The following is a 57,671-nucleotide window of genomic DNA, read 5'->3' as shown; positions in this document are numbered from 1 at the left end:
CCTTTTTCCTTAAATAAAAATTTTTTTATTATGTTTTTCACCGTCTCACCTCCAAACCGGAAAATATATCTCATTGACATGATTTCGCTTATATTAAATCCCTGAGAACCAAGGCAGATACCTTAATCCAAATCACTTTCTTCTAGTTCCCATCTTGCAGCTTGGATAATTTGATCTTGTTTCGTACCGATCTCGAAATAATATTTGCCGTCTTTACTTTCATTTTTATCCATTCCAAATACTACGTCTCCTGTCACTGATTCTCCCGGATCTATCTCACCCTCTAACAGGTCCACATTGATTTCATCTATATCGAATAGTACGTCGTTAATGGTTGTCGAATAAACCTCCGTTGAGCCACTAAAAGAGGGGGAGAAAATACTTTTTGCATTAAAGCTATGGTCATCAATATTTTCCACAGTTAAATTAGCAACTGCATATGCATCAGAATTGGATATCGATGGATCAATACCAATATCACCGTCTTTGTCAATTGAGTTTATCGTAACTTTATATTGATCATCCGCATCCTCGACATAGCCACTTTCCTCCATCGTTAGTCCATCTTGATGGCCTGTAGGTATATCATTTTCTTGTTCATTGTCTCCCTCTTCAGCGTCTTCTTTTTGCTCCCCGCCTAAGTTTTCACTTTCATCTTCCTGCACATTATTAGTCTCTTGGTTATTGCTCTTTGACTCATCACCCTTCTTATCAGAACAACCAGTAATAAAAATTATACTTACCAAAAGTAGACATACAAGTTTCATCAATCGATTCATTAATTTACATTCCTTTTTAGTAGTTTTGTTTTACTCCATAAATTCTTTTACAGAATCTACAAGGTCAGAAGCCGCATCCCCAAGCCCACTGGCTTCCCAGACATATTTAGAAAAGTTAAATGTTCTAATAAGCTCTGGTGAATCCGTAACAACCCGACTAGATGTTGCTGTTAATTCATCACTATTAAGCCCCATTATTTTTTTTAGATATGGCGGTAGAAATAAATTAGAAGTTGCTTTTACTTGTACCTCGCTGTATATTAGGTTATTTTTATAATCAATTTCTACCTTCAATGGGCTATTATATTTAACTCCAGCTTTTGTTATTTTTTTATTTAATGGACCATCATCTGATGAAAAGAGTCCACCCAATCCAAATATTTGCAGGATATCATTATCAAAAAGACGCCAATATAAGCCGTCGGCCCCGTCATCTTCCAGTCCTGGATAAAATTGCTTATCAAATTCTCCTGTTTCCAAATCTTTATTAGAGTTGTTCCACGAATAAGCAACTTGAGACGCCGCTTTTTCAGCGACATAATGTGCTGTCCCCATTTGGAATATGATAATACAGAGAAACACGCCCATTAACGTGAATAAAAAAACTGCAGGTAACACGAGTGTAGCTTCAAATGTGAAACTACCTCGGTTATCCTTTATGAAGGATTTCATCATATCCTCCTTCCCGTTTTCCTTTTACATAAGTAATTCAACCTATCGTTAGCTTCTTTCTACAATTCTAACTCATCTTCTACCTTGTCGAAGAGTTGTTCAACCCATGATTTAAGTCTGTCTTTAAACAAAAATGCGACGACAATAAGTACAGATAAAATAAGTAACATCTCCACTGTTTCTAGTCCTTCTTCATCATTCCAAAAAATTTTAATTGCGTTCATTTAAAATCTCTCCCTTTTTTTAAAATACTGCTATCGCAGGATATATAACAATAAGAAGAACTGCTCCAAAGATAAATATTATCGGAAACACTAATTTGGAAGACGCTTCCTCCCCTTTTATTCTGGTTACAGTTTTTCGTTTGTCCCATAATGATACGGATAATTCCTTCAATGATTCTACTAATAATGCCCCACCTTTGCGATAATTCATCATAATAGTTGTTGTGAAAATCGACACTTCCTGAATACCGCAACGATAGTTTAAATCCTTCATAACATTTGGAAATGATGAATTTGCAGACAATTTATTTACGGACTCATTCAATTCATAGTACAAAGGAGAATCATATATATCTTTTTGTTTCTGTTCTACACACTTTTTAATGGCGCCTTGCGCTGTTTCCCCAGCATTGACTAGTAAGATGACTTTATTTACAAATTCAGGTAACTCTATAATGATGGAATCTTTTCTTTTTTTCACTTTTGTATCTAGATCTTTTACTAAAAAGAAACTTACAATAACAATCAAGAATAAACCCACTAATAAATTTTTATATGGTTGGTTATCGATGATTACAATAGCACAGGTAAAAAAAGCAAATAAGGTGTTAAATGTAATAATTTTCGCTAAATAAACCTTTGTGTGATCTCCTGACAATTTACTCCCCTTTAGTATAATCATTTTTTGATGAATGGAACTAATTACTTTAGGCATACGTTTATATAAATTCAATTTATCAATGAGTGAAAATGCAAAAGGTGCCATGATGGGTAAAGTAATATCCTCTTTATACTTTTTTATAAACTGTTCATATACTTTTTTATTTTTTAGTATAGAAAATAAAATAACTAGAATTGAAACAACAAGTATTACTTTTAAAATCATTTTTATCACCCCCTTCATTAAAGTTGTCTAATTATACCTCTATATTCATTATTTTTTGGCTAATCAACATACTCACAAGTATGCAAACAAGTGCTACGGTCATTACTAATGGACCAGGAGTACCAAATTGGTAAAGCGGCTCAACAAATTCTGGTGATGACGTTTTTAAAAAGAATATAATACCTAATGGCGCAACAGCCATTATTTTCGATTCGAACTTTTTCTGGGAAACCAATACTTTGATATCCTGTTGAATTTCTATTTTATCTGTAATGATATCTGCAGTTCGTTTAATAACCTCTACTAGATCACCACCGGTGCGTTTACATGTAATAAAAACATTGGAAAAGTTCTTTATATCTTCTACATCTGATCTCTTCGCTAAATCATCAATTGCCCGTTCTATAATCTCTCCATTTTCCACTCGCCTGTTAATTAAATTAAATTCTTTGACAATATATGTATCTTCATCTGGATATAGCAATTTTAAGTCTTTAAGTGCATCTCGAAATGCATTTTCTATCGATTGGCCGGCAGCTAAGGATGACGCTAAGGAAGAAATAGCTTCTTTAAATTGCAACGAGAGCTCATCCTGACGCTTTATCTTTAAATCTTTGCGTTTAAACTTCGGATAGAACATGCCGAAGCATGCTCCAATCAGTGATAGAATTAAATTATTATAAAAAAGGTATCCAACTCCAAAAATGACTGCCCCTGCTAAGATGGAATATTTCACACGTTCTTTTAATGATAGATGGTAAGTGCCGTAATCTATTAGCGTTTCACCGCCAATGGTTCTTCTTTTAATTGCTTTAATATATTGAGAGCGACGTTCCTCTTCTTTCATTTGATGATCCTTTATCTCTTTGCTTGCAGCTCTGGCTTTCTTCACCCTTCTAAAAATCATAAACCCTATAATTAATATAATTAAAATGATACCTATTATTTGGTCTATTTCCATCTTTTGTCGCCTCCTTTCTGATACCGTTTGTACCGACCATTCATGAAAATTGTTCAATCACATCATATTTACCAGCCAATTTAAGCTTACTTTTGGCTTGCAAGACATTATGTGTCTTTTTTAAACTCCCTATTATTTTTCCTTGATCATCTTCTCCTTCTTCCTCAAAAATGTATAAAGGATTAAGTTGAATTTCTCCATCTTCTACGTCCAATACTTCTGTTATTTCCACAACTCTACGGGAGTGGTCCCTTAGTCTGGATAAATGTATCATTATGTCTATTGCTGAACTTATTTGTTTTCTTATGACATCAATTGGCAGTTCTGCCCCACTAAGCACCATTGTTTCAAGACGGCTTAACATATCATAAACAGTGTTGGCGTGCCCAGTTGAAAGCGAACCATCATGTCCCGTATTCATTGCCTGTAACATATCCAAAGCTTCCGCACCCCTGACCTCTCCAACGATGATTCTATTTGGTCTCATACGGAGTGAAGCTTTAATTAAATCCTTAATTGATATTTCTCCTTTACCTTCCGTGTTCGCATTTCTCGTTTCTAAGCTGACAAGGTTAGGTGTTTTAAAGATTTGTAATTCAGCAGAGTCCTCTATCGAAATTAACCGTTCCTCTTTTGGTATAAAATTTGATAAGACATTTAGAAAGGTTGTCTTACCAGAACCTGTTCCACCACCGATAAATATATTATATTGGGCCTCTACCAGGTGTCTTAAGGTTTCAGCAACATGCTCATCCAGTGCACCAAATCCAATCAAATCTTCGATCATTAATGGCTTTTCCGGGAATTTACGAATTGTCATCGCTGGTCCTTTCAAAGCAATGGGTGGCAATACAACATTGACCCGCGAACCATCTTCTAACCGTGCATCCACAATCGGACTAGATTCGTTTACAACCCGATTCACCTTCGATACAATCGCCTGAATGGTATCTTCTAGTTTTTGTTCGCTTTCAAACTTCACATCCGTATTAAAAACTTCCCCGTCCTGTTCTATAAAAATTTGATCATAGCTATTAATCATAATCTCTGTTACAGATGGATCGTCCAGGATTGGCTGTAGGACACCCAATCCCCGAAAGGCATGGTACATTCTATCAACAATCTTTTTGATCATCGCAGAAGTCAGTTTGTGTTCCCTTGCAAATTCAATTACCGTTTCTTCCACATAATCCATTAATTCCTCATTGGTTGTGGAGTGCATAAAATCTAACGTATCTCGCAATTTCTCAATTAGAAATTTCGTAATCTCATCTTCTGTTTGCGGGACTTCTTTTACTTTTTCTTGTTTTCTTTTATTATCTGCTTTCGTAGCCAAAAGAAGCCACCTCCGCTTCTGCCTCGATGCCCGATTTTAAATGCTTGGCAAGCATTTTCCCAAGTTCATTGTCTTCAAGTAACTTTGTCCCTTCACTCATTTCCAACCAGTTTTGTTTAAATGCTATCCGATCTTCGATGCTGAAATTATAATTATCGGCTCCTTCGAACATGTTTTGACCCACTTTGTTTAGCATAAAATGTATTTTGGATCGGTCAATATTACTTCCTAGCAGGTTATTATCTAGAATGTTTTGCGAACGGGAAAAACTAGCTTCATCTGAATTCAATATCCAAAATACTTCATCACTTGTTTCCATTGCTGCGCTATTTCGCTTATGTAGACTACTCTCCAGATCAATCAGTATAAAGTCATAATTTTGTGTATCTCTTAAAGAAGTGATCAATCCATTTACTTGTTCTGATGTTAATGTCTGCATTTCCTCCGGTTCAGCAGGCAAAGAAAAGTAATCTATATTCGTAAATGCGTCTTTCGATTTCAAAGATTCAATTTTCGACAGGAGTCGCTCGTTATTATTTTTTAAATAATAAAACACTTCGGTTGAAGACTCCTTCTCCTCTTTAAAATAAAGATTGGTCGTATGTAACTGTTCAAAATTAAGATAAAATACCTTCTTTCCTTGTTGCGCTAAATATTTAGCCAAGCAAAGGGACAGTATCGTTTTTCCAGCAGCACCACTACCGCTGTAAAAACTAATTACATTTTCTTTCTTGTTTTTATCAAAAACAGTGGATAACTTTTCATTTGTCTCGTAATAAATGGATAAAATTTGTGATAAAAATTGAGTTAAAGGTTGAAATTTAAATATAGCCTTTTCTTTATCATCTTCAGCAAGCGGTATTTCTGATAATTGAACAACCTTTTCAAATGTTATTACATCATCCGGTTTCAATTTAAAATCAGTGATTAATACATGCTGTTTTTGATTCCGAGTGTTTTTCCGAAATACTTCGATATCCGTATAAATTTTAGCTGAGAATTTTTCACTATTATCCGGATTAATCATATAATTGGAAAAATATGCGGCGTAATCATTGTCCCTCGTTAATAAAGTAAGTTTAACTTTGTTCATAGCAATCACCTTTTCCAAGTTAGTTTATCTTTTTGGCTAAACAACTTTCAAATCGTAACTATTAATGAATGTCAGATCGATATGTTTATATAAAATAAGAATACTTTTTCTTATCTAATGACAAAACAAAAATAAATAAGTTTAAGATACTATTATAAATATTTTTTCTTGTAATAAACCTGTGATTTATCTTACTATATTTCCATCATAAAGATAAGGGAAAATCGCGAAAACAGTTAAATGTACCTATGACTACAGATTCACGCAATAACGTGTTATTATCTGGCAATTTACTTTCCCTCTTAATTTGTATATGGAAGTGTAAGTCTTTGCTTTTCGCCCAAGATAACACCTGAAAATAGCGAATTAATCATACTTACTTTTTGATAACAGCTTACTTTCACGATAAAATGAAAATAAGTGTGAAATATTTATTTGGAAAATAAAGGTATTAAGTAGGTCTTTTAGCACATATGTTATTAGGCATAAAGTCTGTGTTTTATCCCGTTTATTTTTCGAAAATTAAATTTTACTGTAATATTTTTTGAAGCTATTGTAACCAGAAAGCATTATCATCGTTATACTATTCTTCACTTTGTTTTGCTTTAATTTTGTAATGAAAGTGAGATAAAATAATGTGCTTAACTATAAATACCCATAAAGAATATTTATAAACAGTCTTTAGTTGCATTACTAATTCAAATCTTTATGGTACGATGGAAAGTGCGTTTTAAATTTCAAAAAATTTGATGAAGGAGGAGAAGAAAAACGATGACAGACGAGGAGAGAAGGGAAAGAAAACCACAAACTAAATTAATTCTCTTAATAACTACGATTGTCATAATCATTATTGTAGCTGGCACTGTTTTTTATGTTGTCGGCAAGGCAAAGTTTACGCCTGCCAAAAAAATAACTGCTTTTGAAGACGCTGTAACTAACAAGGATACGAAGGAACTAAAGGATTTATTACATCCATATAAAGATTCTTTTGAAATCACGGAAGATAATACAGCTACATTGATCGGTTACCTAAATGATCATCCCGACGCATTGAAGCAAATTAAAAATAGACTCAATGAACAGGTCGAGTCACTGCAATCCTCTAAAGATAGCGGATCTTCCGATGACCTCTTTGGAACAATTAATCTCTCTCAGGCGGGGAAGAGATGGCTCCTATTTGATGATTTTCATTTTGAAGTAGTACCTGCGATGATCCAAGTAAATACAAAAAATCCAGATGTTGACTTGCTAATCAATGATGATAAAGTAGCAACTACTTCCAAAGCGTACGAGGAATCATCATTCGGTCCTTTTATGCCAGGTGCATACAAGGTCAAAGCAGCTTTTGATAATACATATGCTAGCGTGGCTGATGAAGAAGAGATTGAACTCTTTAACAACGAACAGCAAACAGTCTCACATTCATTTGAATTGCCATTAGAAGAAATTGAAATTAAATCTAGATATGATGAGTTTAATCTTTACGTTAATGATAAAAAGACAGATATTAAAGTTGATGGCGGTAAACAATCCATTGGCACATTTCCATTTGACGGGTCTGTAGAATTAGATATTAGAAAGGAATACCCCTGGGGAGAGGTAAAAAGTGATAAGGAGACAGTTGATGAAAACTATATCAATTTTAATTCTATAAACGTATTATCCGAGGAAGATGAGGTAGCATTGATGGAGCAAATAAATGATACCGTAAATCAATATAACGAAGCATTAACCAAAAACGACACTTCCCTTATCAAGGATGGTGTTACAGATAATATGAAGAAAAATTTCAAAAAAGAAATCAAGGAAATAAAAAAGAAACGCCCTAATTATAAAAGTAACCTTGTACGTGCTACCTATAGAATGGATGAAAAACACCCAGATTATAACGAAAATCTAGATGGATACACAATAACATTTAAAGCACTTTACACCACGCATGTGCCATCTGGTAAAGGCTTTTTTGGATGGCAATCCAGAGACGAGGATAAAAAAGAATATACGAGTGCCAGTAATGTAATTGTTCTCTACGATGAGGACGAGAAGGAATGGAAGATAGATGAAATGGAAGATGACTATTTTATAATCACGAGTAATGAGGAAAAAGTATTTGAATATGCTAAAGACAAAAAGAAGGAAGAGAAAAAATAAAAGCAGCGGGCATAGCCCCTGCTTGGGCTTGTCAAATAAACTGTGTAAGTTAAATACTTATTCAATGTATTCTAAAGCCCTCTCTTTTAAATTTTCATGGAGAAGTAGCAGGTTCATAACCATTGCCCAGTTTTGAATATGGCCACCTTCCCATTTTGTTTCGAGTTCTTTTACTCGTAAATATAATACTTTTAATAAAGCATTCTCGTTGGGGAATGCTCCTTTTTTGGTTACTTTTCTAAAACTGGAATGGATGCTTTCTACCGCATTGGTTGTGTACATAATCTTGCGAATGGCGCTGCCATAATCGTATAATTGCTCGACATGACTAAAGTTCCTTACCCATACATCAATGGCTCCTGGATAGGCAGCCCATTGTTGTTGAAAGGATTCAAAGGCACTTACTTAGGCAAGCCTTCAGACTTGGTGCTCCATATACCTTCTTTAAGGCCTTGGTGAATGTTTTATAATCCTTGCTTGGAATATATTTGACGGAGTTACGAATCAAATGAACCATACATCTTTGAACGATCACGTCAGGGAAAATAGCACGTGCTCCTTCTTCCAAACCACTCACACCATCCATGGATATAAAGAAGATATCTTCGACGCCTCTTGCCTTGATCTCATCGAAAATCTGCATCCATTTATGCTTGCTTTCTGTTTCATTTAACCATAATCCAAGTATTTCTTTATTACCTTCTATTGTGTATCCAAGAATCGTATAGACCGCATATTTTTTCGCCTCATACTGATTGCGAATGGTTGTATACATGCAGTCTACGAAAACAAATGCATAACAGTTACTTAACGGTCTGGTCTGCCATTCTTCCAGTTCAGGAAGCACTTGATCTGTAATATCGGATACCATTTTATGGGATACCGAAAAACCGTAAATGTCTTCAATAGTCGATGAAATATCACGTTGCGACATCCCACGGGCATACATGGAGATCACTTTACTCTCAATCGCAGAAACGTCTTTTTTACGCTTCGGAATCAATTCCGAATTAAAGGATCCATCACGATCTCGTGGCATCTTAATGTCCACTTTACCTGAAGTCGTTTTTATAGCTTTCTTTCCATATCCATTGCGTCTGTTTTCTGTTTCTTTTTCCCCTTTATCATTAGATTCATAGCCCAGATGGTGACTCATTTCACCTTTTAACATCGCTTCAAACATAGGACCAAATATATCCTTCAAGGCGTCCTGCATGTCTTCAACAGATTCAGGTTGATAATCTTCAATAATCTTATTCGCTAATTCAACTGATTTTGGATCCCGCTTTAACTTAGCCATAGAATAACCTCCCGTTTGAATTATTTTTATTCTAACAATAAAAAACTGAACTGCGAAGTAAGAGCCGTACGCTCTCTCACTTACACAGTTCAGTTTACACTCCCCCCTGCTTTTATTTTTTACTATTCAACTTTAACAATTTTTACTTGAATGTCTCCGCCTGGTGTTGCTACGGAAACTTCTGCACCTTTTTCCAGGCCGATTAAGCTTTTAGCCATTGGGGAGTCATTCGAAATCTTTCCTTCAAATGGATCCGCTTCTGCACTTCCTACAATCATGTATGTCTCTTCTTCGCCATTAGGCAACTCCTGAAACGTGACTGACTTACCTAAGCTAACGATATCAGGATTCTCATTATCATTTTCAATGATGACAGCATTACGAATCATTTTCTCTACTTGAGCAATTCTTGATTCTACAAATGCTTGTTCATCTTTTGCTGCATCATACTCAGAGTTCTCAGATAGGTCTCCGAAATCTCTTGCTACTTTTATTCGTTCAACTACTTCTTTTCTTCGATCCGTTTTTAAGAAATTTAATTCTTCCTCTAATTTTTCTTTCCCCTCTTGTGTCATGTAATAACTTTTCTCTATTGCCATTTAAAACACTCCTTTTTCACTTATACATATAAAATGAGCGATGGAAAATAATTCGCTCTAATTACTATGATGTTTATATACTATTCATTACTATGGCAGACTTTATTTAAATTTTCAATCCTTTTCTTGTAATTGTTTTGCTTTATTTTCAGACAAAATATGCGCTATCTTGGTTGCCATAATATCAATTGCTACATGATTTTTGCCGCCTTCTGGAATAATGATATCTGCATAGCGCTTGGTTGGTTCAACGAATTGCAGGTGCATTGGACGAACATTGTTGATATATTGGTCAATAACGGAATCCAAAGTCCTTCCCCGTTCCTTAATATCTCTTAATAAACGGCGGATAATGCGTACATCTGCATCCGTATCCACAAACACTTTAATATCCATCAAATCGACCAGTCTTGGATCCTCTAATATAAGAATCCCTTCCAGAATGATAACCTCTTTTGGTTCTACAGGAATGATTTCTTCTGAACGTGTATGAATTTTGTAATCGTAGACTGGTTTTTCAATTGAATGATTATTCATTAGCTCTTGTATATGATTGATTAATAAATCATTGTCAAATGCTAATGGATGATCATAATTTGTATTTAGCCGCTCTTCTAAAGGAAGATGACTTTGATCTTTATAGTAATAATCCTGTTCAATGACAAGGATCGTTTTATCGGAAAAGCGTTGGCATATGGAACGGGTGACGGAAGTTTTACCGCTGCCACTACCACCTGCTACACCAATCACGACTGGTTTATCCTGCATGCTAGTCATACTCCTCTCAATTACCTTTTAAGACTTATCGCAACACCATCACCGATCGGTACAATGGTTGTGATGAAATCAGGGTGTGTGGTGAGAAATTCGTTATAAGCAATTAATTTCTCAACCATTTTCTTATATTTCTTTGGTGTCGTATCTGGGTTAGCTACATACCCTCTGAACAATACATTATCAGAAATAATGAGTCCATTCTTTGTTAACAATTGGTGTGCAAGTTCAAAGAAATATTTATACTGACCTTTGGCTGCATCAATGAAAATAAGGTCAAATTTTTCCTTATCGGTTATCAGTTCATTCATTATATCCTTTGCATCACCATACATGAGATTAATTTGCTCCTGTTTCTCTGCATGCTTAATGTTCGTTACAGCCTGCTGATAGCGCTGTTCATCTCTTTCTATTGTAACGATCGTTGTATCCGGATGTGCTTCCAGCATTCTTAATGCAGAATAACCAATTGCTGTGCCAATTTCCAGAATGCGTTGTGGTTGTTTTAATTTCACCTGCAACATCATAAAATGCATGCTGACAGGCTCCATTATTGGCACGTGATCGATTGCTGCCTGCTGCTCAAGCTCACTAACCCAATTGTTTTGCACTGGCAAGCTGTGTCTTAAATAATCTGTGAGCGATTCTTCCATATCATTCCCTCTTTTATCAAAAACTTGACGGATAGAACTTTCCTACCCGTATAAAAACAGGAAATGTGAATACTATATTCACACTTCCACTTCTACTTTATATACTTTTTCTTATATTTTAGATGTTCTTCATGGGTTTCAGAAAAATAGATGTTCCCTTTGTCATCGTGTAGGAAATAAATATAATCCGAATCTTCCGGATGAAGCACTGCATCCAACGAGGATACTGCAAAATTGGATATCGGTCCAACAGGCAATGTATCGACTTGGTACGTATTATACGGGGAGTCCGTTTTCAGATCTTTCGATAGGACCTTTCCCTTATGCTCTCCTAATGCGTATAGCACCGTGGGATCTGTCTGTAATTTCATTCCTTCATCTAAACGATTATAAAAGACGCCAGCAATTTGCTCTCGTTGATCTTTTGTACCGGACTCTTTCTCTACCAAAGAAGCTAAGGTGACTATTTCATGAATTGAATAATCATTTTCCTCGATATCCTCTGTATAATCGGATAGAACTTCTTCCGTTTTGTCCATCATTTCCATGACAACGGATTTCACAGATGGTTCTTCTTCATAAAAGTTATAGGTTGCTGCAAATAAATAACCTTCTAATGGGGTTCGGATGTCTTTATCCAGTATATCCTTCGTTAATATCTTAGGATACTCTTCCATTAATTCCTTAATATAATCAGGATCATTTACTTGTTTCAAAAATTCTTTCTTACTGAAAGGAAGCTCTTTTGCGTATATCTCTGCTATTTCATCGATTGATTTTCCTTCAGGTATTGTAACTTTATATACAGGCTTTGCGACCACTTTCCCACTCTTTAATGATTGAATGAATTCATTCAGTGTCATGGATGGTTTAAACGTGTATTCTCCTGCCTGGAAGTTTGATTCATTTTTAAACTTTGTATAGAAACGAAATACACGGGCATCTTTGATCAACCCATTTTCTTCTAAAAGCTTAGCAATGGTCGAGGAAGAGGAACCGATTGGTATATCAACTGTTATTTCTTCCGTACTATTTGGATCTACAGGATTCAAGGCGGATTTAATGTACGTGTAACCAAATATACAACCTATCAATAAGATAACAACTAAGGATAAAATAATAATAGCAACTATTTTACGAACCTTCTTGGCTTCTTCGCTTCGAGCGTTGAGGTTGTCCCTGTAAGTTTCTTTCTTTTTCTTCTTGGACATAAAGTCTCCCCCTCTCGTCCGGTATATTATACTAAAAAAGTAAAATATTATCCATGTTTTTCAATAATAATCGATAATTCGTCATGATTCATAAGGAAAAGCGCAAGCGTCTTCACCATTTCCGACAAGTTTAAACAAGATACCCATCATGGTCTTAAGACCTCCAGGATGTATGTATAAAACTGGACATGCTTATTTTGTAGTCCTAATAATTACAATCAAACTATTGTAGTTTGATTACCCCAAAGGAAAAGCTGATGTCTGTAGAGACATCAGCTAACCTAACTATACATGCTTGCAGTTCTATGATTCTTCTTCCTCATCTGCAAGTGTATGAAGCATTTCTTCAACCATTTCCCATTCTTCATCTGTATCGATTGGGAAAAGGGCCAAGTCATCTTCTTTCCCTTTTTCCTCATAACGGAAAGCGTAAACTTCCACTTCTTCGTCATCTGTCTGTTCAGCTGGTACCACTGCGAGATACGATTGATTGGTCTCATCTACATCAAATGTAAACAAGACTTCGAATAAATTTTCCTCCCCGTGTTCATCCGGGATAATGATACGTTCTTTTTCTTCTAATGCCATGCTTTCACCTCTTCTATTTTTGATCTAAGTAACCTTGCAATATCATGACAGCTGCCATTTTATCAATTACTTTTTTCCGTTTCTTCCTACTCATATCCGCTTCGAGCAACACGCGTTCCGCTGCAACGGTTGTAAGCCGTTCATCCCATAATGCTGTTGGGATATCGTGGATCGCTTCGATATGTGCTGCATATCTTTGTGAAGCTTCTCCACGTTCACCAATCGTTCCATTCATATTTTTAGGTAGGCCAATAACAGCTTTCCCAATTTCATGCTCCGCTATAATTTCTTTTAATGCTGCATCTGCAGAGTCAATCGTCAATTCATTCCAATTAATTGTTGTTAATCCTTGTGCAGTCCAACCAAATGCATCACTTACTGCAACACCGATCGTTTTGGATCCAACATCTAAACCTATAATTTTCATTTAATTTTCCTTTTGCTGTTCTAAATAAAATTTGACCAATTCTTCAATCACTTCGTCCCGCTCTATTTTACGAATGAGATTACGGGCATCTTTATATCTCGGGATATATGCAGGATCACCGGATAACAAATAGCCGACAATTTGGTTGATCGGGTTATATCCTTTTTCCTTTAATGCACCGTGTACCGTAAAGAGAATCTCTTTAATATCCTGATCAAATGGCTCGTCTGAAAAGTTAAATTTCATCGTTTTATCTATTGAACTCATAGGGACACCTCGTTCTTAGAATAACTGTCCATCCAACCCGATTTACCGGACGAATGGCCAATTTTTCTTATACTTTAAAACTAGAAATGTTTTTCTTACACGCAATTTTCACCTTTATACAACATTCTAACATGATTACAACTTTTATTATATCTTTTTCCCTTAATAAGATACAAGTAACTTAGTTTTCTACATTTGTTTCTATATACTGTTTCGCCAAAAGCAGTGCATCGGCGATTTTCGCGGGATCTTTTCCACCGGCCTGTGCCATGTCAGGGCGTCCGCCACCGCCACCGCCACATGCTTGAGCAGCTTGTTTAATTAAATGACCCGCATGTAATCCGCGCGCATTTAAATCTTTCGAAACACCAGCAGCCAGTTGTACCTTTTGATTATTTTCCGCAGCGAGTAAAATAACACCTGTACCTAACTTCTGCTTTAACTCATCCACCATGTTCCTAAGTTGGTTCATATCTTTTACGTTTACTTTTTGTGCGAGTAATGGAATACCATCTACTGTCTCAACTTGCTCTAATATAGATGAAGCTTCCAAGTGGGATAATTTTGCATTTAATGATTCATTTTCTTTTTGTAGTGCTTTGATATCCGCAAACAATCCATCGATTCGCTCCGGAACCTTCTCTTCGCCGGTTTTCATTAGCTTTGCAGCTTCATGCAGAATATGCAATTTTCCATTTAAAAATTCATAGGCGTGCTTACTCGTAACTGCTTCTATTCTACGCGTTCCGGCACCAATGCCGCTTTCAGAAACAAGTTTAAACAGTCCGATTTCAGAAGTGTTCCGTACATGACAGCCACCACACAATTCGATACTGTAATCACCCACCTGTACTACACGGACAATATCGCCATACTTTTCCCCAAATAGCGCCATTGCCCCCATTTCTTTCGCTTCGGCAATTTTCTTATTGTTGATTACGAGTGGTAGGGCCTCCCACACCTTTTCATTGACGATTTGTTCAATGGCTTTTAACTCGTCATCCTTCACCGCGCTAAAATGGGAGAAATCGAATCGCAATCGATCCGGTGTAACCAGGGATCCGGCCTGATTAACATGCGTGCCGAGGACATCTTTAAGTGCCTGGTGCAATAAATGGGTTGCTGTATGGTTTTTAATAACAGCTGTTCGGAATGCTTTATCGACACTTGCTTTTACTTGGTCACCAGTGCTAAATTTTCCTTCCTTTACTGTTACACGATGCATGTGTTGTCCTTTTGGCGACTTTTGCACATCTTCCACGTATGCTGATGCATGGTCTGTATAAATCCAGCCATGATCTGCGACCTGTCCACCACTTTCTGCGTAGAACGGTGTCTCTGTTAAAAAGAGATAGACCTCACTTCCTGCTTCTACGGTTTCAACCATTTCCTCTCCGTCAAGCATGGCAGCAATGTTCGTAGCAACGGTTAATTGATCGTAGCCTACAAAAGCACTTTCTACGTTTATTTCACCAAGAATATGGTTCTGTACCTTCATCGAATCTACTTTTTGCCTTGCATTTCTTGCACGCTCCCGTTGTTTCTCCATTTCTGCTGTGAATCCTGCTTCATCAATAGTAAATCCTTGCTGTTGCACATATTCCTCTGTTAATTCTTTCGGGAATCCATATGTGTCATATAAACGAAATACTTCTACACCAGGAAATAGTGTACTACCTTTTTTCTTTTCTTTTTCCATGATCGTCGTTAAAATTTCTAGCCCATCATTTAAAGTTTCATGGAATCGAATTTCTTCTGTTTTCACGATGTTTTTAATGAAATCTTGCTGCTTCAATACTTCCGGATAATGATCCTTCATGATATCACCCACCGTATCAACAAGCTCATACATAAACGGTTTTTCAATCCCGATTTCCTTAGCAAATCGGATCGCTCTTCTTAATAATCTGCGCAGAACATAGCCTCGCCCTTCATTGGATGGTACAGCACCATCACCAATCGCAAAACTGACGGTACGAATATGGTCGGCAATTACCTTGAATGCTGTATCGCCTTCCTTACTTTTACCATAGGCTGTATTTGCCAATGCTTCCGTCTTTTGAATAATAGGCATAAATAAATCCGTTTCGAAGTTGGTTGGTACGTCCTGAATGACAGAAATCATCCGTTCCAGTCCCATTCCTGTATCAATATTCTTTTTCGGAAGGGGTGTGTACGTGTCGTCCGGATTATGGTTGAACTGGGAAAATACCAGGTTCCAGATTTCCAGATAACGATCATTTTCTCCACCCGGATATAGTTCGGGATCATTCGGATCATTTCCATAAGATTCTCCACGATCATAGAAGATTTCTGTATTTGGACCGCTTGGACCTTCCCCAATATCCCAAAAGTTTTCTTCTAAACGAATAATTCTTTCCTTTGGAAGTTGAATATCATTTAACCAAAGGTCGTATGCTTCATCGTCTTCCGGGTGTACAGTTACAGCCAATCGATCCGGATCAAAGCCAATCCATTTTTCGCTTGTCAAGAATTCCCATGCCCAGGCGATAGCTTCTTTTTTAAAATAATCGCCAATCGAAAAGTTGCCCAGCATTTCAAAAAAAGTATGATGGCGTGCTGTATAACCTACATTTTCAATATCATTCGTACGAATCGCCTTTTGTGCGTTGACCAGTCGGGGATTGTCGGGTACGATACTCCCATCAAAATATTTCTTCATTGTAGCTACCCCACTGTTGATCCATAATAATGTCGGGTCTTCCTTGGGAACCAGCGATGCACTTGGTTCCTCGCGATGTCCTTTTTCTTTAAAAAAGTCTACAAACAACTGTCGCACTTGTGCGGATGTTAACTTTTTCATATTACTTTCCTCCTTCAAATAAGAAAAGCGTAAGTGCCCGTTTAGCAACGTACAAACTGGAACTCTCCGCAATGAGATAAAGGAAACATGGTGAGGTAAGAGCCGATGTTGACTTATCGTAGTGGAGGAGTGTGAAGTTTGCTAGTTGCTGGGCGCTGGGGCTGGACATGGCCTGCCTAGTCACAACATTACTTACGCCTCAAATTTTATACTTTCTTTACTAATAAAAAAATCCCATCAGCTGCTGAAACGCAGGGACAAGATTATATCGCGGTACCACCCTATTTATGAACAAATTACCATGAATGTTCATCACTTGGTCATGTTAACGGTGTGAAACCGATGGGGATTAACCATACTCGGGTTTAGCTTTCCATGAATTAGATTTAGGATTTCTTCCAGCCAATTGAAAATCCCTCTCTTGAAAATCAGGTCATCATGTACTTATAACCTTCAACGATTTAAGTTTAATATTATGTATTTACTTAGCGATAGTATAAAAAACTTTTGCTGTAATGTCAATTATATCGCTTAAAAGATAGAAGATGATTGGTGATTACTTTTAATATCGTCAACAGTGGAACAGCAATAATCATTCCGATCACCCCAAATAATTCCCCACCAAGCAACAAAGCAAAAATAATCGCGACAGGGTGAATGTTAATGCTTTTTCCAACGATATACGGTGATAGTAAATTGCTTTCAATTAACTGGATCACAAAAATACTGATCAGCACAAAGATCACCATCTTGCCTGACGTCATAAAAGTGATCGCAACTGCTGGTACAGCGCCAATAATCGGTCCGAAATAAGGAATAATGTTCGTTAAACCCATAATAATCGCTAACAACAGTGCGTATTTGACTTTTAGGAAATAAAATACGAGAAACGTTGTTAAACTGACAAATAGACAGACAATCAATTGACCACGGATATAGTTACCTAGGCTTTCATCAATCGCGTGAATCATAATGCTTGACTGTCCCCGATATTTCTGTGGGATAAACTTTTTAAAAAAAGATTTGATTTTATGATAATCCTTTAAATAGTAAAATACTAAAACAGGAATAACGGTAATGATCACAATCATGTCAAATATTTTTGTGAATCCGCCGACCAATTTCGTCAGTACATTATCCATCGAATTTTCTACCTGGTTTATGATCTGATCCATTTTATCATGAACGGCTTCTGGTAAAAATGACGTATATTCATATAGACGATAGATTAAATCTTGGTATGTCGCAATAAATTGTGGTAAATGCTCATTGAGATCATATAACTGATGAACCATCGCAGGATATACACGGTAAAACAAATAGGCAGCCCCACCAAAGAACAGCAAATAAACGAACAGAATTGCCAGACCTTTCGGTATATGAAATTCGTGGATTTTTTTGATCACAGGATAAAGCAAATAGGCAATCAGACAGGAAATCAAAAACGGCAGGAAAAGATGCCACAAAAACGAAAAAACAATTTTATATAATGGAAACAATTTAACGAGTAAATAAAAGAATAAAAAAACAAAAATACCAATAATTAGCCAATATAAAAAAGCCAAGGCTTTTTTATTTTTAAACATGGCGCACCCTCCCCCCATCTATACAAAATTGAATCGTGATTTGTATTGTGGAGGGCGGTTACCATTCGATCCTTCGCTCATCTTCGGTAAAGATATCATCTAATGAACTTAATGAACCATCAGCCTCAACCTGATGAATCGTTAATTCATTATTGACAATGGCCATTTCGATATAACATGTCCAACAATAAAATTGCTGGGGACCAATCTTACCAATATTCCTTCCATTGCAATTCGGGCATCGCATCATCATAAAGTCTCCTCACAAATAGCTTCTTTATGATGTTATGCTAACCCGTTTTTTTATAAAATATACATTTTTAGTTTTTTGCAAGGATAGGAAATGGTAACTACATAAAGTCATATGGAGAAATTTCCTTTTCCGTTTCCCCTTCACTAACTGGGAGAGATTCATTTTCTATTCTGGTTATCAATTGTTCCTTTAGTGATGTGTAGCGATTATTTGTATCAACGGTTCGCACACCGCGGAGAAAGGCGTTCGCTTCTCCACATATGATGAGTGATTGCTTACTTCTAGTAATAGCTGTATATAGCAGATTTTTTCTTAGCATGCGTCTATAGGAAGATAATACAGGTAGAATAACGATGGGAAATTCACTACCTTGCGACTTATGAATCGAAATACAATAAGCATGCATGATGTTAATGTAATCCTTACGTTCATAAGCGACTTCTTTGTCTTCATACAAAATGACGAGTTGTTCGACGTTCTCCACATTTTCATCTTCTGTAAATATAGCGACAACCTCACCAATATCGCCGTTATAAACACCATCCTCGGGCTGATTAACAAGTTGAATCACTTTATCCCCTACCCGAAAAACCACATCTTTTCCTTTCACTTCCCGTTTTTGGTTGGTTTTTGGGTTGATTAATTGTTGTAGTTGTTGATTAATCATGGTTATTCCGGCCTGTGATCGATACATGGGGGCAAGCACCTGCATATCCCTTGGGTCAATCCCTTTTTCAATTGCTTTTTTAAATATGGTTGTGATTGCATCCAACATATGGTGTTCGTGACACGGAATAAAGCTGAAGTCCTTGGCATTTTGTAGTGTCGAAAATGTATCATTTTTTATCTCATGGGCAATTTGAATAATCTTTGAACCTTCTTTTTGCCGATATACCTCATTTAGGCTTACAAATGGAATTAATCCACTTCCAAGCAGATCGGATAAGACTTGGCCGGGACCGACAGACGGCAATTGATCCTCATCACCGACAATTAATACTTGCATGTCATCAGGAATCGCCTTAAACAGCTGATTAGCAAGCCAAATATCAACCATTGAAAACTCATCCACTATCAAAAATTTACCTGCCAGCTGTTCGTGTTCATTTTTCTCAAAGCCATTATGCCCGTCCCATCCCAGTAACCTATGGATCGTCACAGCCGGCAAATCAGTGGATTCATTTAATCTTTTTGCGGCACGCCCAGTTGGAGCTGTGAGGATAAACGGAAAATCTGCTTGGTTATCGTAATCTTTTGGCTGTAAGGACACCCCATGAATGGTTGCATAGGCATTGAGAATACCCTTAATTACCGTCGTTTTCCCTGTTCCAGGTCCACCTGTTACGATCATTACTTTTCCATGCAATGCCTGATCAATCGCATTAAACTGTTCTTTACCATAGCTCAACACTTCTTCTTCCTCAATATCCCCAATGATTTTCATCAATTCAGCTAATGGTGTTTCATGCTCGATCGGCTTTTTGATCAAACGTTGTAATTGGGAAACAAATCCGTCCTCAGCATAGTAAAGCGATGGTAAATACACTTTATCATTTTGCAGGATAATTGTTTTTGCCGTATTTAGTTCCTCTAATCGTTCCGTTATGATGGTTTCAGAAACTTCGTTGTTCGATAACAAGTCCAGCACCCGTTCGACACAGACCGCAACGGGTAAATAAACGTTTCCGTCTTTGACACTTCTTTGCATGACATAAATACACCCTGCACCAATTCGGTTTGGGTGTGACATGGATAATCCGTTTTGTCTGGCAATTTGATCGGCGGTCTGGAATCCAAATCCTTCAATATCAAACACATATTGATAGGGATCTTCCTCTAAGACATCGATAGCATTATCTTTATATTCCTGATATATTTTCTGTGCCATTTTTAGGCCGATCCCATGTCCCGATAAATAGACAACGATATGTTCAAAACCTTGATTTTCCTGAAGCGTTGTTGCCAGCTTTTCCGCGGTTTCTTTTTTTATTCCTGGAATAGTGGTTAACACTTTGGAATCGTTCAGGATCTTTTCAATCGCGCTCTCGCCAAGTGCATTGACAATCCGGGTAGCGGTTTTTTCACCGACACCATAAAATAAATCACTGGACAAGTAGGCAATCAGCCCGTCACTTGTCTCGGGAATGAAGGTTTGATAGGAGCTGACTTTATACTGTAGTCCGAATTTGGCATGCTTCTCGAATACCCCATAGAAAGTGTAGGTTGTTTGTTCCTGCAGGTTGGAAAAGTAGCCCTTAGCAACAATTTCTTTTTCTTTATAATCTTCATTTGTCTCGTGTATTTTAATTTTCGCTATTGAAAAATGCTCTGTTTCGTTATGAAAGATCGTATACAGAAGTTCTCCCTTCACATACCCTTGTACTTCATCAGCATGCGCTTTTGTTTCCATGCAAACCAACCCCAAATCTATTACTATTCGTCTTCCTTGATTAAGGATTCCGCATTTTTCTTGCCGTTTGCTGCTAATAGATGGTCCGGCTGAATGCGTAGTGCTTCATCAAAATGATGTAATGCTTCCATAAGCTGATCATGAAAAAGAGAAATGACGCCCAAATTATAATGGGCATCACTATGATCCACATTCTTTTTTAATACTTCTTTAAACACAGGTTCCGCTTCTGCAATATAATCGCTTTGCGCCAGTGAAAGACCATATTGAAAAAGCACTTCCTCATCATCTACGTTTAATTCAGAGGCACGAAGAAAATAAGGGATAGCCAGTTTATATTGCTCCTGGTCTTGCAATGTTAATCCGAGCATATAATAAACATCTGCTTCTTCAAGTCCTAATTCAATTGCTTTTTGGAAGCTTTCCTGGGCTTTGACGTATTGTGATTGCTCAAAATATAGATTTCCAAGACCATAATATGCGGTTGGTGCGGCAGGATCATGTTTGATTGCTTCATCGAAAAAAGCTTGTGCACGTTCATAATCATTCATGTGTAATAACAGATTACCGAAATTAATATAGCCAACCGGATCTTGCGGGTTTTCCTCGATGATTTCCGTGAAAAGCGCTGCCGCTTCTTCATATTTATTTTCCTGCATATAATGGATCGCTTGTGTATTCTTATCCACGCTAAAAAACACTCCCTAAAATATTAACCTACATAATCAAGATAATGATCATCTTTAAATACTTCATCAATGGTACCGCCGCCTAAACAAACGTCACCATCATAAAAAACAACTGCCTGACCTGGTGTGATGGCGCGCGTGCTTTCTGCAAATACAACATCTACATGGCCATTTTCCAGTACAGTTACTGTAACAGGACTGTCTGCTTGACGATAGCGGAATTTGGCTGTACATGTGAATGTTTCCTGTACTAAGTCTGGATTAATCCAATTGACGTCTGTCGCGATCAGTCTGTCGGAATACAATTTATCGTTGCTGTAGCCTTGTTCTACATAAAGGATGTTAGCTTGTAAATTTTTACCGACGACAAACCATGGGTCGCCTGATCCACCGATACCAAGCCCTTGACGTTGGCCAATCGTGTAATACATTAATCCATCATGACGACCTTTCACCGTGCCTTCTAAGGTTTGCATTTCACCGGACTGTGCAGGCAAATACTCACTTAAGAATTGCTTGAAATTACGCTCACCAATGAAACAAATGCCTGTGCTATCTTTCTTGTCCGCTGTAACCAATCCATGTTCCTTAGCAATCTCTCTTACTTTTGGTTTCGGTAAATCTCCTAATGGAAACATGACTTTTGCCAGTACATCCTCAGTCAATTGGTTAAGGAAATAAGTTTGATCCTTATTATCATCTGCACCGCGTAGCATTTCATAATGACCATTCGTTTTCCTGACTTGCGCATAATGTCCCGTTGCTAAATAATCCGCACCAAGGGAGATGGCGTGATCAAGAAACGCTTTAAATTTGATTTCTTTATTACACATAACATCTGGATTTGGTGTTCTTCCGGATTTGTATTCATCCAAAAAGTAGGTGAAAACTTTATCCCAGTACTGTTTTTCAAAGTTCACCGCATAATAAGGGATGTCTAGCTGATTGCAGACTCGGATTACATCATCATAATCTTCTGTTGCCGTACATACGCCAAATTCATCTGTATCATCCCAGTTTTTCATGAAAATGCCGACCACATCATAGCCTTGTTCCTTCAATAATAATGCTGCAACAGATGAATCAACTCCACCACTCATGCCTACGACTACACGTATATCTTTATTATCTTTCATTTTGCTCACAATCCTTTTTAAGCTGTTAATCGTTTTACGATTTTCGCAACGCGTTTTGCTGCTTCTTTTGTATTTTCCGTTGTATTGTATGCCCCAAAGCTAAACCGAATCGAATTCGTTGTGCAGGCATTATTTGTACCAAACATGGCTGCTAGAACATGAGATGGTTCAACTGATCCCGCTGTACATGCACTTCCACTGGAAGCTGCAATGCCATCCAAGTCAAAATTCGTGAGCAGTGTTTCCACGTTTGTACCTGGAAAGCTTAGATTTACAATCGATGGAATCGTTGAATCAAGATCCCCATTCACATAGAACACTACATCATTTTCCTGTAATGCTTGCATAAATAATTCCTTATATTCCTGGTAGCGCACGCTTCGCTGTTGTTTATCTTCCATCACCAGCTCTACCGCTTTTTGAAAACCTGCCGCTCCCACAACATTTTCTGTTCCTGGTCGCCGTTTTCGTTCCTGTTCCCCGCCAAATTGCAGTGCTTGTAACGGAATCGTTTCATCCGCATAGAGGAAACCAATTCCTTTTGGTCCATTTACTTTATGAGCAGAGGCGGTCAGCATATCTATGCCCATTTCTTTTACATCGATGGATAACAAACCAAATGCTTGTACCGCATCCGTGTGGAAATAGGCCTGATGGTCTGCGAGAAGTTGGCCAATCTCTTCAATCGGCTGGATTACACCTGTTTCATTATTAACATACATGATGGAAACGAGAATGGTTGCATCGGTTAATGCTTCCTTCAGATCAGCTATTTTAATTTTCCCATCTTCATACACCGGCAAATAGGTTACATCAAATCCCTGTTTTTCCAACATTTCTGCAGTATGGAGTGTTGCATGATGTTCTTGTACGGTAGTGATAATGTGGTTGCCCTTTTCGCGATTACCATAGGCAGTGCCAATCAATGCGAGATTGTCTGCTTCCGTCCCACCACTCGTAAAGATAATTTCCTTTTCATTCGCGTGAATGCTTTTCGCCATTACCCGTCTTGCTCCATCCAGCTGCTGTCTTGCTTTTCTGCCGAATGAATGCACACTGGACGGGTTACCGAATATCTCTGTATATACCGGATACATCGCATCGATTACTGCTTTACCCATCGGTGTTGTTGCAGCATGATCTAAATAAATTTGTTCCATCATTAACTTTCCTTCCTAATCAAAACTGGCTTAAATATAAAACATGTAAGCTTCTTTTGGATCATCATCATCTTCATAGTGGGATAAATAATCCAGTGTCGTTGTATCCAGTACATCTTTTACTGCGTCTCGAACGCGCATCCATAATGCCTGCTTTGCTGGTGCTTCATCCTCAATGCCCTCCACTGGTGTAATCGGGCCTTCCAATACTCTTATAATGTCACCAGATGTAATGTCCTCTGGTTCTTTTGCCAATACATATCCCCCATAGGCGCCCCGGATACTTTTAATCAATCCGGCATTTCTTAGCGGGGACGCTAATTGTTCCAAATAATGCTCTGATAAATCATGATCACGAGCGATTGATTTCAGGGAGGTCGGTCCTTCCCCGTGCTTCTTTGCCAATGCGATCATGATGGTTAGACCATATTTTCCCTTAGTTGATATCTTCAATACACACACCTCTATTTTCATTACGTTCATTTGTGATTACTACTTGTATTTGATTAATATATGATATTATAGCATGAAACGCACCTATCTTGCATTTTACCAGAACTGATAAGTTATTTCATGAAGAAACTATTATTTATAAAGGACGTTATATATATGAAACAACAACCACTTGCATTAAGAATGAGACCAGCGCACATTGAAGATATTATTGGTCAGGAGCATCTTGTTGGCCCGAACAAAATTTTAAATAGGATGGTACAGGCGGAGCGTCTCGCATCGATGATCTTATTTGGTCCTCCGGGAACCGGGAAGACATCCATGGCAGTCGCATTGGCGAAAAGTCTTGGTAAACGTGTAAAAATGCTCAATGCTGTCACAGATAAAAAGAAAGATATGGAAATTGTCGTTGAAGAAGCCAAAATGATGGGACAGGTTGTATTAATTTTAGATGAAGTACATCGATTGGATAAAGCCAAACAGGACTTCTTGCTCCCCCACCTGGAGAGCAATCTCTTAACATTGATTGGCTGTACAACAAGTAATCCCTATCATTCCATCAATCCAGCGATTCGCAGCCGGTGTCACTTGTTTGAGCTCCATCCATTAACCGCTGACAATGTAAAAACAGCGATCAAACGAGCGATTGATGACCACACAAATGGTTACGGGGAGCTCGACATTGTGATGTCTGACGAGGCTTGCGATCACTTTGCAAATAGCGCAAACGGTGATATGCGCTCAGCTCTGAATGGATTGGAACTGGCGGTGTCCTCCACTCCTGAAAATGATAATAACCAAATTGTGATTGACCTACCAACTGCCGAGGAATGCATGCAAAAGAAGAGTTTTTCCCATGATAAAGGTGGGGATGCCCATTATGATGTGTTATCCGCTTTTCAGAAGTCTATCCGCGGAAGTGACGTCGATGCCGCCCTTCACTATTTAGGCAGACTAATTGAAGCTGGAGATATGGACAGTATTGCGAGACGCATGATTGTAATTGCATATGAAGATATTGGACTGGCTAATCCACAAGCAGGTCCGCGTGCGGTTGCTGCTGTACAAGCCGCTGAACGACTTGGATTCCCAGAGGCTCGCATTCCACTTAGTGTGGCGATTGTTGAGTTAAGTCTATCACCTAAATCAAATACTGCCTATAAAGCACTCGATGGAGCACTGGCAGATATTCGTAGCGGTAAAAGTGGAGAAATCCCAGCGCATTTAAAAGATTCTCACTATCAGGGAGCACAAAAGCTAGGCCGAGGAATCGATTATAAATATCCACACAACTACGATGGTGGATGGGTAGATCAGCAATACTTACCTGATTCTATAAAAAATAAACACTATTACAATCCGAAAAACTCAGCTAAATTTGAACAAGCATTAAAGCAGGTCTATGAGAAAATACAAAAAGATAGAAAAAATTGATAGACCAGCATGTATAATTTCCCATTTCAATGGCAACAATAAATATAAAATACAAAGTCTAGTGTATGTTGTTATTGAAAAAAGGAGATGAACAAACATGGTGAAAGTTAGACAGGATGCATGGTCACATGAGGATGATCTGCTATTGGCAGAGACCGTCCTACGCCATATTAGAGAAGGTAGTACACAATTAAATGCATTTGATGAAGTCGGTGATCAATTAAACCGGACATCAGCTGCGTGCGGTTTCCGCTGGAATGCTGAAGTTAGAATGAAATATGATCATGCTATTGATCTTGCAAAAAGACAGCGAAAAGAAAAGAAACGTGCCATGGTGTCAACGATAAACACAAGAAAGCCAGTTATTACATTACCAGCTATTGAAGACACACAAGGTAACCAAGACAATGAATCAGCACTCGTTATCGAAGAGGAAGAACCTACATTGACAATGGATGCTGTAATACGTTATTTAAAAGAAGTCAAAAAAGACTATCATGCTTCAAATCAATCAAAAGAGTCGTTGGAACTGGTACAATCTGAAAATGACAGCTTAAAAGAACAAGTAAACAATCTGGAAAAACTATTAAAACAAACAGAAACACAATTGACAACCATTCAAAATGATTACCAGTCATTTATCCAAATTATGGAACGGGCAAGAAAAATGACCGTGCTTGATGATCAAGGATCCGTTGCTGCACCGACCTTCCGCATGGATAAAAACGGTAATCTGGAGCAATTCGCTCACGGTTCGAATTAAATCAAAAGGGACGCGATACTCACCTCAGTGAATGATCGCGTCCCTTTCCTTATGTATACAATAAATCCCGATCGTGCCGTCTAATTTAGTTTTGATCCCGCTCCAGGCAGGTGGGTGCCCCGCTCTATGAAATTATTGTGCTTCCCGATATAAATAAAGGGCATGCACGCATCATAGAAACCATTCAGGCTCCCAAGTAATCAGTTGTTCGGTCAAAACGTATTGGATAGACGAACACATCAGGATTTATCGTCTTATTAATTTGTTCCTGCAATTATAATAACACAGCAACTAACTTTTTTCAATATTAGCGCAGCTGTTTTTGATGATTTTTTCCATTATCAATCTGCTTTTTTGTTGACTTGAATTGCTAACTCGTCCAATTGTGCGTCACTTACTTCGTTTGGCGCGTCTGTTAATAAATCAGATGCTGAAGCGGTCTTTGGAAATAGGATCGTATCCCGCAAGTTACTTCTTCCGGCTAACAACATGATAATTCTGTCTAACCCTAATGCCACTCCACCATGTGGTGGTGCCCCATACTCCAACGCTTCAAGCAAGAAGCCGAATTGCGATTGTGCTTCTTCTTCACTGAATCCAAGTACTTTAAACATCTTATCCTGCATATCCCGTTGGTAGTTTCTGATCGATCCGCCACCTAATTCATAACCATTTAACACGAGGTCATAGGCATTGGCACGAACACTCGCTGGGTCCGTTTCTAATTTATCATAGTCTGACTCAATCGGAGAGGTAAATGGATGATGGGCAGCAAAGTACCTGCCGGATTCCTCATCATATTCAAGTAACGGCCAATCGGTCACCCAGAGAAAGTTAAATTTCGATTCGTCAATCAGTTCTAACTGTTTACCTAATTTCAGGCGAAGCGCTCCTAAACTATCATAAACGACGGATGTTTTGTCAGCGACGAATAATAATAAGTCTCCATCACTGGCAGCAGCATGTGTGATCAAGTCCGCTTTTTCGTTGTCAGATAAGAATTTGGCGATTGGACCAGTTAATTCAGCTCCATCGAACTTCAGCCATGCTAACCCTTTTGCACCATATACCTTTACATTATCTGTTAACTTATCAATGTCTTTACGGGAAAATGCTGTTGCTTGCCCCTTTACATTTAATAGACAAACCTTGCCACCAGCTTCAATCGCTCCCTGGAACACTTTAAAGGATGACTGTGCCAATGTCTCAGACACATCGATTAGCTCCAGACCAAATCTGGTATCCGGTTTATCGGAACCAAAGCGGGCCATTGCTTCATCATATGGCATACGTTGCAAAGGTAATACCATATCGATACCTTTTACTTGTTTCATTACTTGCTTCATCATTTGTTCCGTCATTTCCATGATTTCATCACTTGTCATGAAGGAGGTTTCAATATCAATTTGCGTAAATTCCGGTTGACGGTCGGCGCGTAAATCTTCATCACGGAAGCAACGGGCAATCTGATAATATTTTTCAAATCCACCCATCATTATCAACTGTTTAAACAGCTGTGGTGATTGTGGCAATGCATAAAATTCACCTGCATGCACTCGGCTTGGGACCAAATAATCACGTGCCCCTTCTGGCGTACTTTTTGTTAAAATTGGTGTTTCCATTTCCATAAAGCCATCATCATTTAGAAAGTTTCTGACAGCCTGGGTTGTTTGATGACGCATTTTAAATGTTTCTTGTAAACTGCTTCTGCGCAAATCCATGTAGCGGTATTTCAAACGTAAATCCTCCGCTACATCTGTCTCATCTTTAATAGCAAATGGTGGTGTTTTCGATTTATTCAATACGACAATCTCGGAAGCAAGCACTTCAATTTTACCAGTTTTCATTGCTTTGTTGACTGTTGATTCATCCCTAAGGACTACTTTCCCCTGTACTTCAATCACATATTCTGTTCTTACCGTTTCAGCAATTTCCAATGCTTGTTTTGAAAAATCGGGGTTAAATACAACTTGCACAATGCCTGATTTATCACGGAAATCAATAAAGATTAACCCGCCCAAATCACGGCGTATTTGCACCCAGCCTTTTAATAATACTTGCTCATTGATGTCTTTTTCTCCTAATGTTCCTGCCATTATTCGCTTATGCATGTTCATTTCCTCCCAGAAGCTTTTCTTGCATGTTTTCCATTAAACTTGTTATTGGAATTTCCGCTTGTTCACCTGTTGCCATCTCTTTTACATTAACCACTTGTTTCTCCAGTTCGTCTTCACCTAATATCAGTACGTATTTCGCATTCAACCGATCAGCTGCCTTAAATTGACCTTTCATTTTACGCTCCTGGTAATCTTTATCGATTTGGATACCGTTCATTCGTAATTCGTGGACAAGTCGTACCGCTTCTTTACTTGCATCTTCTCCAACTGCAACAAGATAGCAATCCAGCTGCCTATCAATCGGCATTTCAACGTTCTCTGCTTCCAGTGCCATGATTAGGCGCTCGAGTCCCATGCCAAAGCCGATTCCTGGGGTGTCTGGTCCTCCTAATTCTTCCGCAAGCCCGTTATATCTGCCACCACCAGTTAGGGTTGTAATGGCACCAAATCCTTCTGCTTCGCTCATAATCTCAAAGGCAGTATGATTATAATAATCAAGTCCTCGAACAAGATTTTTATCTACTACATAATCAATGTCCATCATGGTTAAATAATCCTGCACCTGGTCAAAGTATGCTTTGGATGCTTCATTTAAATAATCTAAAATGGATGGCGCGGTCTTCATTGCCGGATGATCTTTATCCGTTTTACAGTCTAGTATGCGTAACGGATTCTGTGTTAACCGTGTTTGGCAGTCGTGACATAATTCATCTTTAACCGGTGTAAAGTGATCGACAAGTGCTTGTCTGTGACTTGCTCTACTTTCGTTGTCACCTAATGAATTAATCACTAACTTCAATGATTTTAAGCCTAGTTTTTTATAAATGGTCATCGCCAGGTCAATAACTTCTGCATCAACAGCCGGGTCAGCACTTCCCATGACTTCCACACCAAATTGATTTAATTGGCGCATTCTTCCTTTTTGCGGACGTTCGTACCGGAACATCTGTGCAAAATAATATAATTTAACCGGTTGATTGGGATTACCGAACAACTTATTTTCTACAAATGCGCGTACAACGGAAGCCGTTCCTTCAGGGCGTAATGTTAAGCTTCTGCCACCCCGGTCATCAAACGTATACATTTCCTTTTGCACGATATCTGTTGAATCACCAACTCCACGTTGGAATACTTCGGTATGTTCGAATAACGGTGTCCGAATTTCCTCAAAATGGAACCTATTGCACACATTTTTAATTTGCTCTTCCACAAACTGCCATTTTCTTGCTTGTTCCGGTAAAATATCAACCGTACCTCTTGGTGCTTTCAACTTCATCCGAAATACCCCCTGTTTTAATTTTACTATTTAAGAAAACATAAAAAACCCCCGTCCCCTAAATAAATAAGGGACGAGAGTTTACCCGCGTTGCCACCCTGATTGATGTATATCAAATACATCCGCTCTTCACAGTTAACGCCTGCAAGACGTCCATATCTACTTGATTCGATATAGATCCTCGGGAATGTCTTTCATTAGACCATCCCGCGAAAATGCTCTCAGCCAATGACATTTTCTCTCTTTTCGGTTGGTATCCAATTACTTTTTCCTTCAACGGTTTTTCATTATTTATGTTTATCTTCGTGTTCATCATAAGTGATTATTTAAATTCATTTGAATGATTATTATCTTAATCTTTACACGGTTGAATGTCAAGCACGATTCATTTTCTTCTTCAACATCCTTACTTCTCCAAGTGTTATTCCCAGTTCCTGTGCAATTTCCATATGATTATAATCCGCTTCTATTTCCATAAATCGATGTAAGTTCACACCGAAGATTTCTTTATTATGAGAAGTATTCCATTGGTTTTCATGTAATCGCATGTCAAAACCCTCCCTATGCTCCTTAGCTTTGCCTAAATGGAGGGATTTTATTATACTAGTAGTAATTAGGGGGGAATTTCTTTGCGGCTAAAAAGAAGCATCATCATATGGATTGGTTTGTTTTTTACCTTTTTTATTATACCTGACACCATTTATGCTGATAAGGCGGTTGTTATGACGGACCAATTAAACATTAGAGGTGGTCCAGGAACAGACTTTGATATTATTGGACAAGCCAATACAACGGATATATTCCCTATTATTAGCGAACAAAATGATTGGGTAGAAATCGAACTCGACGATCAAACAGGCTGGGTGCTGACTGAATACATAACGATCGAGCAAGAAGCCGAAGAACAACCAGCTATAAGTCAACAGACAACAGAGCAGACTACTAAATCGGAATCAATCATCATCCAATACGATCATACACAATTGCGAGAAGGACCATCTACTGATGAGAAAATTACTCAATTTGTTGATAAAGGAGCGAAATTCAAGGTTGTTTCCGAGGATGACGACTGGTATGAAATTTCTGGTGATGATGTCAGTGGATATGTATCAAAACAACTTGTAAAAACCGACCCACCAACTACCCCTACCGGTTTAAAAAACAAAACAATCGTTATTGATGCTGGACATGGCGGGAAGGATGTCGGTGCAATTGGCGCCACAGGGGTTTATGAAAAAGATGTCGTTGATTTAACTGCAAAACAACTAGAGCAGGAACTTGGCATGCTTGGCGCTAACGTTCTTATCACAAGACCTGAGGATAAGTTTATATCATTAGGTAGTCGGATCGCTTTTTCCAATGTGATGGAAACAGATGCATTTATCAGTATTCATTACAACAGTGTGCCTGAATTGCCAAGCGTTTCCGGTATCGAAACATATTATTACAGTGAACAAAACAAACGACTGGCTAATGAGATTCAGCAAGAAATCATTAAAGAAACTGAAGCAAACAGCCGTGGGACAGCGCAGGGAGACTTTGCAGTACTCAGACAAAATTTTAAACCTGCCATCTTAATTGAACTCGGCTTTATATCCAATCCAGACGATGAAGCATTACTTGGCACGACAGCCTACCAACAAAAAATTGTTTCAGGCATAGCAAATGGTTTAAGAAAGTATTTTTCAAATTAATGTGATCGACGTGATTTCTATCTATACATTAAACACCCACAAGCTTTTGATACTTGTGGGTGTTAGTCTAAGTTTCGATGAGAATACTTATAAAGTGAAACTTCATTCGGTGGGAGTTTTCTTCCACCCGGGATTACCGGTTTTTTGGTCACTAAAACCGTTGATTTCCACTGCAGGCGGACGCTTTCCGTTCCAATCAACGATGTAGTGCTTCGAATTAATGAATGATAACTGTTTGTGTATACTTCGGACTAAGAATAAGTTGAAATGTTTATGAAATTGACTCCGATGAACCAAAACGGTAATACAAACTGCCGAAAATGAAAATCCATCCTAGCAATTGGAATACGCGAGACTCCTGCGGGAAAAAGGCCTTGATGAGACGCCTTTTCATTTCAAGGTTCTGAAAAAGGTTTTTGAAACATTGCACTAGTTTATCGAAGTAATCTTTTTTGCTCAAAATTATTTTGCTGAAATTAATTCTCTTTACTGTCTAAAGTAATGGTAACAGGGCCTACATTCGTAAACGAAACATTCATCATTTCCCCAAATATGCCGGTTTCTACTGTAACACCTTGTTCTCTTACCAGTTGATTAAACATTTCATACATGGATTTCGCATGATCCGGCCTCGCCGCCTGTATAAAGTTAGGTCTTCTTCCTTTACGTGTATCGGCAAACAGCGTGAACTGGGATATAGATAGGATACTGCCCCCCACATCCATAAGCGACAGATTCATTTTCTCGTTTTCATCTTCGAACACGCGTAAATGAACCATTTTATTGACCAGGTATTTGACATCTTCCAAAGTGTCTTCGTGGGTTACGCCGAGTAATACGACATAGCCATTATCAATTTCACCAGCTATCTTATCCCCTACCATTACACGTGCATCCTTCGCCCGTTGAATGACTGCCTTCATAGATTCAATCTCCTTTGTGCTTTTAAATCGTTACTGCAATGTGCGTGTCACAGTATAAACATCTTTAATTTGTTTAACCCGCTTTACTATTTTCTGTAAATGGTTGGTATTATGAATTAGAATTGTAATTTGTATAATCGCTATTTTATTTCTATCCGATCTACCGTTCACATGCGTAATATTCGTTTTTGTTTCATTCACAGCTTGTAAGACTTCATTAAGCAATCCCCTGCGATCATATCCGGAAATCTCCAAATCCACATGGTATTGCTTTTGACTCATTTGTTCATTTTCCCATTCAACGTGAAGGAACCGCTGTTTAGCCTCTTCCGTCTGAACGTTAGGGCAATCTGTTCGATGTACTGAAACCCCACGCCCTTTTGTAATATAGCCTATGATTTCATCACCTGGTACCGGGTTGCAGCATTTGGATAATCTGACTAATAAATTATTGATCCCCTCAACATGAACACCGGAATCCCGTTTATCTGACTTTCTTTCAACTGTTTCATTTTTTGTTTTTACTTCTTCTAACGTCTGCTCAAGCGCCTGTTCTTTCTGCCTTGTTTCCCGAATTTTATCCGTTAAACGCGTAGCAATTAGTGCAGCAGTTATTCCCTGATAGCCAACCGCCGCATACAGATCTTCTTCACTGGTGAAATTAAACTTTTCATTAATACGCTGGATATTCTCTGTCGTTAGCGCATCCTTTGGATTGATGTTCAATGCCCGAATTTCTTTATAGACAGCTTCTTTTCCTTTGATAATGTTCTCTTCCCGGCGCTGTTTCTTGAAAAATTGTCTGATTTTATTTTTTGCCTGGGAGGTTTGGGTGATATTCAACCAATCCTGCGATGGACCGTAAGAATGTTTCGATGTCATTACCTCGATAATATCACCATTTTTCAATTCATAATCGAGTGATTCCATCTTGCCATTTACTTTCGCACCAATGGTTTTATTGCCAATTTCTGTATGAATTCGATAAGCAAAATCAAGCGGCACCGACCCCGACGGTAATTCAATGACATCGCCCTTCGGTGTAAACACATAAACCATATCGGAAAAAAGATCAACCTTCAATGACTCCATGAATTCTTCGGCATCGTGTGTGTCATTTTGCCATTCTAGAATTTCCCTGAACCATGTCAGTTTTTCTTCAAAGGATTTCTTATCATTATTTATTTGCTTTCCTTCTTTGTACGCCCAATGTGCAGCAATGCCATATTCAGCAATTTCGTGCATTTCTTTTGTACGAATTTGCACTTCTAATGGATCACCTTTCGGTCCAATAACCGTAGTATGCAAGGATTGATACAAATTAGGTTTTGGCATCGCGATATAATCTTTGAACCTGCCTGGCATCGGTTTCCAGCATGTATGGATAATCCCAAGTACGGCATAACAATCCTTGATACTGTCAACAAGAATACGAACTGCCAGCAGATCATAAATTTCGTTGAATTGTTTATTTTGTTTTACCATTTTTCGGTAAATACTATATAAATGCTTTGGTCTACCGGACATTTCAGCTTCGATATTCACTTCTTTCAGCTGTTCAGAAACTTCATCCATTACTTCTGCAATATAAGATTCCCGCTGTTCTCTTTTTTGTTTCATTAATTGTACGATCCGGTAATATTGCTGTGGATTTAAATACCGTAATGCTGTATCTTCTAGTTCCCATTTAATCGTCGACATTCCTAATCGATGTGCCAATGGAGCGAAGATTTCAAGCGTTTCATTGGAGATGCGTCGTTGTTTCTCGGGAGATAAATGCTTTAATGTACGCATATTGTGCAACCGGTCTGCAAGCTTTATTAAAATAACCCGAATATCCCTGGCCATTGCGACAAACATCTTCCGATGGTTTTCTGCCTGTAATGCTTCTTTTGATTTATATTTAATTTTCCCCAATTTGGTTACACCATCAACAAGCATGGCCACTTCATGATTAAATGTTTCTTCTATATCCTCAAGTGTAATTGCTGTATCTTCAACAACATCATGTAGAAATCCGCCCGCAATGGTTTCTGGGTCCATTTCCAGATCTACTAAAATACCGGCAACCTGGACCGGATGAATAATATACGGTTCACCGGACTTTCTGTATTGATCTGTGTGTGCCTTTACTGCAAATTCATAAGCACGACGAATAAAAGCAGCATCATCATCCGAAAGATACGCTTTAACATTCTCCATTATATCTTCAATTGTAACAATATCATCTTTAGCCATATGATCACCTTTATTCGCTGTCTGGTTAATTAATAGTATTAAAAACTTTTGTCGAAATGTAAAGTAAAAAGTTTATTTAGATTAAATTATTAGATAATCTGTCACTTTTTACCTATCTTTCGTCTTGTAGAACAGGTATAAGAATAGGTCTGACAATTGAACCCTGTTCATTGCCAGACCCGATATACTTATTGCTTGCGCTTAATATGTCATTAGTGCCAAAACATCATAGCCATCCAATTTCTTTAAGCCGTCAAGATAACTAAGCTCGATTAAAAATGCGCAACCAGCTACGATTCCGCCCAATGATTCCACTAATTTAATTGTTGCTTCTATTGTACCACCTGTAGCAAGTAGGTCATCTGTGATCAACACACGCTGTCCAGGTTTGATCGCGTCTTTATGCAATGTTAACACATTTTCCCCATATTCAAGCCCGTAATCTACTTTGATCACTTCACGGGGTAGCTTTCCTTCTTTCCTTACTGGTGCAAAACCGATCTCTAACGCGTAGGCTACCGGACAACCAATAATAAAGCCCCTTGCTTCCGGTCCAACGATAATATCGATTTCCTTGTTGCTTGCATAGGTTACAATTTCGTCCACCGCAGACTTAAATGCCTTCCCATTGTCCATCAATGGGGTGATATCTTTAAATTCAATGCCTTCTTTTGGCCAATTATCAACTATTTTTATATATTGTTTATAATCCATAGGTCAATTCCTCCTCGGGGCTTGGCAATTTGTCCATACAGGACGTAAACCATTGTTTTAGTTCTTCGTAATTAGCGTAATACAATATTTTTTCAATATGTCCTTGATTGAGACGCTGCTTATATACCATTGCTTCTGTTAAATCCGCTTTAACAGGGTTCGCATTGATTTGTACAATACCATTTTCTATCGTCACAAATTTCAATTCAGCAAACACTTTTGCGATGAAAATGATCTGATCTTTACTCCATCCTTTGGCATTCAAGATCGTGTTCATTTCTTTTTTTAGATCTACAGCCTTTCTTTGATGTACAAGCGCGTAGAACCACTTAAATTCATCCCTGGTCGGGAATACTTTCAAGTAAGTACTGTCTTTCACGTAAAAACATGCATGTATATTAACCGGCTTGGTTATACGAACAATTTCCTGTAGCTGTTTTAAGTCATTTGGTAGGTCAAATAGATATAGGTTGTCTGTTTCCGACAACGTGATAGGATCAACATCATAAGTGGTTTGTTCTGCAAATGGAGTCATTTGCTCTTTGCTATTACAAATGATTAAATCCCGTTGCTCATGATTTACATAGGTCAAAATATCTAGTTGCTTATTACCTCGGTGGTCAAACAACTGCCAATCATCAATCTTCATATCCTGTATAATCATTTGCGCTTTTCTGTTGCCGTTCCACTCGTTTATTCCCAACGCTCCAACAACCATGAGCGCTGTATGAGCAGAAAGATGCGGGTATAACTCCCCCATCCCAAAACCAATCCCTTCCATTTGGGCACCATCTTTTTTAAATTGCAGCTTTAAATGATTTCTTGCACTGCCGATTTGCCTTGCATCTAAAGGTATTTCTTTGATTTGGAATACAGGCTTGGGATTTTTCATCCCAAACGGGGCAAGCCGTTCTATTTCGTTGATAAGTGCCTCATTAATATCATCTACAGAAATTATATCACTAATCTCAATAACCTGTTTAAAATCGTCTTCAGTAAGTTGCTGAGATATGAGCACATCTAATTCCTGCTGAATTTGTGACATGTTTTCCAGTGGAAGTGTCATACCTGCTGCCTGGGAATGTCCGCCAAAATGGGTAAACAGATGTCTGATTTGCATGCAGTTTGTAAACAGGTCAAATGCCGGAATACTTCTTGCTGATCCTTTGACTTCGTTTGTATCCGGAAGAATGGTCAAGACGATTGCTGGACGGTCATATTTTCGGACAAGCTTTGAGGCTACGATCCCTAGTACACCAGCATTCCAACCTTCTTTCGCAACAATAATCACGCCTTTTGTCACGTTAGGGTCAACCATTTTCTCTGCTTCTTCAACGATATTGCTGACAATTTGCTGTCTTTCCAGGTTAATACTTTGAATCTCTTCAGCAATCTCCGCAGCAACCTCTGGATCATCTGTCATTAATAATTGAACCGCTAAATCAGCATCTTGCAATCTGCCTACCGCATTTATTCTTGGACCGATTAAAAACCCAACGTCTTCCTCTGTTACATTGCCTTCGATTTTACATAAGCGTTTTAATGCTTTAATTCCAGGATTATTTGTGATCGTTAATGCATGCAATCCATAATATGCTAGTATTCGGTTTTCATCCACTAGTGGAACGAGGTCTGCAATGGTTCCGATCGCCACAAGATCCAACAGCTGTTTCGGCAAATAACCTAATAGCTCTTGGGCAAATTTAAAAGCAACCCCTACACCTGCTAATTCCTTAAATAAATAATCAGGTGAACACTTCGGATGAAGTATCGCAAATGCATCCGGCAATGATTCCTGTGGTTCATGATGATCTGTGATGATCAAATCAATGCCCAAGTGTTTCGCAACATCTGCTTCCACTATCGAAGCGATGCCAGTATCAACGGTAATAATTAATGTGAATCCATTCTCACTAGCCGTTTGAAACGCAGCCTCATTTGGTCCATATCCTTCCGTAAAACGGTTTGGAATATAATAGTCACAGTCAGCACCAAGTTCTTGTAGCGTTTTTAACATCAGTGTTGTCGAGCTTACGCCATCAGCATCATAATCGCCAAAAATCAATATTTTTTCTTTGTTTGCAATTGCATCGTGTACACGATCAGAAGCTTTTTTCATATCAGTAATTCCTGATGGATTATGTAAATTTTTAATATCAGGTGAAAGAAATCTCGCAGCTGCTTCTGCACTTGTAATATCTCTTTGCAATAACAGTTCTTTAACTATTGGGGATAGTTCCAGTTCCCCATCCTGCCATTGTTTATCTTGTGTTGTCTTATATTTCCAGTTTGCTTTACTTTGTAACATTATTTCACCCCTGATTCATTCATTATACATGAGTAGTATCAGGGGTGGCAATTAGAATTCATTTATTTGTTTTCTTTTGTTGATTTTCCTTGTTTAATTTCTGTTCTTGTCTTATTTTGCGGTTTCTCTTTTAGTAAACCATGCTTTTCCAATGTTTTATTCATTCGATCATTGTCTGCTTGCATTTTCTTTACTTCACGTTGTAAATGAACCATTCTTTTCGCACCGACCGCAAAAGTGATGATTCCGCCCATTAATACGGAAAACAAGATAATTAAGATAAGTGGTGACTCACCACTCCAAAATAAATAATTCACTTCAACTGCTTCTACATTGGTGACAGCGAAAACCGATACAATGATGACGAAAATAATGGCTAGAATAACATACGTTTGCCCTTTCATTAAATCCCTCCTACTTGCCCATGCTCTAGAAGTCTGAACATGTGTAATTTATTTCACCTATCAATCCTTACGATACCCTTTTTTCCACTGTATTAAGCAAAAACAAACCCTTGTTACAATTTATGTACAAGGGTTTGTTTTCCCGATTAAACTTGTGGTCCGTCCACGCGTTTTTTCTTTCTAAAGTCTACAGGTTTCTTTTTAAGCATTTTCCCGCGCCACACTAACCACAACTGTGCAGCCAAGAATACAGATGAATATGTTCCTGCAATAAGCCCAACTGCCAGAGCAATCGCAAATCCTTTAATGGACGCTGCTCCCAATACAAGGAACGCAAGTACAGCTATTAACGTTGTCAAGGAAGTATTAATGCTTCGGGTAAATGTTTGCACAATACTTCTATTCACAATGCCTGCAAGTTTTTTAAACGATTTAACTTGTTTTTCTTTCCGCAAGTTTTCCCTGATTCGGTCAAAGACAACAATTGTATCATTAATCGAATAACCGATAATCGTCAGCAAGGCTGCAACAATCGTGACATCAAATTCAATTCGCGTAACGCTGAAGATGACCAGCATGAAGAATGCATCATGTATCAATGCCAGCATGGCTGTTAATCCAAAGAAAAACTCAAACCGGAATGCGACATAAATCAGCATACCAACTAAGGCAATCCCCAAAGCGTACATAGCATTTTTAACGAGTTCCTGCCCAACTATGGGTGATACAACACTCACATTCGGATCGTTGCCATATTTCTCACTGAAAAGGGATTTTACATCCGCTACATCGTTTTCTGTTAGCACTGTATCATATCGGGTTACCGCTATTTCATTATTATCTCCGGAAATAACGGTTGATTTCGGTTCCAGTCCCAATTGTTCTAAATCGGCCTCTATTTCCTCGCCTGTCAGACTTTCATCCGACAATATTTCAATTCTTGTACCACTGGTGAAATCAATTCCTGGATTCATCTTAAATACTGCCAACAGTCCTGCCCCAATAATAATCATAATGGCAGAGGCGATAATAAACTTCTTGCGGTGTTGTACAATATTGAATTGACGGTTAAAGAGTTTTGGCTCTTCCTCCGTTTTATCAGCAATATCTTTGATATCTGCCTTTTTTACACCAAACCAGCCTGGACGTTTCTTAAGGAATGGACTTTTCATCCATAAGTTCATAAACAATCTCGTACCAAACACGGCGGTTAAAAAGCTAACCAAAATACTGATGATTAACATCGTAGCAAACCCTTTGATAGAGCTTGTCCCAAAGATAAATAACACTGCAGCAGCTAACATCGTTGTAATATTGGCATCTAGGATCGTTATAAACGAACTTTTGGATCCTGCTTTAATAGATGACATGATCGATTTACCGGACCGGATTTCTTCTTTTATCCGTTCAAACGTAATCACGTTCGCATCCACAGCCATCCCGACCCCTAAGATCAGAGCGGCTATTCCCGGCAACGTTAACACACCATTCATTAATTGGAACACAACCAGAATTAAATAAATATAAATAATTAAGTTAATCGATGCTATCATGCCTGGGAAACGATAGATCCCCAGCATAAACAGCATTACTAGTGCTATCCCAACAAAACCGGCAAAAATGGTTTGATTTAACGCCTTTTCACCAAATTGTGCGCCGACAGAAGTAGAGTACTTCTCTGTCATATTGACTGGCAGGGAACCTGAATTAATAACATCTGCTAATCGCTTGGCAGATTCAACAGTAAAGTCTCCGGAAATTTGCACGTTTGTCGTGTTCAATGTTTCTTTTACACTCGGTGCTGAAATGAATTTCGGTTCTTCCTTCCCTGCTTCTGCTTCGTAAGAATCACCATCTTGGTAATCCATCCAAATGACTAACAGATTGTTCGGGGCACCCATGTTTTTAATATCGGTAGTAACTTCACCAAATTTCGCCGCGTCCTTCAATTGCAATGTCACAATCGGAGAATTAGTTTGTGTATCAAAATCCTGCTTGGCACTACCTTCCTTCACATCTGAACCGTCTAATAATTCATTATCATCTACATCGCGAAAGGATAGCCGTGCTGACGTTGCCAGCATTTCACGTGCTTCTGTCTGATTATCGACTCCCGCCAACTGGACACGGATTCTGTCATCTCCTTCAATATTAATGACGGATTCACTAATCCCGAGGCGGTTGACACGGTCATTTAATGTTTGGACAGTACCTTCCATTAATTTACTGTTTATTTCCTGGTCTTTATCAACGGGTTCCACTTCATATAACACTTCGAAGCCCCCTTGAAGATCCAAACCAAGGTTTATATTTTTTGCTACGCCTGTAACCGTTGTTCCAATCGTTGCAGCGAATACCACGATGATTAGAAAAAAGGCAACAATTCTGCCTCTGTTTTTCATTTGCCAATTGCCTCCCTTTAAAAATTCCTAAAGTGAAACTTCATTCTGAAGAGTTATCTCCTTCACTAATTTCCGGTTATCAATCATTTTTGAGTTGGGGTTTTACTGTCCATTAACATGCCATAAAACAATATGTAAATACTATGCGTTATGCTTTGATCCGTTTGTCAGTGCCGCTATGGAAGCAGATAAGTCATCATTCTGATAAGCTTCCACCGTTAAATAACTCAAATAAATATTTGAACCAAGGTGAAGAATATCCTGAACAACTTCATGGATGCGCTTGTCAGGATTTCCTTTCCACACTTTTTTTGTAAGACATTTCCAAATATCTTCACTCGTTGCCCGAGTATATCCCATTTGATGAAATTCATAGACCTTACTCTCTAATGCCGGTCCAATTAGCGTTTTCCACTCGTTTACTTCTTTTACTGTTTCCATGGTTTACCTCCTATTCCCGGAGTATGTCATTTCGCTTGTCATGCTTGACCCACTTTATTGCATATACATTATTGTATAGCAAAAATTATTTTTTGAGAAGGTAGGTAAGCTAAAATGTCCAAACAAACTTTCCTACAAGGAACGTTAATTTTAATCGTAGCGGGTATGATCACCCGTCTGCTCGGTTTTGTCAATCGTATCGTCCTTGCACGATTACTGGGTGAGGAAGGTGTCGGGCTTTATATGATGGCATTTCCTACCCTGATTCTAATAATTGGGGCAACACAGCTTGGCTTACCTGTCGCCATCTCCAAAAGAGTGGCAGAGGCCGAAGCAAACAACGACCAGACAAAGGTTAAAAAGATACTTATCGTTTCATTGATTGTAACCGCGGTATCCAGTGTCATTTTTACAACCGTTATGATTCTCGCCGCACCATTTATAGCTAAAAACCTATTAACAGATCCACGGACATTGTATCCCTTGATCGCGATTAGTCCAATTGTGCCAATTACAGCCGTTTCCGCTGTGCTAAAAGGCTATTTTCAAGGCAAGCAGAATATGAAGCCCCAAAGCTATGCACTGGTTATTGAGCAAGTAGTCCGCATTACATGTGTAGCGCTCTTCATCAACTTGCTGTTACCGTATGGCATTGAATTTGCGGCTGCCGGAGCGATGTTCAGTATTATTCTCGGCGAATTCATTTCTTTATTATACATGATTCATATGTTTAAGCGAAAGAAATTAATTAAAATACGCACCCGATTCTTTACCTATTTAAAATCAAGTAAAGATACACTGAAGGAATTGTTCTCTATTGCCCTTCCCAGTACCGGTAGTCGTATGATCGGTTCCATCTCTCACTTTCTAGAACCAATCATTGTTGCAAACGGGTTGGCAATTGCGGGAATTACCAGTTCGCTAGCAACGAAACAATATGGGGAACTGACAGGGTATGTACTGCCATTACTGTTTTTGCCTACGTTTATCACGCAATCATTATCGATTGCTTTGGTTCCGTCGATTTCAGAGGCAGGAGCAACATTAAATAACAAATTAATTCATTACCGGATCCATCAGTCAATTCGTATCTCATTTGCATCCGGAGCAATAGCCACAATTGTTTTATGCTTATTCTCTGTACCTATTTTAACATATATGTACGGTACATCGAATGCAAGTCATATTCTAATATTCATGGCGCCTTTTTTCATCTTACTTTATATCCAGTCCCCATTACAGGCCGCACTGCAGGCCCTTGATTTAGCGAAACAAGCTATGTGGAACAGTTTAATTGGCGCAGCTGTTAAATTGACGTTAATGTTCCTCCTGGCGTCCAATCCCGACTTTGGGATTAAGGGTGTCGCTATCGCAATGTCTGTCGGGGTCGTTCTCGTAACATCATTACATTTAGTTTCGTTGCAAAAGGCCATTCATTTTTCCATTCCTTTTAAAGACTTAGTCAAAATGATCCTGTTGCTTTTAATGACATGGGGAACAGGCACATTCTTGAAAAAAATATATGACACCATCGACCCAAATCTTTTTCTTTTCGGACTCGTACTGATTGGTTTAACCATTATTTATATCATTTTCTTATTTCTATTAAAGTTTATTACAAAAGAAGAATTAAAACAAATACCAATCATTCAAAAGTTTATTTAGCGTGTTGAAGAAATAATTATAAAATTTTTCGTCTATTTCTTTATCCTCAGAATAAACTGATTGTAAACGGACAATCCTAAGGGGGTTTTGATTACATGCGTAAACAGTATATTACAGCATTAATGTATGGATGGATTATTGTACTTGGCTTAATTCTAATTACAAGTTTACTTTTAGCCTTATTACTTCGTTTCACCACTTTTAACGACCCGACTTTATCATGGCTTGCTTTCGCAATTGGACTAATCGCTTTATTCATTGGCGGTTTTGTCGCAGGAATGAAAGGAAAGGCAAAAGGATGGATTATTGGTGGTATAACAGGGGCCGGGTTCACATTATTAATCTTCCTGGTTCAGTACCTAGGATATCACCAAGGCTTTTCCCTAGAACAATCACTATATCACGGCGGTTATATCCTGGCAGCGCTCCTTGGTGGCATGATTGGTGTAAATATGACCAGCCCTGCGAACGACTAAACCTTCATGCGTATTCAAAAAGGAGGATAAAGTGAAACTCCTTCATTCAGTGGGGGTTTTACTGCCCGCCAAACAGCAATCAAAAGACAAAAAGAAGCTAATACAGGTTGTATTAACTTCTTTTTTTAATTCCATTTATTGTTGCTTTACATCTCGGATCGCTGAGCGGTCGTATGTAAGTTTAACACCGTCTCCTGCGTTAATTACTACTGTATTCTCATCTATTGCATGCACTTCACCATGAAGTCCGCCAATCGTAACTACTGTATTCCCTTTTTGTAGATCAGACTGCATTTGTTTCACTTGTTTTTGTCGCTTTTGTTGCGGACGTATAAGTAGAAAATAGAATATCACGAACATTAAAATGATCGGTGATAACGAAATAAGCATTTCCATTCTGTTTTTCCCCCCTTTCAAATTTAATCCTTTAACAGTTGTTCAAAAAGCCAGTAAAAATGACACATCGAATTTCTGAAGTTATGCTTTTCCGTTGCACACGGCTAAGGAACTTCTACTTCTGTACAAGTCCGTTCCGTTACGGAGCTGCGCCACCTCGAACTTTCGATGCACAGGACGTGTGCTAGCGTCGGCGTCGCAACAGATCACTTCGGTGGGACAAGTAGTGCAGTCCCAGAATGCCTGCGAAATTAGCCGACTCTGTCCTTTTCATCCTTTTTGATCCTGCACTTTAAAAGTTCTTTGCGTCAGGTAGGTTCAACCCATATTGTTCAAAGAATTCCTCTTTAAAGTCACCAAGTCGATCTTCGCTTATCGCAATTCGTACTTGCTTCATCAATTTTAACAGAAAATATAAGTTATGATAAGTGGTAAGTCTAAATCCGAACGTTTCATTGCATTTTATTAAATGTCGGATGTATGCACGGGTGTAATTTCTACATACGTGACAGTCACAATTCTCATCAATCGGACTAAAATCTTTAGCATATTTGGCATTTCTGACAACTAGTCTTCCGTTTGAAGTCATGCATGTACCATTTCGAGCAATTCTTGTTGGTAATACACAATCAAACATGTCCACCCCTCTAATAGCACCATCAATTAATGCATCAGGTGAACCCACACCCATCAGATAACGCGGTTTATCGTCCGGCAGCAATGGGGTTGTAAATTCCAGAACCCGGTTCATGACGTCTTTCGGTTCACCGACAGAAAGTCCGCCAATTGCATACCCGGGAAAATCGAGTGACGTTAAATCTCTGGCGCTTAACTTCCTTAGTTCTTCGTGTTCTCCGCCCTGAATAATACCAAATAGCCCTTGTACGTCTGGACGCTCGTGCGCCGCTAAGCAACGCTCCGCCCAGCGTGAAGTTCTTTCTACAGAAGCTTTCATGTAATCATAGGACGCTGGATATGGTGGACATTCATCAAACGCCATCATGATATCCGATCCGAGTACATTCTGAATCTGTGTTGCTTTCTCAGGAGACAAGAACAGCTTCTCTCCATTTAAGTGACTGCGGAAATGAACACCTTCTTCTTTAATATCCCGCATATCACTTAAACTAAAGACTTGGAACCCACCTGAATCTGTCAGAATTGCCTTATCCCAGTTCATGAATTTATGAAGTCCGCCAGCCTCGCGAATAACATCTTCACCAGGACGAAGCCATAAATGATACGTATTAGAAAGAATGATGTTCGCATTCATTTCCATTAAGTCTTCCGGACTCATCGTCTTCACGGTCGCAAGCGTACCAACCGGCATAAACGTCGGCGTATCAAACGATCCATGTGGTGTATGGACGCGTCCGAGCCTTGCGCCCGTTTGTTTACAAGTTTTAATCAATTCATAAGTTATTGGTGTCATCAATTATTCGAACCTCTTCTCAAAGAATTAGCATGGCATCTCCAAAACTAAAGAAACGATACCTTTCTCTTACTGCCTCATTGTAGGCGCTTAAGATTGTTTCTCTGTTTGTCAACGCACTGACAAGCATAATCAACGTCGATTTCGGGAGATGAAAATTAGTAATTAAACCATCAATCGCCTGAAATTCATAGGGCGGATAAATAAATATATCCGTCCATCCGGTTGCTTCGACAAATGTTCCTTGATTATCTCTCGCGATTGTCTCCAATGTTCTCGTTGATGTCGTGCCAACAGAAATAATTCTTCCATTATTTTCTTTTACCTTGTTTAATGTATCCGCAGTGTCTTTTGTCATATGATAAAATTCCGAGTGCATTTCATGATCATCAATTTGATCGACACTAACAGGGCGGAATGTTCCCAGACCGACATGCAATGTGATAAATGCGATCGTAACACCCATCGCTCTGATCTCATCCAACAATTCATTTGTAAAATGCAGTCCAGCTGTTGGCGCCGCCGCTGAACCTTCTTCCCTCGCAAAAACGGTTTGATAACGTTCTTTTTCTGGCAGCTGTTCTTTAATATATGGTGGCAACGGCATTTCGCCTAATTCATCAAGCACTTCATAAAAAATACCGTCATACGTGAATTCTAGCGTTCTTCCACCATGGTCTTTTATTTCAGTACAAGATGCTTTCAGCTTGCCTTCCCCAAAAATAAGCTGTGTGCCTAACTTTACTTTTTTAGCAGGCTTTACCAGCACTTCCCAACTGTCTCGCGCTTGCTGATGAAGCAGCAATACTTCAATGTTCGCTCCTGTATCTTGTTTTACTCCATGTAATCTTGCCGGCAGGACACGTGTATCATTTAATACAAGACAATCCCCTTTTTTAAAATATCCTTTGATATCTGTAAAATGCTGATGGGATATGTCGCCTGTTTTCCGATTCAATACGAGTAACCTGGATGCAGTGCGGTCCAGTAGTGGCGTTTGTGCAATAAGTTCTTCTGGTAAATCAAAATTAAAATCTTCTATATTCATGATGAATCTCCTTACTGTAGCTAACGAAATTTCCCAATGATGAAAAAGACAAGTGATAAAATAATACTAACGACAATCGAAGTCATAATCGGAAAATGGATGGAAACATTTCCTTTCTTAAAGGTAATATCACCAGGTAATTTCCCAATAAATGTCCAGATCAATCCAATGATAAGGAACACAATGCCGACTGCTATAAATAGCTTGCCAATATTCATTGTTCATCATTCGCCTTTATGCCAAAGTGGGCATATGCTTTTGGTGTTATAACTCTTCCCCTTGGTGTTCGCTGGATAAAACCAATTTGCAATAAGTATGGTTCATACACATCTTCAATCGTTTGCGGTTCCTCTCCGATCGTTGCTGCTATGGTATCCAAACCTACGGGTCCACCTTGATAGCCGTCGATAATCCCCCTCAATAGTTTATGATCGATATGATCGAGACCAGCATCATCCACTTGCAACATTTCCAAGGCTAAATCCGTTGTTGCTAAACTAATTTCCTTTTCTCCTCTAACTTGTGAGATATCGCGAATTCTTTTTAACAAGCGGTTCGCGATCCGTGGTGTACCCCTAGATCTTCTTGCAACCTCTGCAGCTGCATCTTTTGAAATATTCGTTTCGAAGATGTCTGCGGTACGTTCCACGATAGAACATAAATCCTTCGTTTCATAAAATTCAAGTCTGCTAAGCACTCCAAAACGATCGCGCAATGGTGCGGTTAGAAGACCCGCCCGCGTTGTCGCACCAACCAATGTAAATGGCGGTAAATCAATTCGTACTGACCTCGCGCTTGGCCCAGTACCGATCACGATATCAAGGAAAAAATCCTCCATGGCAGGATATAAAACTTCTTCTACCGCACGCGGCAGCCGGTGGACTTCGTCAATAAACAGGACGTCCCCTGGTTCCAGTGAAGAAAGTACCGCGGCCAGATCACCGGCCCTTTCGATGGCGGGACCGGATGTTGAACGAAATTGAACACCCATTTCATTGGCAATAATTGCAGCCAGTGTTGTCTTTCCCAGTCCTGGTGGGCCGTACAACAATACATGGTCAAGTGGTTCCTCCCGCATTTTAGCTGCCTGAATAAAAATGCTCAGGTTTTCTTTTACCTTATGCTGTCCAATATATTGATTAAGATTGGTCGGACGGAGACTCAGTTCAATCGAAGCGTCCTCCCCCTGTACTTCTCCGGTAACCATTCGTTCATCCATTCACAGATCCCCCCTTTCTTAATTTCTCATTAATAATGCCAATGCTTTTCGGATTATTTCATCCGTGTTTGTCTGCTCATCGGTTTGCAGCATCGGAATAATTGCTTTGATCTCCCGTTCCGTATAACCTAAAGCCTTTAATGCTTCCTGTGCCTCCTGCAAGCCTTGTAGCGGTTTTTGACCTACTACTTTGCTACCGTCTGTTTCAGTAGTTATTGATAACGCTGCCGTCAGCTTCCCTTTCAAATCAAGGATAATCTGTCTGGCTGTTTTCTTGCCGACTCCAGGAAAGCCTGTTAAATACTTTTCATCTTCCTGTTCGACCGCCGCCACAAATTCAGAAACATCAACACTGCCAATGATCCCGCTGGCACCTTTAGGGCCAATACCGGAAACAGAGATCAGCTTTGTGAATAAATATTTTTCATCTTCTGTTTTAAAACCATATAAGAGTTGTGCGTCTTCCCTTACATGTTGGTATGTATAGATCATTATTTCTTTGTTTAATGATGATTGAAACTCGAACGGATTCCCACAAATTATTTCATAGCCAATCCCCTGAACTTCAACAATAACAGCATCATCCTGAATATATGTCAGCAACCCTTTTACATATGCAATCATGCCTTTTTCTCCTTTGCAATCCTCAAATCCATTTTACCATATTCAACAGCAAAATAATAAACTTCTATTCCCCATGTAGAAATAGAAGTTTATATCAACTTATTCTGAGACTTCTAAATTATGATGCACATCTTGAACATCTTCGTCTTCCTCAAGCATATCAATCAAATTTAACATTTTTTCTTCATCTTTCGCTTCCAGCTTACTGTAATTTTGCGGTAACATTGTAATTTCTTCATTGTCTAGGCTGTAACCAGCTTCGGTTAGATGGTTGCAAACCGCTTCAAAATTTTCTGGCGTTGTATAGATCTCATAAGCGCCATCCTGCACGGTTATATCTTCTGCACCGGCTTCGATTGCCTCCAATGTAATGTCGTCCTCATCTATACTTCCATCCTCATTTAAAATAACAATATAACCTTTTCGCTCAAACATAAACGAAACACAGCCATTTTCACCTAAATTTCCGCCGTTTTTACTAAATGCATGTCTCACTTCTGCTGCGGTTCTATTTTTATTATCCGTTAGAACATTAACGATGATTGCCGTTCCACCCGGTCCATAACCTTCATAAGTAAGTTCTTCGAAGTTCGCACCATCCAATGCTCCGGTTGCTTTTTTTATTGCACGCTCAATGTTGTCATTCGGCATATTATCTGCTTTCGCTTTATCAATCGCAAGCCGCAAAGTTGGATTTGTATCAGGGTCTCCCCCACCTCTTTTAGCTGCTTCATAAACTACTTTTGCATGACGCATAAAGATTTTTCCTCTTTTTGCATCTTGTGCATTTTTTCTTCTTTGAATATTGTGCCACTTAGAATGACCTGCCATCGGACATTCTCCTCTCTACAAAAATTCCCTTTTTTACTATATCAAATATCAGTAAAAAAGAAAACCTTCACATCCCTAATAAAACAGGCGCATCTGTTTTATTTTAAATATAACGTAAGCAAGAACTCACAGTAATGTGGCGTTACTGTCATAAAAGTTCTCGCTTACAGTCCCATGCGACGGCACCGAAATCCGCTTAATATTTTATATCTATTTTTTATTAAAAAAATCAAGGATGTCATTCCCAAAGTTTTTGGACTTCAGCTTTGTATCAATATTTTTCATCCGCTCCCAGTGCGGGTCATCTGTATAAACGACAATTTGTTTATCCGGGACTATCGTTTGTATTTCTTCCCGAAGATTTTCCGCTATATAATGATCCTTATGCTTATTTAACTTTACAGATACAATAACACGGTCCTCCGTTGAGGCCACCTGTGCTTGCACAATATCTCTTCTTTGCTCCAAAGCTTGGGAAAGCCTTATAGACTCATCATTCGTAAATGCATCCGAGTAACGTGCTGGATTATCATCCATATAAGGATTGTTTTCCTCGTCCATCCTCATATTTTGTTTATCATTTGGATCGTAATGAATCGGTCGTGTTTTTTCCGTTGACTGGTTATTGTATTGTACATTTCCATCTTTTGTATTTGTACAAGCAACAAGAATCGCAGCAAGGAATAACGTTATGATCACTTTTTTATACATAAAAACCACCTCCTTAACGATTAGTTTGTGTTAAGCAGGCGGTTCTATGAAGATTATTAAATGGTATTTATCTCCGCAACATTACTCATACACCTGGTCCTTATAGGCAAGCAAGCAGTAAGTGCCAACCAACTTTGAACCAAGTCACCCTTATCGATTGCGTCTGAATTGTGGTAGCGGATTACGTTTATGTTCTGTGTTTTGGTGCATGCGCTCAATAATAACTTTATCTGCTTCCGGAACGTCTTTTCCTTGCACATATGCATCAATCTTTTCGTAGGTTGTACCCATTTCTATTTCGTCTGTTTGCCCTTCCCATAAATCAGCACTCGGCTGTTTGTTTACCACTTCATCTGGTACCCCAAGATAGCTCGCCATATCTCGAACTTCCTGTTTAGAAAAGTCAATGATCGGCTGAATATCTACGCCTCCATCACCATATTTTGTAAAATAGCCAGTATACCATTCTGATGCATTGTCCGTGCCAACGACTAAATAATTATAATTTGTTGCTAACGTGTATAACGCGCTCATTCGCAGTCTTGCCCTCAAGTTCGCTCCTGCCAGCTGATCGTTTTTATCGTGAAATTCATTTTTTTCTTTTAAAAGTGATTTCATTTGCTCATACATGGTGCTGTGGGTTTCTGTTAAATCAACAGTTATCGCATTGATGCCACAGCTGTTAATCACTTTCTCTGCATGACTTAAATCAGCCGCTTTTGTTTGAATCGGGAGAATTGCTCCTAAAGAATTGTCTGGTGCTGCTCGCTTCATTAAATGTGCCACCACTGCAGAATCAAGCCCTCCACTTACACCCGTAATTAAACCCTTTACACCTGCATCTTTCACTTGTTCCTGTAACCATACTACAATTTCATTTACTGTCTTTTCCATTCCCATGTGCATTACTCCTTTGCATAACATCATTTCCTATATCGATTTTAGCATTGTTTTGGTGTTTTTCAAAAAGACATGTCGTTTCTGCCATTCTTTTTCCATATTGGTCATATATTTATTCACATCCGAAGGCTCTCTTTTAGCACCAGATATGAAATAAAACCATTCCCGCATCAAATCACTTGGTATAAACACAGCGTAAAGCCATGGCTTTACTTCTTTGTTTTTGACCATATCATATGCGAGCAGTTTTTCCAGATCCCAATTTAAATGAGGTAAAAACCGTTGGGTTAATTGAATATGATCGTAAATTTGCGCTGTTGATTGCAGTAAATCAAAATCGATAAGATAGGTACCCTTGCCTCGAATGAAATTATGGGATGCAACATCTCCATGTGTCCATAAACCATTTTTCAATGCCTCTTCTTCATATCGCTCCCAGGGGAATTGTGTAGTAGACTTCAATTGAGAGCTGGTCATTTGGACAATATCTTTATATAAATGGGCAAAACCATTTTCTTTAAATAAATCTTTCGTTTTTTTAAATGCTAACAAACGCCAATACCAGCAAATTAACATATTCTCTCTCTTTAAGGGGCTCGTGATATTAATACTTACTGCATCATGGTGAAAGTGCTTGAGGGCTTTTACGGCTTCTGTCCGATCTACAGCATTTTTATAATATAATTTTTTCCCGCTAACATATGGGGCAATTGTCCACCAGGTATCATAACCAAAAATCGCTTTCTTTCCATTAGGAAATCGGATAAATCGGACAGCATTGGATGATGGCAACTTTTGAAAAAAATCCCATTGTTGTCGTACATTTTCCTGTTTATGATGTTTTTTTAAAATAAGTTCTTCTTTATTATTTGTCTCCAGATAAAATACATGTGGTTTAATCGTTGTTAGCTGTCTGATTGCAAGCATGCCCTTTTGCCATAAAAAAGAAGAGAGACGATTGTAACATTCGTCTCCGTTTGTAGTATTATTCACCTGCCGTTTCATCCGGTTTCTGATCTTGCGTATTTGAAAAGTCCGGATATGCAGGCGGGGTGGGATATAGGTTTTGACTACTGACGTTATTCGCAAACTGTGGTGGATACATATTTCCTGGCTGTGACGCTTGTAATGGATGTGATAGTGACTGGCTCATTTCTTGTTGATTGCCACGCATGTTAAATGGTTCCATCGGTATACTTTCCCGACAGCCGCAGTCATCGTTGCCTCCCATATGCATCGGATTGAACTGCATCTCCATAGCATGATGTGGTGGCTGATGTGCAGACATTTGCTCACATGGCATCCCTTGCTGCATTTGGTGGTGAGCCGGCTGAAGCCATTCCGGATTCACCATGATTGGAAATGGTGCCTGTGGATAACAAGGATGCATCATATGGCAGCATAACGGCATCATATGGGCTGGTTCTGGCTGTGGCATTGGATAGGGCATCGCCTGGAACTGTGGTTGCGGCATTGGGTGCATTGGTTGTGTTTCAGCTTTGGCATATTCTTTTGGCTTTGGCATCGGCTTTTGATGCATCTCTGTTTTGACATGTTCCTTCGGCTTCTCTTTCTTTGCTTCATGATGTTGTGGCATTTGCGGGAAGTTAATCGTTGTATAATTTTGAAACTCCTGCTCCATGATTGGTTGTGCAGGCATTTGTTGTAATGGCTGTACAGGCATTTCCGGTTTAGGGATCATTTTATTATGATGGTCATCTTCTTTAATGACCGGCATCGGCTTCGGTGTGTGATCCTGATAGGGATGTTGGGTTTCCTTCTTTTGCATTTCCTTTTTCGGCATTTCCTTCGGTGTTGCTGTTTCCTTTTTAACAGCTTTGGAATTGCTTGGGATTTTTATTTTCATTCCTGGCATGATCATATCCGGGCTTGCTAGCTGCGGGTTTGCCTGTTTGAGTGCTTCAAAATCAACTCCATACTGTTTAGATAGCTCCCACAATGTATCTCCTTTTTGAACGATGTGTATTTTCAAAACTGACCAAACTCCTTTCCATTCTAAAAACTGGGCTAATTACTCTGTATCAACATATGCAGGGAATTGACAAATGTTGAAAAATATTTCCCGAATAATAAAAACACCGTCGTTCTCAAATGGAGAACGACGGTGTTTTTATACAGTGAAATTTCATTCAGAGGGGAGTTTACTTCCCATTAACCTATGATAATTTCATATGATAGACCGGATATGTACCTAGAATGTTCACTTTACAGCCCAGTGCCTCTAATTCTGCCTTGACTCCTGGGAAAAGCACATCATCAAACGGTTGATCGACATCAACAATGAAAAAGTAATTTCCCAATCCAGTTTTCATGGGACGTGATTCAATTTTGGACAAGCTCATTTTACGCCAAGAAAAAGCGGAAAGCACCTGATGCAAAGCACCGGCATAATCGCTTGGCAATGTAATTAACAGACTTGTCTTTTCATGTTGAATCTCATGTTTGATTTGTAATAATCCTTCATCCTTTGCCAACACAGCAAATCGAGTATGATTATTTGGGTAATCATGTACATTTTCTTCATAGATTTGCAGACCATACTCTTCGGCTGCAAGGCTATTACCAATGGCTGCGATCGATTCCGTTGTTTCACTGATCATTTCAGCAGCCCTGCCTGTCGAAGAGGCAAAATGAATTTTTGCCCTTGGCAGGTGTTTATGGATATATTGATGACATTGTGCAATTGCATGACTATGTGAATGGATTTGTTCAATGTCAGATAATACACCTGAAAAGTCCGGATGTACAAGTAAATGCTGCTCGATCGGTACAACAATCTCTGCCATAATCGGCAGTCTTACTTGATGTACAAGATAATCAACTGTTAATTGCACGGTTCCTTCAATCGCGTTTTCAAGTGGCACAACCCCAATATCAATTTCTCCGGAATCAACAGCATCAATACATTCGGGGATCGTTGTAAAGCCCTCTTTATGTTCTCCGTTAAATGCTGTATCAACCGCCAATTTTGTAAATGTTCCCCTTGGCCCCAAATATCCTATTGTAGTCAAAAAAACTTCCCCCTTTGTTATAAATGCATACTCTTTTCCTACTATTTTACCAGCTAATTCGTTTACTCAATAAATTCAAATTCATAAGCCAATAAACGAACGGTGTCGCCGTCTTTTGCCCCGCGTTTTCTTAATGCCTCATCAACGCCCATTCCTCTTAATTGACGGGAGAAACGCTGCACTGCTTCATCACGGTTAAAATCGGTCATCGTAAACAGTTTTTCAATCTTATGACCCGATAAGACATAAGCACCATCCGGATCCCGTGTAATTTCAAATGGAGCATCCTCTGCTTGATAACGATAAACAACTTTCTCGTCGATATCATCTGTCGCCAATTCCGTTTTTGGAATCGCCTCTAATTTATCCGCAATCGCAAATAATATATCCCGCAGCCCTTTCTTTGTTAGGGCTGAAATCGAATATACAGGGGTCTCGGTACCCAATCTGGAGATAAACGCTTCCAGATTTTCCTCTGCACCAGGCATATCCATTTTATTCGCTGCAATAATTTGCGGGCGGTTCGTTAGCTTTTCGTCATATGCTTTTAATTCTTCGTTAATTTTTAAATAATCTTCATAAGGATCTCTGCCTTCTGTGCTTGCCATATCGATCACATGGACGATAACCCTTGTCCGTTCTACATGACGCAAGAATTGATGACCTAATCCAACGCCTTCATGTGCGCCTTCAATTAGTCCTGGTAAATCTGCCATGACAAAGCTGCGATGATCACTCGTATCGACAACACCTAAGTTTGGAGCTAATGTTGTAAAATGATAATCAGCAATTTTAGGCTTGGCTGCACTCACAACAGAAATAAAGGTCGACTTCCCTACACTAGGAAAGCCAACAAGACCCACGTCAGCGATTAATTTCAGTTCTACCTGTATATTCCTCTCCTGACCCGGTTCACCGTTCTCCGCCATGTCTGGTGCCGGATTACGGGGGGATGCGAACCGTGTATTCCCACGTCCACCTCTACCACCATTAACAATCACTGCCTGCTGCTCATGTGTAACTAAATCTGCAATAACCTCGCCAGTATCTTCATCCTTCACAGTCGTACCTGGAGGAACCGCAACAATTAAGTCTGTTGCATTTTTTCCGTGCATTGTTTTACTCATTCCGTTCTCTCCGCGTTTTCCTTTGAAATGCCGATTATAACGAAAGTCCATTAAGGTGTTCAGCCCCTCATCAACTTTAAAGATAACGTCACCGCCATCACCGCCATCACCACCAGATGGACCACCGAGCGGAACATATTTTTCGCGTCGGTAAGCCACGAGGCCATTCCCACCGTCACCCGCTTTTACATATACACTAACCTGATCTACAAACATTACTTTTCACCTCGCACACTATATAGAATCGGAAAATGAAACGTCAATCCATCCGACGTTTCAAAAACATAAATCTCATTTTCCTGTTCCATACATGTTTCCTTTATTATTTGATTATCCAGTATATGAAGATAGTCGTCTACAAATATAGATACTTCAATTCGTGCTGGATTTTGTTTTTCTGCTAGCTCAAGCTTAATTTCAAATTGGTCTTCCGGCCGACAAAACGCATTGATTTTATCGATAATCGCAATACTCTGCTTAGTCAAACGGTCATCCACATCATGAAGCTGTTTATCTTCAATATGTATTTGATAGTTTAAATGCAAGCGATCATAAATATGATTAAACCGAATGACCCATAACGTAAATTTCGCAGCCCCTAGGTTCAACAATTTTCGTTCTTCATTATCTTTGATCAGGCGTTCACTAATTTTCTTCGTTACATTATCTACTTTTCCCATACTCAGATAACCATATACGATTTGTAAATCATTCATCAAATCATGTCGATAATGCTGTAAAATATCGACAACATCCTTCTCATCCATCGCCACACACCCCATTACCAAAAAGTATAGCAGAAAAATATCCTAAAGCATATCAGTCCCACTGATATCTTAAGTAAAAAAACTCCAGCCATACAAATTGGCTGGAGTTTCAATAATGAATGATTACGCTTCTTGCGCGACTGGCTGAATACTTACTTTTTTACGATCACGACCGAAACGTTCGAATTTCACAATTCCGTCGATCTTAGCAAAAAGTGTATCATCTCCACCGCGACCAACGTTTTCACCTGGATAAATTTTTGTACCGCGTTGACGGTAAAGAATAGATCCACCTGTTACAAACTGTCCGTCTGCACTTTTTGAACCAAGACGTTTTGACGCAGAGTCACGTCCGTTTCTTGTACTACCGGCACCTTTTTTCTGTGAGAAAAATTGTAAATCTAGACGTAGCATAATGCTGCACCTCCTTATTTACTCCTTATATGGATAAACTGTCTATATTCCTGTTCAATCGATTTCAAAGAGATAAGCATACCTTCAAATAAGAGCTGTACCTTCTCCATTTTTTCACCTTGCAGTGATTTGGGCAGGCTGACAAGAAGGTATCCACCCTCTGCCCCTTGCTCAATTTCAAGATCTGCTTCACATAATTCTGTCACAGCGTTCACCGTTCCAATTGACACAGCAGAAACACCTGCACACACTAAATCATAGCCATATGGACCACTCTCAGCATGGCCGGACAGTTCAAAGCCTGTCATTAAATTGTTCGATCGATAAACCGTTACTTGAATCATATGATAAAATCCTTATAGGTTAATTTTGTCAATTACTAATTTCGTGTATGGTTGACGATGACCTTGTGTACGATGATAATTTTTTCTACGCTTGAATTTTGTTACAGTAACTTTTTTCTGACGACCGTGTTTTTCCACTTTGGCCGTTACTGTTGCACCTTCAACGTATGGCGCGCCAACTTTAACATCATCTCCGCCAACAAAAAGAACTTTTTCAAAAGTAACAGCTTCATTTGCATCTGCTGTAACTTTTTCTACGTAAATTTCCTGACCTTCAACAACTTTAACTTGTTTACCGCCTGTTTCAATAATAGCGTACATACCTTGCACCTCCTTGATTACTCAGACTCGCCATGCAGGTACCCTGAAACACATGGGTTTACGACCTGATCTGCGCGGTTGTAGCACTGGTGCTACGTTGATGAATAACGTATTGATATTATCACGAATTACAGGGACTTGTCAAGAAGTTATTGATTTAGAATCTCCCCGATTGTTTTATCATATTGTTTATCATGAAAATAACTGCGCAAACACTCGCTTTCGTCCATTGTTATTCGTTTTTTTTCTGAAAAGGTAACATAGACGGGATGCTTTTTTTCCTGTCTAAATTGGGCAAATACATCCATTAAAACATGATCATTTGAAACATGGATCGGCTGCACAACCTTAACAGCTGCGTCTCCTTCGTATCGTTTTAATAAGAAACGGATAAACACATAATAGCGCCGCTTCCAATCTGACCGATTTTCTGAAAAGAGGAAAATCATCAGTAAAAAAGTGCTTAATGTAAAAGGAAACAAGGCTAATTGCAATAGCAACAGTAAAATACTGATGACCATTGATGATATAATCGTTGTATGATAGGCCTTTTTATAGGGCGAATAGGAAGCTAGAAATAGGAATAAAAGTTTACCGCCATCTAATGGCCAAATCGGCAATAAATTGAACATAATAATTGCTGTATTATAATACCATGCTAATTCTAAAATGGAAACTGGTACCAAGTCCAGATTGGATAGTAAAAATAGAATCAGATAAATAACAACGTTTTGCAGTGGACCTGCACTGGTGACCAGTGCTTCTTCCTTGATTGGTCTGGTACCGTGCTCGTCCGTTTCCATGACGCCACCAAATACCCACAACATAATATGCTTAATTCGCCAATCAAACAATCTGGCAACCGTATAATGACCGAGCTCATGGAATAACACGATGGCTAAGATAATCGCTAGTTCCATAAACGTCCCGGTTAAAAAAGAAATGATAATAAATACGATTAAGATGGGATGAACATGGATGGTTGGTAAATAGTTATGGCGTGTCGTCAACTTTTATCACCTGGACAGGATCAATATAAGTATTATCTTTTTCGATTGAGAAATATACCGATTCATTTTCAGTCGATGGCGCAAAACTGCCTACTTGGTCACTATTTTTAACAAACTGATACAAATGTACATCCATATCACTTAAATAACCATAAGTAGATGTGGTACCATCTGCATGCTGAACCACAACCGTTTTATCTGTTTTCCG

At 38.8% G+C, this 57,671-nt stretch carries 58 protein-coding genes, 1 other RNA gene, 1 pseudogene and 3 other annotated features (2 of these 63 running past the window's edge); of the genes and pseudogenes, 6 read left to right on the top strand and 54 right to left on the bottom strand.

Translation table 11 applies throughout. The features are described from left to right. From JOC34_RS01155 to JOC34_RS01120, 8 genes are all read right to left on the bottom strand, one after another. Positions 1-41: the 5' end (the start) of a hypothetical protein gene (locus JOC34_RS01155; RefSeq protein WP_205134874.1), read on the bottom strand. It extends 2,242 nt beyond the left edge of the window; the window shows 41 of its 2,283 coding nt (coding positions 1-41); its start codon is at positions 39-41; its stop codon lies off the left edge, out of view. 81 nt (positions 42-122) lie between these two features. Next, positions 123-779, bottom strand: coding sequence for a DUF4352 domain-containing protein (locus JOC34_RS01150; protein WP_205134873.1), 657 nt, complete (start codon positions 777-779; stop codon positions 123-125). Between the two features lie 30 nt (positions 780-809). After that, a complete protein-coding gene (locus JOC34_RS01145; RefSeq protein WP_205134872.1) occupies positions 810-1,451 on the bottom strand; it encodes a TadE/TadG family type IV pilus assembly protein in 642 nt (213 codons plus the stop codon). Between the two features lie 59 nt (positions 1,452-1,510). After that, entirely contained in the window at positions 1,511-1,675 is a 165-nt protein-coding gene (locus JOC34_RS01140; protein WP_205134871.1) for a Flp1 family type IVb pilin, read from the bottom strand. A 19-nt stretch (positions 1,676-1,694) separates the two neighbouring features. Next, positions 1,695-2,561, bottom strand: a complete 867-nt coding sequence (locus JOC34_RS01135) for a type II secretion system F family protein (RefSeq protein WP_205134870.1) — start codon at positions 2,559-2,561, stop codon at positions 1,695-1,697. 31 nt (positions 2,562-2,592) lie between these two features. Then, the gene (locus JOC34_RS01130; RefSeq protein WP_205134869.1) at positions 2,593-3,522 is read right to left on the bottom strand and encodes a type II secretion system F family protein; all 930 of its coding nucleotides are present in this window, start codon (positions 3,520-3,522) and stop codon (positions 2,593-2,595) included. A 40-nt stretch (positions 3,523-3,562) separates the two neighbouring features. Next, positions 3,563-4,744: a TadA family conjugal transfer-associated ATPase gene (locus JOC34_RS01125; RefSeq protein WP_205135898.1), complete on the bottom strand. Its 1,182-nt coding sequence runs from the start codon at positions 4,742-4,744 to the stop codon at positions 3,563-3,565. Positions 4,745-4,838: 94 nt separating this feature from the next. Beyond that, positions 4,839-5,951, bottom strand: coding sequence for an AAA family ATPase (locus JOC34_RS01120; protein WP_205134868.1), 1,113 nt, complete (start codon positions 5,949-5,951; stop codon positions 4,839-4,841). Between the two features lie 771 nt (positions 5,952-6,722). On the opposite strand from JOC34_RS01120, the gene JOC34_RS01115 reads away from it, so the two are divergent. Further along, the gene (locus JOC34_RS01115; RefSeq protein ID WP_205134867.1) at positions 6,723-8,102 is read left to right on the top strand and encodes a zinc ribbon domain-containing protein; all 1,380 of its coding nucleotides are present in this window, start codon (positions 6,723-6,725) and stop codon (positions 8,100-8,102) included. A gap of 57 nt (positions 8,103-8,159) precedes the next feature. Here JOC34_RS01115 and JOC34_RS01110 read toward each other — a convergent pair. The 16 genes and pseudogenes from JOC34_RS01110 to cymR all read right to left on the bottom strand — a co-directional run bounded on the left by JOC34_RS01110 (position 8,160) and on the right by cymR (position 24,432). Beyond that, positions 8,160-9,402: pseudogene (locus tag JOC34_RS01110) on the bottom strand (IS256 family transposase). Between the two features lie 122 nt (positions 9,403-9,524). Further along, the gene (gene greA / locus JOC34_RS01105; RefSeq protein WP_205134866.1) at positions 9,525-10,001 is read right to left on the bottom strand and encodes a transcription elongation factor GreA; all 477 of its coding nucleotides are present in this window, start codon (positions 9,999-10,001) and stop codon (positions 9,525-9,527) included. Positions 10,002-10,115: 114 nt separating this feature from the next. Next, complete coding sequence (gene udk, locus JOC34_RS01100) at positions 10,116-10,769, bottom strand: uridine kinase (RefSeq protein WP_205134865.1); 654 nt, start codon at positions 10,767-10,769, stop codon at positions 10,116-10,118. 20 nt (positions 10,770-10,789) lie between these two features. Beyond that, positions 10,790-11,428 (bottom strand): O-methyltransferase, encoded by a 639-nt coding sequence (locus JOC34_RS01095; RefSeq protein ID WP_205134864.1) that lies wholly within the window; start codon positions 11,426-11,428, stop codon positions 10,790-10,792. A gap of 92 nt (positions 11,429-11,520) precedes the next feature. Further along, entirely contained in the window at positions 11,521-12,639 is a 1,119-nt protein-coding gene (gene mltG, locus JOC34_RS01090) for an endolytic transglycosylase MltG (RefSeq protein ID WP_205134863.1), read from the bottom strand. Positions 12,640-12,942: 303 nt separating this feature from the next. Further along, positions 12,943-13,227, bottom strand: a complete 285-nt coding sequence (locus JOC34_RS01085) for a DUF1292 domain-containing protein (RefSeq protein ID WP_205134862.1) — start codon at positions 13,225-13,227, stop codon at positions 12,943-12,945. A gap of 13 nt (positions 13,228-13,240) precedes the next feature. Continuing rightward, complete coding sequence (ruvX, locus tag JOC34_RS01080; RefSeq protein ID WP_205134861.1) at positions 13,241-13,654, bottom strand: Holliday junction resolvase RuvX; 414 nt, start codon at positions 13,652-13,654, stop codon at positions 13,241-13,243. Further along, positions 13,655-13,921: an IreB family regulatory phosphoprotein gene (locus tag JOC34_RS01075; RefSeq protein WP_205134860.1), complete on the bottom strand. Its 267-nt coding sequence runs from the start codon at positions 13,919-13,921 to the stop codon at positions 13,655-13,657. Between the two features lie 181 nt (positions 13,922-14,102). Continuing rightward, the gene (alaS, locus tag JOC34_RS01070) at positions 14,103-16,745 is read right to left on the bottom strand and encodes an alanine--tRNA ligase (RefSeq protein ID WP_205134859.1); all 2,643 of its coding nucleotides are present in this window, start codon (positions 16,743-16,745) and stop codon (positions 14,103-14,105) included. Positions 16,746-16,995: 250 nt separating this feature from the next. After that, positions 16,996-17,211 (bottom strand) — a binding site (T-box leader). Positions 17,212-17,263: 52 nt separating this feature from the next. Then, positions 17,264-18,331: an AI-2E family transporter gene (locus tag JOC34_RS01065; RefSeq protein WP_205134858.1), complete on the bottom strand. Its 1,068-nt coding sequence runs from the start codon at positions 18,329-18,331 to the stop codon at positions 17,264-17,266. Between the two features lie 58 nt (positions 18,332-18,389). Continuing rightward, entirely contained in the window at positions 18,390-18,581 is a 192-nt protein-coding gene (locus JOC34_RS01060) for a hypothetical protein (protein ID WP_205134857.1), read from the bottom strand. A gap of 100 nt (positions 18,582-18,681) precedes the next feature. After that, a complete protein-coding gene (gene recD2 / locus JOC34_RS01055; protein ID WP_205134856.1) occupies positions 18,682-20,994 on the bottom strand; it encodes an SF1B family DNA helicase RecD2 in 2,313 nt (770 codons plus the stop codon). A 23-nt stretch (positions 20,995-21,017) separates the two neighbouring features. Further along, positions 21,018-21,683 carry a tetratricopeptide repeat protein gene (locus JOC34_RS01050; protein WP_205134855.1) on the bottom strand — a complete coding sequence of 222 codons (666 nt, stop codon included), beginning with the start codon at positions 21,681-21,683 and terminating at the stop codon, positions 21,018-21,020. 23 nt (positions 21,684-21,706) lie between these two features. After that, complete coding sequence (gene mnmA / locus JOC34_RS01045; RefSeq protein WP_205134854.1) at positions 21,707-22,819, bottom strand: tRNA 2-thiouridine(34) synthase MnmA; 1,113 nt, start codon at positions 22,817-22,819, stop codon at positions 21,707-21,709. Between the two features lie 17 nt (positions 22,820-22,836). Further along, positions 22,837-23,979: a cysteine desulfurase family protein gene (locus JOC34_RS01040; protein WP_205135897.1), complete on the bottom strand. Its 1,143-nt coding sequence runs from the start codon at positions 23,977-23,979 to the stop codon at positions 22,837-22,839. 30 nt (positions 23,980-24,009) lie between these two features. Continuing rightward, positions 24,010-24,432: a cysteine metabolism transcriptional regulator CymR gene (gene cymR / locus JOC34_RS01035; RefSeq protein ID WP_205134853.1), complete on the bottom strand. Its 423-nt coding sequence runs from the start codon at positions 24,430-24,432 to the stop codon at positions 24,010-24,012. 156 nt (positions 24,433-24,588) lie between these two features. Here cymR and JOC34_RS01030 point away from each other — a divergent pair, with 156 nt between their 5' ends. Next, the gene (locus JOC34_RS01030; protein WP_205134852.1) at positions 24,589-25,866 is read left to right on the top strand and encodes a replication-associated recombination protein A; all 1,278 of its coding nucleotides are present in this window, start codon (positions 24,589-24,591) and stop codon (positions 25,864-25,866) included. 97 nt (positions 25,867-25,963) lie between these two features. Beyond that, positions 25,964-26,629 (top strand): RsfA family transcriptional regulator, encoded by a 666-nt coding sequence (locus tag JOC34_RS01025; protein ID WP_205134851.1) that lies wholly within the window; start codon positions 25,964-25,966, stop codon positions 26,627-26,629. A gap of 60 nt (positions 26,630-26,689) precedes the next feature. On the opposite strand, the gene ssrS is transcribed toward JOC34_RS01025, so the two are convergent. From ssrS to JOC34_RS01005, 4 genes are all read right to left on the bottom strand, one after another. Next, a non-coding RNA gene (ssrS, locus tag JOC34_RS01020) (6S RNA) lies at positions 26,690-26,878 on the bottom strand. A 92-nt stretch (positions 26,879-26,970) separates the two neighbouring features. Next, positions 26,971-28,740 (bottom strand): aspartate--tRNA ligase, encoded by a 1,770-nt coding sequence (gene aspS, locus JOC34_RS01015; protein WP_205134850.1) that lies wholly within the window; start codon positions 28,738-28,740, stop codon positions 26,971-26,973. After that, the gene (hisS, locus tag JOC34_RS01010; protein ID WP_205134849.1) at positions 28,733-30,022 is read right to left on the bottom strand and encodes a histidine--tRNA ligase; all 1,290 of its coding nucleotides are present in this window, start codon (positions 30,020-30,022) and stop codon (positions 28,733-28,735) included. Before hisS ends, aspS begins: the two co-directional genes overlap by 8 nt. A 66-nt stretch (positions 30,023-30,088) precedes the next feature. After that, positions 30,089-30,308, bottom strand: a binding site (T-box leader). Positions 30,309-30,396: 88 nt separating this feature from the next. Then, the gene (locus tag JOC34_RS01005) at positions 30,397-30,570 is read right to left on the bottom strand and encodes a hypothetical protein (protein WP_205134848.1); all 174 of its coding nucleotides are present in this window, start codon (positions 30,568-30,570) and stop codon (positions 30,397-30,399) included. An 81-nt stretch (positions 30,571-30,651) separates the two neighbouring features. On the opposite strand from JOC34_RS01005, the gene JOC34_RS01000 reads away from it, so the two are divergent. Next, complete coding sequence (locus tag JOC34_RS01000; RefSeq protein ID WP_205134847.1) at positions 30,652-31,716, top strand: N-acetylmuramoyl-L-alanine amidase family protein; 1,065 nt, start codon at positions 30,652-30,654, stop codon at positions 31,714-31,716. 476 nt (positions 31,717-32,192) lie between these two features. Here JOC34_RS01000 and dtd read toward each other — a convergent pair whose 3' ends face one another. From dtd to JOC34_RS00965, 7 genes are all read right to left on the bottom strand, one after another. Continuing rightward, positions 32,193-32,639 carry a D-aminoacyl-tRNA deacylase gene (gene dtd / locus JOC34_RS00995; protein ID WP_205134846.1) on the bottom strand — a complete coding sequence of 149 codons (447 nt, stop codon included), beginning with the start codon at positions 32,637-32,639 and terminating at the stop codon, positions 32,193-32,195. A gap of 30 nt (positions 32,640-32,669) precedes the next feature. Further along, positions 32,670-34,877 carry a RelA/SpoT family protein gene (locus tag JOC34_RS00990; RefSeq protein WP_205134845.1) on the bottom strand — a complete coding sequence of 736 codons (2,208 nt, stop codon included), beginning with the start codon at positions 34,875-34,877 and terminating at the stop codon, positions 32,670-32,672. A 201-nt stretch (positions 34,878-35,078) separates the two neighbouring features. Continuing rightward, positions 35,079-35,591: an adenine phosphoribosyltransferase gene (locus tag JOC34_RS00985; protein WP_205134844.1), complete on the bottom strand. Its 513-nt coding sequence runs from the start codon at positions 35,589-35,591 to the stop codon at positions 35,079-35,081. Further along, positions 35,581-37,899: a single-stranded-DNA-specific exonuclease RecJ gene (recJ, locus tag JOC34_RS00980; RefSeq protein ID WP_205134843.1), complete on the bottom strand. Its 2,319-nt coding sequence runs from the start codon at positions 37,897-37,899 to the stop codon at positions 35,581-35,583. Before recJ ends, JOC34_RS00985 begins: the two co-directional genes overlap by 11 nt. 62 nt (positions 37,900-37,961) lie before the next feature. Next, positions 37,962-38,303, bottom strand: a complete 342-nt coding sequence (locus tag JOC34_RS00975; protein ID WP_205134842.1) for a LapA family protein — start codon at positions 38,301-38,303, stop codon at positions 37,962-37,964. Between the two features lie 146 nt (positions 38,304-38,449). Further along, complete coding sequence (gene secDF / locus JOC34_RS00970; protein ID WP_205134841.1) at positions 38,450-40,705, bottom strand: protein translocase subunit SecDF; 2,256 nt, start codon at positions 40,703-40,705, stop codon at positions 38,450-38,452. A gap of 141 nt (positions 40,706-40,846) precedes the next feature. After that, positions 40,847-41,146 (bottom strand): post-transcriptional regulator, encoded by a 300-nt coding sequence (locus JOC34_RS00965; protein ID WP_205134840.1) that lies wholly within the window; start codon positions 41,144-41,146, stop codon positions 40,847-40,849. Between the two features lie 114 nt (positions 41,147-41,260). Here JOC34_RS00965 and spoVB point away from each other — a divergent pair, with 114 nt between their 5' ends. Beyond that, positions 41,261-42,811 carry a stage V sporulation protein B gene (spoVB, locus tag JOC34_RS00960; RefSeq protein ID WP_205134839.1) on the top strand — a complete coding sequence of 517 codons (1,551 nt, stop codon included), beginning with the start codon at positions 41,261-41,263 and terminating at the stop codon, positions 42,809-42,811. Positions 42,812-42,906: 95 nt separating this feature from the next. After that, positions 42,907-43,287 (top strand): TIGR04086 family membrane protein, encoded by a 381-nt coding sequence (locus JOC34_RS00955; RefSeq protein ID WP_205134838.1) that lies wholly within the window; start codon positions 42,907-42,909, stop codon positions 43,285-43,287. A 135-nt stretch (positions 43,288-43,422) separates the two neighbouring features. On the opposite strand, the gene yajC is transcribed toward JOC34_RS00955, so the two are convergent. The 19 genes from yajC to JOC34_RS00860 all read right to left on the bottom strand — a co-directional run. Next, entirely contained in the window at positions 43,423-43,683 is a 261-nt protein-coding gene (gene yajC, locus JOC34_RS00950; protein WP_205134837.1) for a preprotein translocase subunit YajC, read from the bottom strand. A gap of 292 nt (positions 43,684-43,975) precedes the next feature. Beyond that, a complete protein-coding gene (gene tgt, locus JOC34_RS00945) occupies positions 43,976-45,115 on the bottom strand; it encodes a tRNA guanosine(34) transglycosylase Tgt (protein ID WP_205135896.1) in 1,140 nt (379 codons plus the stop codon). A 19-nt stretch (positions 45,116-45,134) separates the two neighbouring features. Beyond that, positions 45,135-46,163 carry a tRNA preQ1(34) S-adenosylmethionine ribosyltransferase-isomerase QueA gene (gene queA, locus JOC34_RS00940; protein ID WP_205134836.1) on the bottom strand — a complete coding sequence of 343 codons (1,029 nt, stop codon included), beginning with the start codon at positions 46,161-46,163 and terminating at the stop codon, positions 45,135-45,137. 20 nt (positions 46,164-46,183) lie between these two features. Next, complete coding sequence (locus JOC34_RS00935) at positions 46,184-46,381, bottom strand: DUF2905 domain-containing protein (RefSeq protein ID WP_205134835.1); 198 nt, start codon at positions 46,379-46,381, stop codon at positions 46,184-46,186. Further along, complete coding sequence (gene ruvB, locus JOC34_RS00930) at positions 46,378-47,382, bottom strand: Holliday junction branch migration DNA helicase RuvB (protein WP_205134834.1); 1,005 nt, start codon at positions 47,380-47,382, stop codon at positions 46,378-46,380. Before ruvB ends, JOC34_RS00935 begins: the two co-directional genes overlap by 4 nt. Positions 47,383-47,400: 18 nt before the next feature. After that, on the bottom strand, positions 47,401-48,006 hold the full coding sequence (ruvA, locus tag JOC34_RS00925; protein WP_205134833.1) for a Holliday junction branch migration protein RuvA: 606 nt from the start codon (positions 48,004-48,006) through the stop codon (positions 47,401-47,403). A 99-nt stretch (positions 48,007-48,105) separates the two neighbouring features. Further along, the gene (locus JOC34_RS00920; protein ID WP_205134832.1) at positions 48,106-48,837 is read right to left on the bottom strand and encodes a YebC/PmpR family DNA-binding transcriptional regulator; all 732 of its coding nucleotides are present in this window, start codon (positions 48,835-48,837) and stop codon (positions 48,106-48,108) included. Between the two features lie 210 nt (positions 48,838-49,047). Beyond that, positions 49,048-49,548, bottom strand: coding sequence for a YhcN/YlaJ family sporulation lipoprotein (locus JOC34_RS00915; protein WP_205134831.1), 501 nt, complete (start codon positions 49,546-49,548; stop codon positions 49,048-49,050). A gap of 150 nt (positions 49,549-49,698) precedes the next feature. After that, positions 49,699-50,442: an NAD(+) synthase gene (gene nadE / locus JOC34_RS00910; protein WP_205135895.1), complete on the bottom strand. Its 744-nt coding sequence runs from the start codon at positions 50,440-50,442 to the stop codon at positions 49,699-49,701. 36 nt (positions 50,443-50,478) lie between these two features. Continuing rightward, the gene (locus JOC34_RS00905; protein WP_205134830.1) at positions 50,479-51,441 is read right to left on the bottom strand and encodes a hypothetical protein; all 963 of its coding nucleotides are present in this window, start codon (positions 51,439-51,441) and stop codon (positions 50,479-50,481) included. Continuing rightward, positions 51,434-52,441 (bottom strand): SafA/ExsA family spore coat assembly protein, encoded by a 1,008-nt coding sequence (gene safA / locus JOC34_RS00900; protein ID WP_205134829.1) that lies wholly within the window; start codon positions 52,439-52,441, stop codon positions 51,434-51,436. Before safA ends, JOC34_RS00905 begins: the two co-directional genes overlap by 8 nt. Before the next feature lie 184 nt (positions 52,442-52,625). Further along, entirely contained in the window at positions 52,626-53,480 is an 855-nt protein-coding gene (pheA, locus tag JOC34_RS00895; protein ID WP_205134828.1) for a prephenate dehydratase, read from the bottom strand. A 62-nt stretch (positions 53,481-53,542) separates the two neighbouring features. Next, a complete protein-coding gene (gene obgE, locus JOC34_RS00890; RefSeq protein WP_205134827.1) occupies positions 53,543-54,823 on the bottom strand; it encodes a GTPase ObgE in 1,281 nt (426 codons plus the stop codon). Then, the gene (locus tag JOC34_RS00885) at positions 54,823-55,374 is read right to left on the bottom strand and encodes a Spo0B domain-containing protein (RefSeq protein WP_205134826.1); all 552 of its coding nucleotides are present in this window, start codon (positions 55,372-55,374) and stop codon (positions 54,823-54,825) included. The genes obgE and JOC34_RS00885 overlap by 1 nt, the downstream gene beginning before the upstream one ends. Before the next feature lie 123 nt (positions 55,375-55,497). Beyond that, the gene (rpmA, locus tag JOC34_RS00880; protein WP_205134825.1) at positions 55,498-55,788 is read right to left on the bottom strand and encodes a 50S ribosomal protein L27; all 291 of its coding nucleotides are present in this window, start codon (positions 55,786-55,788) and stop codon (positions 55,498-55,500) included. Between the two features lie 14 nt (positions 55,789-55,802). After that, on the bottom strand, positions 55,803-56,132 hold the full coding sequence (locus tag JOC34_RS00875) for a ribosomal-processing cysteine protease Prp (RefSeq protein ID WP_205134824.1): 330 nt from the start codon (positions 56,130-56,132) through the stop codon (positions 55,803-55,805). Positions 56,133-56,144: 12 nt separating this feature from the next. Further along, positions 56,145-56,453 (bottom strand): 50S ribosomal protein L21, encoded by a 309-nt coding sequence (rplU, locus tag JOC34_RS00870; RefSeq protein WP_205134823.1) that lies wholly within the window; start codon positions 56,451-56,453, stop codon positions 56,145-56,147. Between the two features lie 13 nt (positions 56,454-56,466). Then, positions 56,467-56,543: a sequence feature (ribosomal protein L21 leader region), on the bottom strand. 59 nt (positions 56,544-56,602) lie between these two features. After that, entirely contained in the window at positions 56,603-57,463 is an 861-nt protein-coding gene (locus JOC34_RS00865; RefSeq protein ID WP_239544020.1) for a M50 family metallopeptidase, read from the bottom strand. Next, on the bottom strand, positions 57,447-57,671 hold the final stretch of the coding sequence (locus JOC34_RS00860) for a M23 family metallopeptidase (RefSeq protein WP_205134822.1). Its footprint extends 546 nt past the window's final position; only the last 225 of its 771 coding nucleotides appear in the window; its start codon lies beyond the right edge, outside the window; the stop codon is at positions 57,447-57,449. The genes JOC34_RS00865 and JOC34_RS00860 overlap by 17 nt, the downstream gene beginning before the upstream one ends.

Origin of the sequence: Virgibacillus halotolerans (assembly GCF_016908515.1) — a bacterium.
Lineage (GTDB): Bacteria > Bacillota > Bacilli > Bacillales > Amphibacillaceae > Virgibacillus_M > Virgibacillus_M halotolerans.
Note: the sequence above shows the minus strand (reverse complement) of the source record. Positions and strands in the feature narration are given on the sequence as shown.

Bases quoted from the DNA above. Each gene is read 5' to 3' on its own strand.
- JOC34_RS01150 (WP_205134873.1), bottom strand. From the start codon at position 779: ATGAATCGATTGATGAAACTTGTATGTCTACTTTTGGTAAGTATAATT.
- JOC34_RS01145 (WP_205134872.1), bottom strand. From the start codon at position 1,451: ATGAAATCCTTCATAAAGGATAACCGAGGTAGTTTCACATTTGAAGCT.
- JOC34_RS01140 (WP_205134871.1), bottom strand. From the start codon at position 1,675: ATGAACGCAATTAAAATTTTTTGGAATGATGAAGAAGGACTAGAAACA.
- JOC34_RS01135 (WP_205134870.1), bottom strand. From the start codon at position 2,561: ATGATTTTAAAAGTAATACTTGTTGTTTCAATTCTAGTTATTTTATTT.
- JOC34_RS01130 (WP_205134869.1), bottom strand. From the start codon at position 3,522: ATGGAAATAGACCAAATAATAGGTATCATTTTAATTATATTAATTATA.
- JOC34_RS01125 (WP_205135898.1), bottom strand. From the start codon at position 4,744: ATGCACTCCACAACCAATGAGGAATTAATGGATTATGTGGAAGAAACG.
- JOC34_RS01120 (WP_205134868.1), bottom strand. From the start codon at position 5,951: ATGAACAAAGTTAAACTTACTTTATTAACGAGGGACAATGATTACGCC.
- JOC34_RS01115 (WP_205134867.1), top strand. From the start codon at position 6,723: ATGACAGACGAGGAGAGAAGGGAAAGAAAACCACAAACTAAATTAATT.
- greA (WP_205134866.1), bottom strand. From the start codon at position 10,001: ATGGCAATAGAGAAAAGTTATTACATGACACAAGAGGGGAAAGAAAAA.
- udk (WP_205134865.1), bottom strand. From the start codon at position 10,769: ATGCAGGATAAACCAGTCGTGATTGGTGTAGCAGGTGGTAGTGGCAGC.
- JOC34_RS01095 (WP_205134864.1), bottom strand. From the start codon at position 11,428: ATGGAAGAATCGCTCACAGATTATTTAAGACACAGCTTGCCAGTGCAA.
- mltG (WP_205134863.1), bottom strand. From the start codon at position 12,639: ATGTCCAAGAAGAAAAAGAAAGAAACTTACAGGGACAACCTCAACGCT.
- JOC34_RS01085 (WP_205134862.1), bottom strand. From the start codon at position 13,227: ATGGCATTAGAAGAAAAAGAACGTATCATTATCCCGGATGAACACGGG.
- ruvX (WP_205134861.1), bottom strand. From the start codon at position 13,654: ATGAAAATTATAGGTTTAGATGTTGGATCCAAAACGATCGGTGTTGCA.
- JOC34_RS01075 (WP_205134860.1), bottom strand. From the start codon at position 13,921: ATGAGTTCAATAGATAAAACGATGAAATTTAACTTTTCAGACGAGCCA.
- alaS (WP_205134859.1), bottom strand. From the start codon at position 16,745: ATGAAAAAGTTAACATCCGCACAAGTGCGACAGTTGTTTGTAGACTTT.
- JOC34_RS01065 (WP_205134858.1), bottom strand. From the start codon at position 18,331: ATGTTTAAAAATAAAAAAGCCTTGGCTTTTTTATATTGGCTAATTATT.
- JOC34_RS01060 (WP_205134857.1), bottom strand. From the start codon at position 18,581: ATGATGCGATGCCCGAATTGCAATGGAAGGAATATTGGTAAGATTGGT.
- recD2 (WP_205134856.1), bottom strand. From the start codon at position 20,994: ATGGAAACAAAAGCGCATGCTGATGAAGTACAAGGGTATGTGAAGGGA.
- mnmA (WP_205134854.1), bottom strand. From the start codon at position 22,819: ATGAAAGATAATAAAGATATACGTGTAGTCGTAGGCATGAGTGGTGGA.
- JOC34_RS01040 (WP_205135897.1), bottom strand. From the start codon at position 23,979: ATGGAACAAATTTATTTAGATCATGCTGCAACAACACCGATGGGTAAA.
- JOC34_RS01030 (WP_205134852.1), top strand. From the start codon at position 24,589: ATGAAACAACAACCACTTGCATTAAGAATGAGACCAGCGCACATTGAA.
- JOC34_RS01025 (WP_205134851.1), top strand. From the start codon at position 25,964: ATGGTGAAAGTTAGACAGGATGCATGGTCACATGAGGATGATCTGCTA.
- aspS (WP_205134850.1), bottom strand. From the start codon at position 28,740: ATGCATAAGCGAATAATGGCAGGAACATTAGGAGAAAAAGACATCAAT.
- hisS (WP_205134849.1), bottom strand. From the start codon at position 30,022: ATGAAGTTGAAAGCACCAAGAGGTACGGTTGATATTTTACCGGAACAA.
- JOC34_RS01005 (WP_205134848.1), bottom strand. From the start codon at position 30,570: ATGCGATTACATGAAAACCAATGGAATACTTCTCATAATAAAGAAATC.
- dtd (WP_205134846.1), bottom strand. From the start codon at position 32,639: ATGAAGGCAGTCATTCAACGGGCGAAGGATGCACGTGTAATGGTAGGG.
- JOC34_RS00990 (WP_205134845.1), bottom strand. From the start codon at position 34,877: ATGGCTAAAGATGATATTGTTACAATTGAAGATATAATGGAGAATGTT.
- JOC34_RS00985 (WP_205134844.1), bottom strand. From the start codon at position 35,591: ATGGATTATAAACAATATATAAAAATAGTTGATAATTGGCCAAAAGAA.
- recJ (WP_205134843.1), bottom strand. From the start codon at position 37,899: ATGTTACAAAGTAAAGCAAACTGGAAATATAAGACAACACAAGATAAA.
- JOC34_RS00975 (WP_205134842.1), bottom strand. From the start codon at position 38,303: ATGAAAGGGCAAACGTATGTTATTCTAGCCATTATTTTCGTCATCATT.
- secDF (WP_205134841.1), bottom strand. From the start codon at position 40,705: ATGAAAAACAGAGGCAGAATTGTTGCCTTTTTTCTAATCATCGTGGTA.
- JOC34_RS00965 (WP_205134840.1), bottom strand. From the start codon at position 41,146: ATGGAAACAGTAAAAGAAGTAAACGAGTGGAAAACGCTAATTGGACCG.
- spoVB (WP_205134839.1), top strand. From the start codon at position 41,261: ATGTCCAAACAAACTTTCCTACAAGGAACGTTAATTTTAATCGTAGCG.
- JOC34_RS00955 (WP_205134838.1), top strand. From the start codon at position 42,907: ATGCGTAAACAGTATATTACAGCATTAATGTATGGATGGATTATTGTA.
- yajC (WP_205134837.1), bottom strand. From the start codon at position 43,683: ATGGAAATGCTTATTTCGTTATCACCGATCATTTTAATGTTCGTGATA.
- tgt (WP_205135896.1), bottom strand. From the start codon at position 45,115: ATGACACCAATAACTTATGAATTGATTAAAACTTGTAAACAAACGGGC.
- queA (WP_205134836.1), bottom strand. From the start codon at position 46,163: ATGAATATAGAAGATTTTAATTTTGATTTACCAGAAGAACTTATTGCA.
- JOC34_RS00935 (WP_205134835.1), bottom strand. From the start codon at position 46,381: ATGAATATTGGCAAGCTATTTATAGCAGTCGGCATTGTGTTCCTTATC.
- ruvB (WP_205134834.1), bottom strand. From the start codon at position 47,382: ATGGATGAACGAATGGTTACCGGAGAAGTACAGGGGGAGGACGCTTCG.
- ruvA (WP_205134833.1), bottom strand. From the start codon at position 48,006: ATGATTGCATATGTAAAAGGGTTGCTGACATATATTCAGGATGATGCT.
- JOC34_RS00920 (WP_205134832.1), bottom strand. From the start codon at position 48,837: ATGGCAGGTCATTCTAAGTGGCACAATATTCAAAGAAGAAAAAATGCA.
- JOC34_RS00915 (WP_205134831.1), bottom strand. From the start codon at position 49,548: ATGTATAAAAAAGTGATCATAACGTTATTCCTTGCTGCGATTCTTGTT.
- nadE (WP_205135895.1), bottom strand. From the start codon at position 50,442: ATGGAAAAGACAGTAAATGAAATTGTAGTATGGTTACAGGAACAAGTG.
- obgE (WP_205134827.1), bottom strand. From the start codon at position 54,823: ATGTTTGTAGATCAGGTTAGTGTATATGTAAAAGCGGGTGACGGTGGG.
- JOC34_RS00885 (WP_205134826.1), bottom strand. From the start codon at position 55,374: ATGGATGAGAAGGATGTTGTCGATATTTTACAGCATTATCGACATGAT.
- rpmA (WP_205134825.1), bottom strand. From the start codon at position 55,788: ATGCTACGTCTAGATTTACAATTTTTCTCACAGAAAAAAGGTGCCGGT.
- JOC34_RS00875 (WP_205134824.1), bottom strand. From the start codon at position 56,132: ATGATTCAAGTAACGGTTTATCGATCGAACAATTTAATGACAGGCTTT.
- rplU (WP_205134823.1), bottom strand. From the start codon at position 56,453: ATGTACGCTATTATTGAAACAGGCGGTAAACAAGTTAAAGTTGTTGAA.